We start from the raw sequence: 57671 nt of genomic DNA on the forward strand, positions 1-57671 counted from the left end.
CAGATGAAGAAATGATCCAAAAGGCTCGTTCGATTATCGAAGGTCTTGTGCGTGAAGTACAAGTCGGAGAAATCTATGTAGGTACAGTTAGACGTATTGAGAAATTTGGTGCATTTGTTGAACTTATTCCGGGCAAAGACGGATTGGTACACATTTCACAATTGTCTACTGAGCGTGTAGCTAAGGTAGAAGATGTTGTTGCTATTGGTGACACCATTACTGTTAAGGTTACCGAGATCGATCCACAAGGCCGGGTTAACCTGTCTCGTAAAGCAGTGTTGACTTCGGAAACTGGAGCTAAAGCGTAAGATTGATCTTAGTAATAACCTTTACTAAAGGGATCTAATTTCATTATTAAAAGAGACAGAAGCGATTTGCGTTCTGGCTCTTTTTTTATATGAACTAAGCTGGAAAACTGTAGCAAACATTCCTATCTATTAGTCTTGTATCTGTTCATGACATAAATTCCTCCCTTGTCTCATAGATTGGGACAAAGTGTCTTTGTAATCGTGTGGAACGAACCTGAAATTCGTTTCTACCGGGGAGGAAGTCGTCATGAAGACGGAAAAAGTGGCATTAGTGGTTGCTTGTGTAGCAATCGTGATAGGAATTGGTAGCACACAGGGACCAGTCAAGGACATGCTTGCGCAATTGAAGCCGCAGGATGATCTTGCGGTGTGGATGGATATCCCTAAGGCGGCGAACAACGATCTTCGTCTGAGGATTGAGACCGCCGCGGCCAAACTAAATGCACCTCCAGTGGATGCAGTGGTTGACCGGGTGTGGAAAGCCATTCCGGGCTATAACGGACTTGAGATTGATGTAGAGAGTACCTATCGGAATGCTCTTTTGGCACCAAAAGAACCCATAAAGTTAGTGTATCGGCAGATCGAACCAAAAGTATCGTTAAATGAACTGGGAGCAGAACCTATATATCGAGGAAATCCGGCGAAACCGATGGTATCACTGATAATTAATGTGGCTTGGGGGAATCAGTATATCGTGCCAATGCTGGATATTTTGGATGAAGAGAACGTGAAAGTTACGTTTTTTCTGGATGGAAGCTGGCTAAGTAAGAATCCAGAGCTTGCTACAGAAATGTTAAAACGTGGTCATGAGATGGAGAATCACGCCTATACTCACCCCAATATGAGTACTTTAAGTCGAGCGCGGGCTACCGTTGAGATTGAGAAGACGCAAAAGCTGCTAAAGGAATCGCTTGGAGTCACTAATAAATGGTTCGCGCCTCCATCTGGTGATTTCGATCAAGAGACAGTAGAAATCGCTAGCAGCTTGGGCTTAAAGACTGTACTCTGGACTGTTGATACGGTGGATTGGCGCAATCCTTCTCCTGAATCTATAGTTGCCAAAATCACAAGCAAAGCTGAACCCGGCACACTTGTTCTAATGCATCCTACTGCCTCATCCTCCAAGGCGCTGAAGGCCATGATACGCGGGATAAAGGCAAAAGGGTTACAGCTAGGAACAGTTAGCCAAACGCTGTCAGCGGAGCGTCTAATCCCCTCTGATGTTGAGTGAGTGATCTATTTCTGGTAGGATTATAGGCACGTGTATTAATTTAGATAGAACATGGCTATTGCCAGGAGGACATGAAGTGGAAAAAATAGTATTATCCAATGGATTACGAGTAGTGATGGAAAAAATTCCGACCGGCCGGTCCGTTTCATTTGGAATATGGGTGAAGACAGGTTCGCGGAATGAACACCCTGGAAACAACGGGATATCCCATTTTGTAGAGCATATGCTTTTTAAAGGTACGGACCGATATAGTGCTAAGGATATTGCCGAGCAGTTCGATGCTATTGGCGGCAATGTAAATGCGTTTACCTCTAAGGAATATACTTGCTATTATGCAAAAGTACTGGATGAGCATCTGCCTATCGCAGTAGATGTGCTAGCAGATATGTTCTTCCGTTCACGTATGGATGCTGAAGAGCTGGAGAAAGAAAAAAACGTCATCCTTGAGGAAATTTCTATGTGCGAAGATACACCAGACGATCTTGTGCATGATTTGATGTGTGCTGCTGCTTACAAGGATCATCCGCTTGCGTATTCTATCCTTGGCTTAAAGGAACGGCTGATGGAGATGAAGCCGGATGATCTTCGTGCCTACATGAAGGAGCAGTATACGATTGAGAATACGGTAATTAGTGTAGCTGGGAACATCAGCGATGGATTGATTGAGCTGCTGGAGCAGCATTTTGGTTCTTTTGCTAATCATGGCACATCTGCGCCGTTGACTCCACCGGATTATTATGGGGACTTGTTGTTTCACCGCAAAAAAACAGAACAGAATCATATCTGTCTTTCCTTACCAGGTGTCCGCTCTGGCGACCCATTGCAATATGCTATGGTGCTTATTAATAATGCCATTGGCGGCGGTATGAGCTCACGGATGTTCCAAGAGATTCGTGAAAAACGTGGCCTAGCCTATTCTGTATATTCTTACCACAGTTCTCAAGCGGATTCTGGTTTGTTCACGGTCTATGCTGGAACAGCACCGAAGCAAACTAAGGATGTAACGGAGCTAATTAAGGAAATGATGTACGAACTTGCTACTGAGGGTCTTAGTGAAGATGAACTGAGAAAAGGCAAGGAGCAGCTTAAAGGTAGCCTTATTCTTAGCCTGGAGAGTACTAGTAGCAGGATGAATCGAATCGGAAAAAATGAACTTATGCTCGGAAAACATAACACGTTAGACGATATGATCGCCAAGATTCAGTTAGTAACGATGGACAATATCAACAGTGTGCTTGATAATATGTTTGCTGAGCCGCTTTCTTTAGCGATGGTAGGTTCAACAGATAAAGCTATTGCAAATGTTAGGAGAGATGATCTTGTCTTATTACGTACAAATCAATAAACTAGCTGGAAACGAGGATGTTAATCTTCCTTGTAAAATGTCAGAACAGGCTTCCGGGTATGATCTATATGCCGCAGTTGATAGCGAAGTCGTGCTTGCACCTGGAGAACGTGCATTAATTCCAACAGGCATATCATTAGCTATGCCAGACGGATTAGAAGCTCAGATTCGTCCACGAAGTGGACTAGCCTTGAAGCATGGGATTACGTGTTTGAACACACCTGGAACGATTGATGCTGATTATCGTGGAGAGATCAAAGTGTTGTTGATCAATCTAGGGCAAGAGCCGTTTGCTATCGCTCGTAATGAGCGCATTGCCCAAATGGTATTTCAAGCGGTTCCAGTGGTCACTTTGGTTGAAGTAGATGTTTTATCCGAAACAGAACGTGGAGCCGGAGGCTTCGGTCACACTGGCAAATAATATGACTTATTAAAAAGCTTGCGAATTTATGCCTAGTCGGCGTGATTCGCGAGCTTTTTTTTCGTTTAAATATGACGATTTATAAGTTTCACATTTAAGCTGCATGGTAATTCTTCTCCGCTTTTCACCCATTAAGAATGCCCAGCATAAGATGCTCTATAGTCGATAGTGTATGTTGAAAGGAGCGTCATCCCTATGCTTACTGGCGTCAGGATCGTGTTCCTGGGCGGGGACGCGAGACAGCTTGAAGTGATTCGGAAATGTGTGGAATTGGATGCGACGGTAAGCGCTGCCGGGTTCGATAAGTGGGATGCCCCTTGCCCAGGGGTGAGCCTGGAACAGATGACGGTAGAGCTGCTTAGTAATGCAGATGTATTAGTGTTGCCTACGGTTGGTTGTGATGATGAAGGGAATATCAGTGCTCTATTTTCTTCTGAACGCTTAATGCTCTTGGAGGAACATTTTGCTGCTCTGCCACCCCATTGTTTGGTGTATAGCGGTATGGCTAAAAGCTACTTACGCGGCATGTGCGCCAAGCATTCGTTAAAGTTAATTGAATTGCTTAATCGTGACGATGTAGCCATCTACAACTCCATCCCAACAGCGGAAGGGGCACTGGTTATGGCCATACAGAACACGGATTTTACCATTCACAGTTCCAAATCGATGGTACTGGGTTTGGGCAGAACGGGTTTTACAATGGCAAGAAGTCTACAAGGACTGGGTGCTAGTGTTAAAGCCGGTGTTAGAAAACAGGAACATTATGCACGTGCTGAAGAAATGGGCTGGAAGCCGTTTATGACCAGTGAACTTTTGCTTCATGTGTCGGATGTTGATCTGATATTTAATACGATTCCAAGTATGATCATCACCGCACAAGTACTCTCACGTATCTCACCGCATTGCTTAATTGTCGACCTGGCTTCCGCTCCAGGTGGATGTGACTTTCGTTATGCTGAGAAAAGAGGAATTAAAGCGATGCTGGCACCTGGACTCCCTGGCATTGTAGCTCCTAAAAGCGCTGGGATTATTATGGCAAATGCGCTGGTTCAGTCGATATCGGACGAGGCTTTAATCAAGGGGGACGAATAAAATGGATTGGCACGGAAAAACAGTAGGGTATGCGATTACCGGATCTCACTGCACATTTGCGGAGGTAATGCCGCAAATTCAACGCTTCGTAGATGGAGGAGCAAACGTAGTGCCCATAGTTTCAGCATCCGTACTAGGCACCGACACCCGCTTTGGAACATCGCAAAATTGGCTAAAACAGTTGAAAGATATAACAGGTAATGATATCATTTCTACAATTGTTGAAGCGGAACCGCTGGGTCCTTCCAAGCTGCTGGATGTGCTGACGATAGCACCTTGCACTGGAAATACAACGAGTAAATTGGCAAATGCTATGACCGATAGTCCAGTGCTCATGGCTGCAAAATCGCAGATGCGCAATGGACGTCCACTTGTTCTCGCGATATCTACCAATGATGGCCTAGGTCTTAATGCCGCAAATATTGCAAAGCTTCTAGTGGCTAAACATATTTATTTTGTGCCATTCGGACAGGATAACCCTGAGGGCAAACCTAATTCGTTAGTAGCGCGTATGGATCTTATCCCAGAAGCTTGCTATGCCGCTTTGCAAGGTAAACAACTACAGCCGATGATTATTGAAAAGTTTCATTCCGTCTAGAATAGGGCGGAATCGGTGGAGCTAGTTGCGGACATAAAAAGGGGAGATGCACTAAATGAGCAATGAGAAGTTAAATGCCGCCTTGGTCGGAGTTACTTCTTAATCAATAGATACGGTCGTAAACATTCAAAGCCAAGATCTGCTAAACCCATTGCTGAGATCATTGCCGCCAAAAAATATAAGCTTTACTGCTACCGTCCTCATTTCGAGGGCGGTACAACCATTTTTCAAAATAAAAGAAAATTACTTAAGAAATAAGCTTACGTACTGTAAAGGAATTTCTCATTAGAGACGAAATGAGTTCTATTTACGAACGATTAGTGTGTTTGCTTTGACAATAATGGAGGAATTATACATGGGTATTCTGGTACAAAAATTCGGAGGAACATCACTTTCAACACCACAAGCTAGAGAGCACGTCATTCGTAATGTCAAACGGGAGCTCGCTAGTGGCTATAGTTTGGTCATTGTCGTTTCGGCAATGGGCAGACGCGGAGAACCTTATGCAACAGATACTCTGCTGGATTGGGCTGTTCAGAATGGAGATTCACTCCCAGAGCGTGAGAAGGATCTCTTGATGTGCTGTGGTGAGATTATCTCTGCTACTACACTTTGTGGCCTGCTGGAGAATGAAGGGATTGCTTCTACGGTACTAACGGGAGCTCAGGCTGGTTTTATGACAGATAGCAACTATGGCAATGCAAGAATTCTAGATGTACGTCCTGAACGTATTCTTCGCGAACTGCGTGAAGATAAAGTAGTTATAGTGACCGGGTTCCAAGGACAGACTGAAGCTGGTGATTTGACGACTTTGGGCCGTGGAGGAAGTGACACCTCTGCGACTGCACTGGGTGCTGCCCTTCATGCAGATATGGTTGATATCTATACAGATGTTAACGGGATTCTTACAGCAGATCCGCGGATCGTTGAAGATGCAAAACCGCTAACGTATGTTAGTTATACAGAAATTTGTAATATGGCTCATCAAGGAGCAAAAGTGATCCATCCACGTGCGGTTGAGATTGCTATGCAGGCACAAATTCCAGTACGCGTTCGTTCAACATTTTCTGAGAATGAAGGTACGCTGGTTACGAATCCTGAAGGATTCAACGACATTCAGTCTGGCGGCATTGTAGATCGCTTCGTAACAGGGATTGCTTATGTCAGCAACGTCACACAGATTTCTGTGGAGTGTCCAGATGGAAATGGTACGGGCGTTCAACTGCAAATTTTTAAAAGTATGGCCGACAACGGAATAAGCGTTGATTTTATTAATGTAACACCTACTGAAGCTCTTTATACTGTGTTCGATGACAAATCAGAAAAGGCCATCTCAGTTCTTCAGCAATTGGGCTTGCGTCCTAAGAGTTTATCAGGTTGTGCAAAAGTTTCCGTTATCGGGGGCGGAATTAATGGTGTGCCTGGTATTATGGCGCGTATCGTTGAGGCACTTAGCTCACAAAATATTCAGATTCTCCAATCCGCAGATTCGAATACAACGATTTGGGTGCTGGTGAAGAAAGAGGATATGGTGCAGTCCCTGCGTTCGCTGCACGCTATGTTTGAATTGCACCGCTAAGGAGGAATTCAAAGTGGATTTCGGAAGATTAATAACAGCCATGGTAACCCCCTTTGACGGGGATGGAGAAATCAACTGGGATGTAACTTCACAGCTTGTCGATTATTTAATTGAGGAACAGAAATCAGAGGCATTGGTTGTCTGTGGTACAACTGGGGAATCCCCAACGTTAAGTGATGAGGAGAAACTGCAGCTGTTTTCTTTTGTACTAGAGAAGGCGAATGGTCGCTGTAAAATTATTGCTGGAACAGGCAGTAATAACACGAAGCACTCTATTCACCTCACGAAGGAAGCGGAGAAAATAGGTGTGGATGGCGTACTTTTGGTCGTTCCTTATTACAATAAGCCTAATCAGGAAGGGCTCTATCAGCATTTTTCTGCGATTGCTACGGAGACTTCATTGCCAGTCATGCTGTATAATGTTCCTGGTCGCACGGGTGTAACTATGAGCGTGGACACAACCCTTCGACTTGCTGAAATATCGAATATTGTTGCGACAAAAGAATGTGCATCTGTCGATCAAGTAACACTTATCGCTTCTGCGTGTTCCGATGACTTCCGTGTATATACTGGTGATGACTCTGCGGGCTTAGCTAGTCTAGCCGTAGGAGGATACGGAATTATCAGTGTAGCTAGTCATGTGGTTGGTGCACAGATGTCAGAAATGATCTATGCATTCACCTCAGGAAATGTTCAGCGAGCGGGAGAGATCCATCGGCAATTGTTCCCTATTTACAAGGGGTTGTTCGAATGTCCACAACCTTTACCGAATCCTTCAGCGGTCAAATATGCTTTAAGTCTGAAAGGTCTGCCTGTTGGAGGCGTCAGATTGCCGCTTATTTCACCTACTGAAGCTGAGGCGGCCTTTATCGAGGCACTATTTCACTAAGTGCACAATGATATTCTAGTCTTTAAACCGGCTTCTCCTGTGGAGAGCCGGTTTTTATATTTATTATATTTTGCTAAAATAATGGGTCACATTTAAGGAAAGAATTTGGATACGAGATAGGGTGACTTGTCTTTTGCCAAAAAAATCATGTATAATGATCTTAAGTGACTGGGTGCGGTTAAAATTAAATATGCGGTAATCTTCCGTCAATGGTATACATTGTGAGACAGGATAGGTCCCAAGATGAGTCTGTGTAAATGATTGAAATGTCTTCGCGCGAGGGGCGCGACGGTGAATTTTGACGGCATTTGTCCGCTTCAATATGAACTTTACTGCCCGGAATCGGGAGCTTTCGCATTGCGCATTTTACAGATATCAGGAATATCCTTGTTAATTAAGGAAGCTATCAGCTGTTTGAAGAATGTGTTCAGCGCCGCTGAAATAATCGAAGTTCAATATTTACCAATAAAAGTATGACGTCCAACATCATAGGAGGGTTAGATTCATTTGTCCAAAAAAAACAACAACGATAAATTGATGATTTTCGCATTGGGCGGAGTCGGAGAAATCGGGAAAAACATGTATGTCATTCAATATGGAGCTGACATTGTAGTCGTGGATTCGGGACTTAAGTTCCCGGAAGAAGATATGCTCGGTATTGATATTGTAATTCCTGATATCTCTTATTTGACAGAGAACCGTGACAAGGTAAGAGGGATTGTACTTACCCACGGACACGAGGATCACATCGGTGGTCTCCCATATGTCCTGAAGAATTTGAATGTTCCGGTTTACGGAACAAGACTTACATTAGGCCTTGTAGAAAACAAATTGAAGGAAGCAAACTTACTGGGTGACACCAAACGAATTCTGATCAATGAAGATTCAGAAATTCAACTGGGAAGCTCACTCAAAGTTACTTTCTTCAGAACCAATCACAGTATTCCTGATTCCGTCGGTGTATGCATAGAAACACCGGAAGGTAACGTAGTTCATACGGGAGATTTCAAATTTGACCACACTCCAGTCAACGGTCAATTTGCAAATCTGCATCGGATGGCTGAAATTGGTCAGAAGGGCGTGCTTGCTCTTTTGTCGGATAGTACAAATGCTGAGAAACCAGGCTTTACCCCATCTGAGAAAAATGTCGGTATCGTTCTGGAAGACATTTTCCGCAAAGCTGAACAACGTGTCGTTGTAGCAACTTTTGCTTCCAATGTGCACCGCATTCAACAAGTGGTTAATGCAGCAGAATCCACAGGTCGTAAGATTACAGTAATTGGCCGTAGTATGGTAAACGTTGTATCCATCGCTTCTGAGCTTGGATATCTGAACGTACCTGACGGTATGCTGATCGAGCCTGAAGAAATGAACAGAATGGCAGCGAACCGTGTCGTTGTTCTTTGCACAGGATCCCAAGGCGAGCCAATGTCCGCATTGACCCGTATGGCACGTTCCAGTCATCGTAAAGTAGATATCTTGCCAGGTGATACTGTTATTATTGCAGCAACACCGGTACCAGGTAACGAGAAATATGTAGGTCGTACCATTGATGAATTGTTCCGTCTTGGCGCTAACGTAATTTATAGCGGTTCCAATTCTGGTGTTCACGTATCCGGTCACGGTAGCCAGGAAGAGCTTAAGCTTATGCTCAACCTGATGAAACCAAAATATTTCATTCCAATTCACGGTGAATACCGTATGCAACGCAAACATGCGCTTTTGGCAGAATCTGTTGGCGTAGAGTCTCAGAACATTTTCATCACTGAAATCGGTGAGATTGTGGAAATTCAAGGCGGTGCCGCTCGTAAAGCTGGTAAAGTAACGGCTGGTAACGTATTGATTGACGGTCTGGGTGTAGGTGATGTAGGTAATATTGTATTGCGTGACCGTAAGTTGCTGTCTCAAGATGGTATTTTGGTTGTCGTGGTTACACTAAGCAAACAGAATGGTGCAATTGTCTCCGGACCTGACATCATTTCTCGTGGTTTCGTTTATGTTCGTGAGTCCGAAGGACTGCTTGACGAAGCGAACCGAATTGTTTCCAGTACACTGCAACGCCTGATGAGTGAGAAAGTAAATGAGTGGGCATCGCTTAAAACAAGCGTAAAAGATTCACTCGGTCGTTTCTTATACGAGCAAACGCGTCGTAGACCGATGATTTTGCCAATTATCATGGAAGTGTAAGGAGAATTCTCCTTAAATAAATATATAGCTTGGGCATTGGCCCCTTTTCCCCGGAAATATTGGACGGTTTCTACGGGAAAAGGGGTTTTTGTATTGTTTATATTCACATCATGAGGAGAGGTTTGCATAATGCGGGGCCCTGAAATGTCATACTAATGAAAGTTAGTAAGGCTATAGCAGACCAGAGCTGCATAAGAAAAGGGAGAGCTGCGAAAATGAACTACATGAATGGATCAAATGGAGCAAAGAATGAGGAAGTTATACCACAAGAGGGAAATCCAAGTACAAATGAAAATATTCCGCCCACTACAATGGGTGCACTTAAAGAGCTTGGACAAACAGCGGTTCCTACCGGTGAACCGGATATCTTTTGCATAACGATCATCGGTCAGATTGAAGGCCATATTGTAATGCCTCCTCAGAACAAAACGACAAAATATGAACATATCATTCCCCAGCTGGTGGCAGCTGAACAGAATAAGAATATTAAAGGTCTGCTTATTATTTTAAATACTGTTGGCGGAGATGTAGAAGCTGGTCTAGCGATTGCCGAAATGATTTCTTCGCTCTCTAAACCAACGGTAACAGTAGTCATTGGAGGGGGCCATAGTATTGGCGTTCCGATCGCTGTATCCTCTACGTATTCAATTATTGCGGAAAGTGCAACAATGACGATACATCCGATTCGTATGAATGGCTTAGTAATTGGAGTGCCACAGACGTTCGAATACATGGAAAAAATGCAGGAGCGTGTAGTAAAATTCGTTACTTCTCATTCTCGGATTTCTGAAGAACAGTTCCGTGATCTCATGTTTAAGACGGGTGAGCTCAATCGTGATATTGGAACAGCCGTTGGGGGGTTGGACGCCGTTAAATATGGTCTCATGGATGAGGTGGGCGGGATCGGAGCTGCCTTAGCGCATCTTAACCGCATGATTGGTGGAGATTTCTCTGCAGCGCCTACAGCAGCGATTTCGGGAGGGCTTACGCAATGACACTCTATACGATAATGTCGATGGAACAGGTGTGGGAAGGGGCATTTAATAATTACGCCACAACGCGAGAAGTAAGTGTTCAGGGGATGCTCATGCAGGTTGAGCCGATGGAGGAAGGACGCGCGCGCATAGTAAGATTGCTGGATTGTCCTTTGGAGCGATATTTAGATCCGTCGTTCTCTCCTGGAGCGATAATTACGTTAACATAAAGATTCATTTTTTGACAAAAGAGAACATAGGTACGCCACGCCATTATATGGTATAATGTTGTTCCGGGGGTGGCTGGCGTGGCTAAACGAAAAAAGAAAAAGAAAAAAGCGCTGCTCGGCAGCGTTTTAAAATATGAAATTTACGGAATTTTACTAATAACGATATCCGTTATTGCTCTGTCTGGTGAAGCGGCGGTAGGACGGTCACTTTCAAGTATGGCGGGTTATTTATTAGGGAGATTTTATTTTGTGTTGCCGCTTATTGGTATTTTTTATGGGCTTATGGTTATGATCCATCGAAGATGGCCTTCTTCTTGGAACAGTCGACATACAGGCGTGCTTCTGCTTCTGCTATCCATGTGCCTTATGAGCACTATTTCTGCAATGGAGCAGAAGCTTGGCCCGTTGTCCTTGCTCCATCCTGGCAACGTGATGACACAAATACATAATGATCTTTCGGGATCTCTTTCGCCCGGTGTTAACAATAGTAATGTCTATATGCTGGGTAAGGATATAAGTGGTGGATATATCGGCGGATTGGAGTATGCTGCACTGCTGTGGCTCTTTGGTAGTCTGGGAGCTAAGCTGCTCATGATCGTTATGCTTGCCATCAGCTTTATGTTAATTACAAATCTCTCCTATGTAGAGATTATTACTCTTTTGCGAGTTCGTACGGTTAAGTTTGTGGAGGGGATTCGTCTCCATGCGGCAAACCGTCCGAAGGCAGTCCCAGTAGCTGCTAGACCTTCCAAAGCAGCCGCACCCGCAAAGACTCGGCCGGTGAAGCAGCCTGTCTATGACGAAGATGACGAAGAGGAAGAAGACGATCGATATTTACCTAATCGTAAGCAACCTGTTCTATTGAAAAAAATATCCGGTTGGTTCACAGGCTCCACCCGTTCAGAGGCGGAAGCCGATTCTGAGGATGATGATCAAGGTCCAATTGTAACAAGTGCTTCGCACGGTCCGATCATTTCTGGGCTTTCAGTAGATAGTCGTGTGACTCCACTTGAGGATATCCATCATGATTTTGATGATGCAGATATGGATATGGAACCTGTGACTCCAATTATTCGCGACTTCTTTGAGCATATCCGCTCAGAAGGGCTAAATGAGGAAGATCGGGAGGAATGGAGTGAATTCTCTCCAGCAGCTCGTGGTGTTACCGTCAAAGCTCCTGTTGCTGGGGTTAATCCAGTTAGTCAACAGCCTTCAGATGAGCCTGAGGAGAATGTGACTATTGACTTGGATGGATTGCTAAGCGCCACTCCTGATGGACAGATCATTCCTGCTCCACCGGCACCACCTCCACCAAAACCTTATAAGTTGCCATCTTTCCGACTTTTAGCCAAACCTAATAACAGCGGCAAAGCGGGAGATCAGAATGATTATATGCAGACCGCCCGTAAGCTAGAAGCTACCCTAGAGAGTTTCGGTGTTAGAGCAAAGGTTCTCGAAGTAGTTAGAGGTCCAGCGGTTACACGGTATGAGATTCAGCCGGATATCGGTGTCAAAGTTAGCCGCATTGTTAATCTGACGGATGACATTGCGCTTGCTCTTGCAGCCAAAGATATACGTATGGAGGCGCCAATTCCGGGTAAATCAGCCATTGGGATAGAGGTACCGAATTCCGAAGTGTCTATTGTGACCATGCGTGAAGTTATGGAGACACAGATCTTTCAGGAAGCTGAATCCAGATTATCGATTGCTTTTGGACGTGATATTTCGGGTCAGACGATTATCGGTAATTTAGCGAAGATGCCCCATTTATTGGTGGCTGGTGCAACGGGTTCTGGTAAATCGGTTTGTATTAACGGGATTATTACGAGTATTTTATACAAAGCTAAACCTGATGAAGTCAAATTCCTGATGGTGGACCCGAAGATGGTAGAGCTGAATGTCTATAATGGGATTCCGCATCTTCTGGCTCCAGTCGTTACTGATCCGAAGCGGGCGAGCTTAGCTTTAAAGAAGATTGTTGTGGAAATGGAGAAAAGGTATGAACTCTTCTCCAAATCAGGTACACGCAACATGGAAGGCTATAATAAGCTGATGGCTGAGAACCCAGCTGCTATACTTCCGTATATCGTTGTTATTGTGGACGAGCTTGCGGATTTGATGATGGTTGCCGCTAACGATGTAGAGGATGCTATCTGTCGGCTTGCACAGATGGCGCGTGCAGCTGGTATACATCTAATTATCGCCACTCAGCGTCCTTCCGTGGATGTCATTACAGGTTTGATTAAGGCGAATATTCCATCTCGTATCGCTTTCGGCGTATCTTCCAATGTCGACTCACGTACCATTCTGGATATGCCAGGTGCGGAGAAGCTGTTAGGTCGGGGAGACATGCTGTTCTTACCGATGGGAGCTTCTAAACCGATTCGTGTGCAGGGTGCCTTTATGAGCGATCAAGAGGTTGAGACGATCGTTCAATATGTCAGCAGTCAAGGTGAAGCAGAATATGATGAGTCCATTGTTCCAGAGGTTGATGACACAATCGCTGAAGACCAGGAGCCACAGGATGAGTTATATGAGCAGGCCGTAACGATCGTGCTTGAAGCGAAGCAAGCTTCAGTCTCGCTACTACAGCGCCGGATGAGGGTTGGTTACACCCGTGCAGCCCGTTTGATTGACTCTATGGAGGCTCGTGGGGTAATAGGGCCTTACGAGGGCAGCAAGCCGCGTGAGGTGCTTGTATCACTTGAGCAGTATCAGCATAACAAGATCAGTTCTTAAGCTGAACAAGTCAGTTTAAACCTTAAATAGACAGTAACAAGGGGCCGTCCCCAAGTAGTTTGTACTACTTGGGGACGGCCTCTTACTCATGCTGAATAAGTGTAAATGACACTTCAAATAATGGCTTTAGTGAAGCTACGAATGAGGCTCCGAGTGAAGCTTCATTAAAATAATTAGGGAATTTCTCCCTGAAATTCTGTGATTATTGGTTCTCAGACTTATAATTAGGGAAAAGCTCCCTATAATTTATTAATTTTGGTAAGAAATAAAGGAATTGGCCTGATTTTTAGGGAGGAATTCCCTAATTCCATTCATTATCAGAGAATATCCACTATTTTCAGGGAGTTTTTCCCTAAAAGTGCGAACCTGTTACTTGGACTATTGTGAATTCATATCACTAAAATGTTGAAAAGTATGACGTATATCTATAATTTCAATTAATGCGTGGTTCCACAGTAAAATGTGGTCCTTTAAATTCATGATTCATATCAACTCCATGGTTTTCTTATTTCGAATATAGTTGATAATTATTCTCAATTATAATGAAAAGCTATTTCTTCTTTTTTAGTAATGCATAGGATGCGCTGACAGTCGTCATAATAACTTTAGCCATCCATGCAGAACTTACAAAAGAAAGGTAGAGCGAACCCTATGAAGAAACAAAAGATGTGGATATTTGCTGCTTTAACTCTTGCACTTGCTGCCGCGCCGTTTGCAGGAACGTTTTTCAAGGGGAATGGCATTGTTCAGACCAAGCAAAGTGCTGCTGCGTCATTTGTCCACGAGTTAAATAATCCTGACGAAGAAGTCTTGCCGGCTTTCAGTACAACACCCATTAAACTTGGGTCCACGGGTCAGGATGTCTATGAATTGCAGGGAAGATTAAAGCACTTAGGTTATTATGCCGGAAAAATAGACAGTCATTTTGGACCAAAAACGAAGAATGCAGTAACCTGGTTTCAATGGAAATTCGGAATGAAGTCTGATGGCATTGTGGGTGCCAAAACTAAGCTGAAGCTGTATAACGCCACGAAGAACTGGAAGCCTACTGAGCCTTCTACGGGCACGGGAAATAAGACAGCACAGAATAACACTGGCAATAAAACAAATACGTCCAATAAAACGAATTCGCCAGGATTGTCTTCAGGTAATTCTTTGGGCTTATCGGAGAATGATCTGAAAATCATGGCTAATGCCGTGTATGGAGAAGCCAGAGGTGAGCCTTTCGAAGGTCAGGTTGCTGTTGCTGCGGTCATTTTAAACCGTGTGAACTCACCTAGTTTCCCGAATACGCCGTCTGGCGTTATTTTTCAACCGGGAGCATTTACAGCTGTGGCCGATGGTCAGATCTATTTGGAGCCCAATGAGCAAGCACGTAAAGCAGTGCAGCAAGCACTCAATGGTTGGGACCCTTCAGGTGGATGTTTGTATTACTTCAACCCTAAAACAGCGACCTCTAAATGGATTTGGACCCGTCCTCAGGTGAAGACGATTGGTCAGCATATTTTCTGTATGTAAAAAGAAGGATAGAGAATTCAGAGAGCAACCGGGAAGAGGCTTCCGGTTGCTTCCTTACTTTGGAATGGTTTAGAATGGTTAATAATTCATAAACATGATGTAGAGCAACTATCCACGCCGTAAAGGAGTTTTGGACTTGACTAATAATGTATTTCAGCATGGCACCGTAGGAGGCTTGCGCATTCACGTTATGCCAACCAAGGCATTCAAGACCTACGCGATCTCACTTTATGCGGGGATCCCTCTTGATGAGAATACAGTAACCTCTACTGCACTAGCTCCATTCGTGCTTCGCAGAGGTACCGCGACTTATCCGGAGACCACGCAATTCCGCGAGCGTTTGGAGGAACTGTATGGCGCTGGATTCGGGTTTGATATTTATAAAAGAGGCGATTATCAAATCGTTCAGTTCCGCATGGATACTATTAATGACTCTTTTGTGCAAAGCCAGGAGAGCTTACTTGAACAATCCTTCGCTTTCTTAGGTGAAGTACTGACTCGTCCATTAGTTGAAGACGGCAGCTTCCGACCTTCGTATGTTGCAACGGAGCGTGAAACCGTTCGCAAGAAGCTGGAGTCCATCGTAAATGACAAGATACGTTACGCTGCTGAGCGCTGTATTGAGGAAATGTGCCGTAACGAGCCATATCGTCTTCACCCTCTGGGGCAAAGAGCGGATCTGGATCAAATCACTCCGAAAAATTTGTATGAATCGTATAATTCCTGGCTGGATGATGCCATCCTTGATCTCTATGTAGTGGGTGACACTACAGCTGAGGAAGTAGAAAAGCTTGTACAGCGTCATTTCGGTCGGGTTCAGTCCGAGGTGGGCTTATATAGCTCTAAGTTCGTACCTGTATCAGTTAATGAGGTGCGGACTGTAGAAGAGAAGCTGGATGTCAGTCAGGGCAAGTTGAACCTGGGTCTACGCACCTCTATTACTTATAAGGATGATAATTACGCGTCCGCACTTATGTACAACGGAATATTAGGAGGGTATCCCCACTCTAAACTCTTCGTTAACGTACGTGAGAAGGCAAGCCTTGCATATTATGCTTCGTCTCGTTATGACGGCCACAAGGGCATTGGAACGATTCAATCAGGTATCGAAACGCAAAATTACGGCAAAGCCGTGGACATTATAGAGAAGCAATTGGAAGAGATGAAAGCTGGCAATATCAGTGATCTGGAACTGAGTCAGACCAAAGCTATGATCCGCAATCAGCTTTCCGAGATTCCGGATTCTGCTTTTGAAATGATCTCTTACGACTTCAACCGCCAGTTGTCAGGAAAAGAACGGACAGCGGATCAGCTATTGGAGCAGGTGGAACAAATCGGTGCTGAAGATGTAAAAGCTGCCGCCGAAACCTTTCAGCTGGATACGATATATTTCTTGACAGGAAAGGAGGAATAACGATGGAACAAATTCATTACGACAGACTTCAAGAGACCATTTATCATGAGGTCATGGATAACGGACTTCAGGTATATGTGTTGCCGAAACCAACCTTCAAAAAGACCTATGCTACATTTGCAACTAAATACGGTTCCGTTGACAATCATTTTCATGTCGCAGGTGGAGAAGAGACCACTGTTCCTGATGGTATAGCTCACTTTTTAGAGCACAAAATGTTCGAAGAGCCAGAAGGCGATATTTTTGCTACCTTTGCTTCAAATGGAGCCTCGGCCAATGCTTTTACAAGCTTTGATCAGACAGTTTATCTTTTCTCAGCAACAGAAAATATAGAGACCAATCTTAGTACGCTCGTTGATTTTGTTCAGCGACCTTATTTTACAGATGAGAATGTAGAAAAGGAAAAGGGAATTATTGGTCAAGAAATCAATATGTATGCTGATAATCCGGACTGGCGCGTGTATTTTGGCCTTATTGAAGCGATGTATTCGAAGCATCCGGTTCGGATTGACATTGCAGGTACGGTAGAATCGATTAGTACGATCACGAAAGAAACGCTGTACACATGTTATAACGCTTTTTATCACCCTAGCAATATGTTGTTGTTCGTGGTTGGGGGTGTGGACCCGGAGAAAGTATTTTCCTTGATTCGCGCTAACCAAAAGGGTAAAACCTACGGCAAGCAGGGTGAAATCAAGCGTATTTTTGAAGATGAACCCGAACAAGTCGCTACAAAACGGCTAGAAAGCAAGCTTGCTGTTTCGATGCCGAAAATCATGTTTGGTTTCAAGGAAAAAGTAGAAGATCTAACAGGTGAAGCTTCTCTGAAACGCGACCTGATAACGAAGCTAATGCTCGATTTGTTGGTAGGTAGTAGCACAGCATTGTATCAAAAGCTTTATGATGAGGAATTGATCTCGGACAGCTTTGGACATGAATTTAATAGTTCTCCGCAGTATGCTTTTTCTGCAATGGGTGGGGATACAAAGGATCCGGACTTGCTTTTAAAACGAATTAAAGAAGAAGTAGATCTAATCTTAAAGTCTGGCTTTGCGGAGAAGGATTTCGAGCGGGCACGGAAAAAGAAAATTGGCGGTTATTTGCGCATGCTGAACTCCCCTGAAAGTATCGCACATGAATTTACACGCTACCAGTTCCGTGGTGGTGACCTGTTTGAAGTTCTGCCTATGTATGAATCGATCACTCTGGCAGAAGTAAATGAGCGTCTGCAAGCCCATGTAAACTGGGAACAGCTTGCCGTTTCATTGGTGGTGAGTCCTTAGGTGAGCGTTTTGGGAGAGAGCAGCAAACCACTAGGGGAAATGACAGTGCTCATTACAGGGGGAAGCGGAGGGATCGGCGGCGCCATTGCGGAACGATTTGCTTCTGTGGGGATGAATATAGTTATTCATTACAGACACTCACATGAAGCTGCGAATGATGTCGCTCGGCGTTGTATGGCCCTTGGCGCAAAGGTAATGACAGTAAACGCGGATATGAAGGATCGTAGTCAGATTGTACGTATGGCGGAAAAGCTTGAGAGTAATGGGATGCAGCCGGATATTCTCGTCAATAATGCCGGTAAATCGCATTACGGAATGTTAGCTGATGTGACCGAAGAGGAATGGGATGACATTATGTCCATTAACTTGAAGGGAACCTTTATGTGCAGTCAGATCTTTATGCCGTACATGGTGTCGCAACGTTATGGTCGTATCATCAACGTTTCTTCCGTATGGGGAATCACTGGAGCTTCTTGCGAAGTAGCTTATTCGGCTAGCAAAGGTGGAGTGAATGCCTTTACAAAGGCTTTAGCTAAAGAGCTGGCTCCATCTGGTGTAACGGTTAACGCGGTAGCTCCAGGAGCGGTTAATACGAACATGCTGTCCAATTTACAGGAGGATGAAGTCCGTATGCTGGAGGATGAGATTCCAGTAGGGCGTTTGGCTACGCCTAATGAAATATCTTCACTAATTTATTTTTTGGCTTTGCCTGAGTCCGGGTATATCACTGGTCAGATTATTAGTCCAAATGGTGGATGGATTACCTGATCTTCAGTTGGAGAAAAACTCCAGCATAATAACTTAGCTTCTAAGACATATTATAAGTGTTGTTTTTAAATCTCACGTAAGGCGGCTTACAGCCTGTATGCAGGTGTTTGACCGTAAACATGAAGGAGGATTTAAGATGACACAAGAAGATAGCGTAATCAAAAATTTTGACACCTGGAAGAAATTTCTAGGAAAACGAGTTGTACAGGCGGAGAAACTTGGGATGAGTGAAGACACAATCTCAAAGCTGGCTTTTGAAATTGGGGAATTCCTCGATGAAAAAGTGGATCCAGCAAACACTCAAAACCGTGCAATCAAAGAGCTATGGGACGTCGGCAACGATGAAGAAAAGCAGACTATTGCTAAACTCATGGTCAAGTTGGCGAAAAATCACGCCTAAGCTTGCGGAAAAGCTCCCCTTGTGGGAGCTTTTCTGCAATTATTACAGGACTGACCTTGCCTTTCATTTTTATTTTATATATCATTAACATGACCCGTGTTTCAGACCGCTTTGTCTGAACGGCATTTTTTTGATGTATATCAAAGTGCGGGAAAAGGAATCTATGAGGTGTACAAGTGGAATATAAACAATGGTATATGGAATACAAGATTCACAAGAACAGACCCGGTCTGCTTGGTGATATCGCTTCAATGTTAGGGATGCTAGAAGTCAACATTCTGACGATTAATGGCGTTGAAGGAAAGACTCGCGGAATGTTGCTGGAGACCAATGATGATGACAAAATAATGCTGATGGGCGAAATGCTCAAGAAAGTTGATAATATTACAGTTTCAGCTCTGCGGTCTCCAAGACTCGTAGACAAGCTGGCTGTGCGCCATGGGCGATATATTGAACGGGATTCAGATGATCGGAAGACGTTTCGTTTCACCCGGGATGAACTTGGACTATTGGTCGATTTTCTCGGGGAACTGTTTAAAAAAGATGGAAATCAGGTAATAGGACTTCGAGGTATGCCCCGTGTAGGAAAGACGGAATCAATCATTGCTGGCAGTGTCTGCGCGATGAAGCGTTGGACATTTGTCTCCTCGACACTTTTACGTCAGACGGTTCGAAGTCAATTAGCAGAAGATGAGATGAACCCACATAATGTATTTATTATTGATGGTATTGTTAGTACGATTCGCTCTAATGAGAAGCATTATAATTTATTACAAAATGTTATGAGTATGCCAAGTACGAAAGTGATCGAGCATCCAGATATTTTTGTGCGGGAATCTGAGTACACCTTTGATGATTTTGATATTATTATCGAGCTTCGCAATAATCCAAATGAAGAAATATTGTACGAGTCGTTTACGACTAGCTACAGTGATGATTTATAGAACAAGAATGAACAATGATATTCATTGAAATTTACAGGAGGTGATGGTATGTCGGAACTGGGCCGGCAATTGAAAGAGGCGCGTCTGCAAAAAGGGATGAGTCTTGACGATGTCCAGGAAGTAACGAAAATTCGCAAAAAGTATTTGGAAGCCATCGAGTCTGGAGACTATAAGGTGCTTCCAGGAAGTTTTTATGTTAGGGCGTTTATCAAAACGTACGCAGAGGCAGTAGGGATGAGTCCTGACGAACTGCTAGAGGAGCATGGGAATGTACCTGCCCCTCCCGAAGACACAGCCATGGAAACGGTGATTCAAAAACGCAGCCGTAGACCTGAAACCGAACGGAATGCAAAATGGCTGCCAACAGTGCTAATGTGGACATTTCCAATATTAATTATTGTTGTGATTTACATTTATGCATCTAGTTTGAACAAACCGGACCCTGATCAGATTGATCAGACGAATCTGACGAATGAACAGCAGGATCCTACGACTGCTCAAACATCTCCACCGGCTTCAGGAGGTGGAGTTGTGGCGCCAACTTCTTCGGCAGGAACAGAAGCAACAACTGAACCTACTGCAAAGCCAACGCCATTACCAACACCTACGCCTTCCCCGCAATCCATTACAGTTACACCGGATGGGAAAGCAGGAAAAACAACAAAATTCAAGGTTTCAGCTCCGGCTGGAAGTGAAGTGAAGGTTGAGATTTCAGCTACTGGGGTAAGCTGGCTTGAGGTGTATAAAGGTGAGAACTCTAAAGGTGAAAAACTCTCATTTGGTAACACAGCGGCAGGAGATCGTATGAGCTTTGTGCTTGGAAGTGAAGGAATGTATATTAAATCTGGTTATTCACCAGCTACTGAGATTACTGTCAATGGACAAGTAATTACGGATGAAAAGACCTCATCTCGTCTGCTACTTAATCTGGATGATGGTACAGGAAGTGAAACGACCCAGAATGAAGGTACCACCGATACTACCGACCAGACTAATGAAACAGGCCAATAAGAAAAATGATGCATAGACTTTGGCTTTGCGGGGAACATAAGACTGTTTCTAGTTCTTAGCCAAAGTGGGGTGTACATTCATGATTGTTAGCTGGATTGTAGCTGGACTTGGGGTTGTTGTCAGTCTTATCGGATACTATATGACACCAAGTGCTTGGGGTTATGGAATTCTCGGGTTCGGTCTTGCACATATCGTGCTTGGAATTCTGGATATGTTTCGAAGCCCGCTTCGAAGCAGATAGGGAATTTAGAATGTGCGTCTCCGAGGATATTTTCCATTGGAGACGTATTTCTACCTGAAACACAACTCATTTCGAAGGAAAAGCTCCACTATGTGGGGCTGTTTTCTGTGTCGGGTGAGGTACATATTATCCAATATTAGACTTAAGGGTATCATTCTTTTATAATAGTAGCAGACTAAAAAGTACAAAGGACGTGTAGTTATGAGTTCAGAAAGTTCATTTGATATCGTATCTAAAATGGATATGCAGGAATTAACCAATGCGATCCACCAAACAGAGAAAGAAATTGACAACCGCTTTGACTTTAAGAACAGCAAGAGTAGTCTGAAGCTGGAGAAAGACGCACTTATTATCGCCTCTGAGGACGAATATAAGTTAAACGCTGTTATTGATATTTTACAATCGAAGATGGTGAAGAGAGGTATCACGCTGAAAAACTTGGATTTCGGCAAAGTGGAGCCTGCTTCTCTGGGTAGTGTTCGTCAGCGTTTAGGTCTTAAGCAAGGGATTGATCAGGAGAACGCAAAAAAAATTAACATCCTGATTCGTGATTCGAAATTGAAGGTGAAGAGCCAGATTCAAGGAGATCAGATCCGCGTAACTGGTAAGAGTCGCGATGATTTACAACAAATTATCCAGATTTTGCGTAAAGCTGATTTGCCGCTGGACCTGCAGTTCAACAACTTAAAATAGCATTTTGTACCCCGCAGTGCTTATCAGCGCCATTATGCGGGGTGCTTTGTATTTTTTTTGACACCTATTTATAGCTATAATATACTTGCTTAAGTAGAAATAGATGAGCCTGACTCAGGCAATTTGTATGAACGATTTAGGGGAGGAACTTCAGTGAATTTGCCCAACCGCATCACGCTAGCACGTATTTGCCTGATCCCGATTATGATGTTTTTCTTACTGGTGGATTTCAGTTTTTATCCAGAACCGATACATTGGGGCTCTTTTCAGCTATCTGTTAATCATTTGGTGGCAGCTGTAATCTTTTTGCTTGCAGCGAGCACAGATGGAATAGACGGCTACATAGCAAGGAAATATAATATGGTCACCAATCTCGGTAAGCTCCTTGATCCGTTAGCGGACAAGCTGTTAGTTTCTGCAGTTCTGATTTCACTTGTGGAATTGGGCAGATGTGATTCATGGATCGCAATTGTTATCATTAGTCGTGAGTTCGCAGTAACCGGGCTTCGCCAGATAGCGTTGTTAGAGGGAAAAGTGGTTGCCGCCAGCAAATGGGGTAAGATAAAGACGGTTGTACAAATTGTAGCGATCTCACTGCTGTTGTTAAATAATTTCCCATTTCAATTCGTCAGCATTCCTGTAGACGATATTGCCATCTGGGCTGCAGCCTTGATCACTATTTACTCTGGAATTGATTATTTTGTGAAGAATAAGGATCTATTACAGCTGCATAATGCTTAAGCGTTTTAGGCAGCTACATATAGGAGAGGTAATAGGTAAAGCACCTATTACCTTTTTTAAACCCTAAAAGCAGTGTATCTACATTATAACGAGGAGGCGAAAGCCAGGTATGAAAGCGGAGATTATTGCAGTAGGCACGGAGCTTTTGCTCGGTCAAATCGTAAATAGTAATGCCCAGTTTTTGTCTATTGAGCTAGCTGCTATTGGGATTGATGTATATTTTCAAACCGTAGTTGGGGATAACAGCAGTCGCTTGCAGCAAGCCATTGAGATCGCTCAAAGCAGAGCGGATGTTATCATATTTACCGGTGGTATTGGTCCTACAGAAGATGATCTAACGAAGGACGCGCTAGCTGCTTCCTTAGGTCGCACACTTCATATAGATCGCTTAGCAATGGATCATGTACAACGTTTCTTTGATGATCGAAAGATTGTAATGACGGAGAATAATCGTAAACAGGCACTTATAATTGAAGGAACTACACCTTTGCCAAATGAGATTGGTCTTGCTGTTGGCATTGCTTTTGAGCATGAAAAGAAATATTATATTGTGCTTCCTGGTCCGCCTCGCGAGATGAAGCCGATGTTCGTAGATAAAGCTGTACCGTGGCTCCAGCAGCACGCTCTAACGACAGAAATGCCACTTTATTCTAAAATGCTTAAATTTGCCGGTATCGGAGAATCACTGCTTGAGGATAAGCTCATTGATCTTATTCACAGCCAGACAGACCCAACCATAGCTCCTTACGCTAAAGAGGGAGAGGTAACCGTTCGTATTTCGACAAAAGCGCCTTCCGAGCATGAAGCTTACAAGAAGCTGGAGATTCTGGAGAAACAGATCAAAGAGATTTTGCCAGAACATTTATATGCAAATATTGATGTGCCACTGGAGCAATTGATTGTGGATTGGATGGCGGATGCAGGTCTGACTTTAAGTGCGGCAGAGAGTTGCACGGGAGGCTTGCTGATGGAGAGTATAACTAACATTCCAGGCAGTGCTTCGATGTTTGCGGGAGGAATCGTCTGTTATTCCAACGACCTGAAGAAAAAACTTCTGAATGTGCCAAGTGCTTATTTGGAGGGGCCAGATGCTCCAGGGGCAGTTAGTCGTGAAGTTGCCGAGGTGTTAGCTGATCAGGTGAGAATGATCGCAGATAGTGATTTCGGTTTATCTGTAACTGGTGTAGCAGGACCAGGCTATTCTGAACGTAAGCCAGTTGGACTTGTATTTATTGGTTTAGCTGAACGCGGGCGTAAGACAGAAGTATACGAGCTTAATCTTAAAGGTACACGTGAAAATATACGACTACGTACTGTTAAAGCTCTGTTGTATCGTCTATGGCGCAGACTTGAGGAACGGAAGGTGGAGACACCTCTTGAAGGCTCAGACTTGTAATGGGAGATTAGCCCAGTTATAATTGAGACATACGGAAGAACCGTGGCACTGAGATTTCTTTGCTGCGGTTTTTTGTATATCTGCGGAGATTTTGATCGCTGTTTTGGTTTTGATCATAAGTCGTTGATGTCCGGTGAAGTAGAGAAATCAGTTAACTTCTATGTCCGGAGGGAGGCTTACAATAAAAGGGATAATTAACGCTTGAGACAAAAAAAACGAATGTATGTTCGAAAAAAAGCTTGGCAAGACCTCAAAAACACGTTATTATATTATTATAAACAGTGAAGGAAGTGGTCTGATTGTCAGATCGTCGTGCAGCGCTTGATATGGCGCTTCGTCAAATAGAAAAACAATTTGGTAAAGGTTCGATCATGAAACTGGGAGAATCCACTCATATGCAAGTGGAAGTTGTACCTAGCGGATCTTTGGCACTTGATATTGCGTTAGGTATAGGCGGACTTCCAAAGGGACGTATTATTGAAGTATACGGACCTGAATCCTCCGGTAAAACGACTGTTGCTCTTCATGCTATTGCAGAAGTGCAAAAACAAGGAGGACAAGCTGCATTTATCGATGCTGAGCATGCGCTCGATCCGAAGTATGCACGTAACTTGGGCGTAAACATTGATGAATTGTTGCTATCTCAGCCAGATACGGGTGAACAGGCACTTGAGATTGCTGAAGCACTTGTCCGTAGTGGTGCAGTAGACATTATTGTCGTTGACTCCGTAGCTGCGTTGGTTCCTAAAGCGGAAATCGAAGGTGATATGGGTGACTCTCACGTCGGCCTTCAGGCTCGTTTGATGTCTCAAGCGCTTCGGAAGCTATCTGGTGCCATTAGTAAATCGAATACAATTGCTATCTTTATTAACCAGCTTCGTGAGAAAATTGGTGTTATGTTCGGTAACCCTGAGACAACACCGGGTGGTCGGGCGTTGAAATTCTACTCTTCCGTACGGTTGGATGTTCGCCGTGTCGAAAGTATTAAGATGGGTAACGACGTTGTAGGTAACCGAACCAAGATCAAGATTGTGAAGAATAAGGTAGCACCTCCATTTAAACAAGCTGATGTTGATATCATGTATGGTGAAGGGATTTCCAGAGAAGGAAGTCTTGTAGACATCGGTACTGAAATGGACATCGTGAATAAGAGTGGTGCATGGTATTCCTATGAGGGTGAGCGTCTCGGTCAAGGACGTGAGAATGCCAAACAGTTCTTGAAAGAACATCAAGATATTGCACTTATCATTGAGAACAAGATCCGTGAAGCAAGTAACCTGTCCACTATTGTTGCTGCACCAAATGAAGCGGAAATCATTGCAGAGCAAGAGGAAGAAGAAAAGCTACTTCTCGAAATTGAACAATAGAATTTACTAAGGAATAGGACGCCCTGTGATTCATTGTTGCAGGGTGTCTTTTCTTAACAGTGTAAGAACATATATATTTGGGGTCCCCTCAAAGTACCTGAGTACGCACCGAAGTTAAGCCGCACTTTGTGGGGATATTTTATTGCTATGAGGTGACAAGCAACTATGGTAATACAGCTGGATATGGATTTTGAATCGGATGAGCAGGACGTACAGGTCCTATCTGATTTTCCTGATGGAGAACTTTTAGAAATTACTAAGGTAGAACGTCAGAAGAAGTCGGACCACCGCTACATCATACATTTCGGAGCCTATAACATGACTGTACACGAAGACGTCATGATTAAATATCGGATGATTACTGGAAATTCTTTTATGAAAGCCGATTTGGAGGAAATTGTTGTTGCTGATGAGCGACAACGAGCTTATGTAGAAGGACTTCGTTATCTAGAACGGAAGCCACGTACCGCTATGGAAATGACTCGCCGTTTACGGCAGAAGGAAATAGGGGAGACTATTATTGCGGAAGTGGTGCAACGGCTACAGCAGGAAAGATTTCTTGATGACCCCTTGTATGCAAAGCAATGGGCGGAGCAACGCATTACGAACCAGCGAAAAGGGAAAATGTGGATTCGCCAAGAGCTACGTGAGAAAGGAATCGACAAAACCTTGATCTCGGAAGCACTGGAGAATGTCAGTCCTGAACAAGAACTAGAGAGTGCACTTCAGATTGGTCGTAAGAAATGGAATCTTATTCGTGGTGAAGCCACAGATAAGCGCAGAAAGACTGGAGCCTTCTTAATGCGGCGTGGATTCTCGGGTGATATGGTGCGACAAGTGATCAATACTTTACTTGAGGAAGACAATTATGAGGGTGAAGATGAGGAATTTTACTAGACTCACTGATTCTCTTGACATTAATGCGCATATCGACTCTCTTGACAATGTCTTTTTATAAATAATAAAATATAACATGAATCGGCATAAAGTAAGAATCCTTTTTCCTTCCCAAAAAGGTGACTTTTTAAAACGGTTCGCGTACAACTCATATGAAATGTAATCGCCGGATAAGGCGGGCAGTGTGCATGTGCAGCATGTGCAGTATGGCAATCGGTTATTTACCGGTTTTTTGTATGGTGATGAACGGATAGTTTAACAACTGCACAATTCCCAGGGATATACCTTGGAGAGGAACCAACGAGGAGGTGAACAGATGCAAGCATGGATCTGGGTCATTATCGTTCTCGTTGTAGCTGCATTATTCTTTGGGTTCGGTTATTTTATTCGTAAATCCCTTGCAGAAGCTAAAATTCAAAGCGCAGAAAGAGAAGCCGTAGTCATCGTGGAGAACGCGAAGAAAGACGCAGAGGCGCTGAAGAAAGAAACAGTATTGGAAGCTAAGGACGAAGTCCATAGAATCCGTACTGAAGCTGAGAAAGAAACTCGTGAACGTCGGAATGAAATCCAACGGCAAGAGAGACGTTTGCTGCAAAAGGAAGAATCTCTGGATAAAAAAATGGAATCGCTTGAAAGAAAAGAAGAACAAGTAGCTAACAAAGAGAAACGAATTGATGAAACCCAACAGCAAATTGATGTTATTTACAAAAACCAAGTCACTGAATTGGAGAGAATTTCCAATTTAAGCATCGAAGATGCAAGAAGTATTATTCTTAGCAATGTTGAGCAAGAAGTTCGCCATGAAACGGCTCAAATGATCAAAGAGATTGAACAGCAGGCGAAAGAGGAAGCGGATAAGAAATCCCGCGAAATCATCACACTCGCTATCCAACGCTGTGCAGCTGATCACGTAGCGGAGACAACAGTTTCAGTTGTTACCCTGCCGAACGAAGAGATGAAGGGGCGGATTATCGGTCGTGAAGGCCGTAATATTCGTGCACTCGAAACTCTTACAGGTATCGACCTCATTATTGATGATACGCCGGAAGCAGTTATTTTGTCGGGATTTGATCCGATCCGCCGTGAAGTGGCCCGTACGGCACTTGAGAAGCTTGTGGCAGATGGACGTATCCATCCCGCTCGAATTGAAGAGATGGTGGAGAAATCCCGCAAAGAAGTGGACGAACGAATTCGCGAATATGGTGAACAAGCTACTTTCGAAGTGGGTGTTCACGGATTGCATCCAGATTTGATCAAGATTCTGGGTCGTCTGAAATTCCGTACAAGCTATGGTCAAAATGTATTGAAGCACTCCATGGAGGTTGCTTATTTAACTGGACTGATGGCCGGTGAGCTTGGGGAAGACATCGTGCTTGCAAAACGTGCAGGATTGCTCCATGATATCGGCAAAGCGCTGGATCATGAAGTAGAAGGATCGCATGTTGAGATCGGCGTTGAACTAGCGAAGAAATATAAGGAACATCCGGTTGTTATCAACAGTATCGCGTCTCATCATGGAGATTGCGAAGCTACCTCGGTTATTGCTATGTTGGTTGGTGCAGCTGATGCATTGTCAGCAGCAAGACCTGGCGCTCGCCGTGAAACACTGGAAACGTATATTAAACGTCTAGAAAAACTGGAAGAAATCTCAGAGTCATTCGAAGGCGTTGAGAAATCATTTGCTATTCAGGCGGGCCGTGAGGTACGCGTGATGGTACAGCCAGAGAAGATTGACGATGCAGAGGCATTCCGTCTTGCTCGCGATATTACGAAAATGATTGAAAGTGAACTGGATTATCCAGGACATATCAAAGTTACCGTTATTCGTGAGACACGGGCTGTTGAATACGCTAAATAGGTGGAATATAAGGTTAAGGGATAAGATGTAACTTATACTTTCTTATATTTGTTGAGAATTGGCCCCTAAGCGGGGCCTTTTTTCTTTTGAATATGAGGTCTTATCCATTTAGTTATAGCGGTTAAGATTAGGAGGAGAGAATCATTAAAGTACTATTTATTGGAGATATCGTTGGAAATGTTGGCAGAAAGGCTCTTCGTGAGATGTTGCCCTCACTAAAAAGTAAATATCAGCCACATATCATTATTGTTAATGGTGAAAATTCTGCTGCCGGTAGAGGGATCACCAAGGCGATCGCTAATGAGTTTTTTAACTGGGGCGTTCACGGTATAACTATGGGAAACCACACATGGGACAACAAAGATATTTTTGAGTTCATCGATGATGAGGCTCGGATTATTCGTCCCGCTAATTTTCCGCCAGGAACCCCGGGAAGAGGTTATACAGTCGTTAAAGGGAACGGTAAAGAACTGGCAATAGTAAATTTGCAAGGCCGGACTTTCTTACCTGCTATCGATTGTCCTTTCCGTGTCGGGGAAGAAATTGTGGAAGAGCTTCGCAGAGATCACAAATGTATTTTAGTCGATTTCCATGCAGAGGTAACCTCTGAGAAAATCGCCATGGGATATTTTATGGATGGTCGCGCATCGATTGTTGTTGGGACACATACTCATGTTCAGACAAATGATGATGTGATTTTACCAGGAGGAACTGCTTATTTGACCGATGCGGGAATGGTTGGTTCAAGCGAAGGAATTCTGGGTATGGAAAGAGATGCAGTACTTTATAAGTTCACAACTCAGCTTCCAGCACGATTTGTTGTCGATGAAGGCAAGTGGCAGCTTCACGGTTTATTTGCAGAATTAGATGAAAATACTGGTGCGGCGACTCGTCTGGAGAAGATACGGTTACGTGAAGATGAATGGGTTATGAGCTAAACGTAGAACAGAGTATGGTTTAATCCGGGTAATTTCGCTGAGTTAGGGTAAAGTGTGATATTTTTAATATCATAAAAGAGTATCTTTAATACCGTTTTTGGAAGACGTGGTCCGTAAAAAGAAGGAATTATTTCTTCTCTCGCGAATAACATCTAAAGTAGTGGAAGAACACCATTATTTTCCCAGGGGAGGTACTTACTATGGATGTATTAAAAGTATCAGCTAAATCCAATCCAAATTCCGTCGCCGGCGCATTAGCGGGTGTTCTTCGTGAACGTGGATCGGCCGAGTTACAAGCTATTGGAGCTGGAGCACTGAATCAAGCAGTCAAAGCAGTTGCCATTGCCCGGGGATTTGTTGCACCAAGCGGAGTAGATTTGATCTGCATTCCTGCGTTCACTGATATAGTGATTGATGGGGAAGATCGAACCGCGATTAAACTGATTGTTGAACCCAGATAATAGACCTATAGAATGATTGAACCTGTTTACTTTTGTAAACAGGTTTTTTGCTTTTGATTTATAGTCTGGTGTTTTTTTGCATAGTATCTGAAATAGGCATTTGGAAATGAAACGAACGGCTGGGACTGTGAGAAAGTGGGGTTGTAAAATGAGGGCTGATAAGTTTAAAGTAGCGGATTTCCATTGTGATGTGCTAAGCAAAATGCAAGCCTCGCCGGATATAAATTTTGACAATGATCCTCGATTAGATGTTACTGCAGAGCGGCTGGCTTCTGGCGGAGTGGAGTTGCAATGTTTTGCAATATTTCTTTCAACTAACAGAGGAAAACCAAGCTTTGAACATGTTCTAGGGCAAATTGATCTCTTTAGGCAAAAGATAGTGAACACAGATGGGCTTCAGTGGTTACAGTGGAAGGAGCAAGTAGGGAATCGATTAGTAGGAGCACCTCCACAAGCAATGCTCTCTCTGGAGGGCGTAGACGGCTTAGAAGGGAACTTGTTCTATGCTCAGCTCTGTTTCGAACTTGGAGTACGGTTTCTTGGTGTGACTTGGAATTATGCGAACTGGGCAGCAGATGGTGTGCTAGAGCAACGTAATGGTGGATTTACGGAAAAAGGGAGAAAGCTGATAGAATGGTGCAACGAAAGTGGAATGCTGCTTGATGTGTCGCATTTGTCACAAACGGGGTTCTGGGAGTTGGCTGATTTAAGCAATCGTCCGTTTATTGCTTCCCATTCGAATGCCTCAGCTATATGTGGGCATGTTAGAAATTTAAATGATGAACAGATTAAAGCTTTGATTGCAATGGATGGAAGAATGGGCTTGACCTTTTATCCGTGGTTCGTACGTGATGATGGGAAGGCTCGCATGGATGATTTGTTAAAGCACATTGAACATGTATGTAATCTCGGCGGTGAGAAGCATATGATGTTTGGCTCGGATTTTGACGGCATTGATACTTGGGTAGAGAAGTTGGAGCATCCGGGAAAATACCCTGATCTTATAGAGCAGCTGCTCCGTTATTATCCAGAGGATACTGTGAAAGGCTGGATGTATGAGAATGCGGCCTCTTTTTTAAGCGCAAATTTACCCTCTCAGGTGTCTAAACCATGACAATCTTGTGCAAAAAACATAAATTGTCGAAAAAAGGGGCTTCGTTATGATGCAGCCCTTTTTATTTTTGGGTAAGAAGATGTATAATGGTTAATGGCTTGTACAGATACTAGAGAAAATACAAGGAGTGACTTTACAATGAGTAAGACTGTACCCGTAGGTGTGTCGGCTAGACATATTCACCTTACGCAAGAGCACGTGGAGGCTCTGTTTGGCCCAGGATATCAATTAACTGAGTTCAAACCACTTTCCCAACCAGGACAATTTGCAGCAAATGAACAAGTAGCAGTTATCGGTAGCAAAGGTAAATTTGACAAGGTAAGAATTTTGGGACCTGCTCGTCCGGCTTCCCAATTAGAAATTTCCCGTACTGACTCCTTCGCACTTGGCGTGAAAGCTCCAGTTCGCGAATCTGGAAATATTGAAGGAACACCTGGCATTACGCTTAAAGGACCTGCTGGTGAAGTAGAATTAGAACAAGGCGTTATCATCGCAGCTCGTCACATTCACTTCCACACTTCTGAAGCTGAAGCTTGGGGCATTGCGGATAAGCAATTGCTTAAAGTCCGTCTCGGTGGCGACCGCGGTCTCGTATTGGAGAACGTAATTGCTCGTGTATCCGACAGCTTCAAACTTGATATGCATATTGATACTGACGAAGCTAATGCTGCTGGTGCCAACAATGGCGACACTGCTGAAATCGTAGACTAGTCTTCATACGAATGATAAGAAGCGGGGGAGAAATCCTTCGCTTTTTTTGTTGTGTGTTGGGAAACGTTATTTGGCTGTTACGCATACTTAAACATTTTTCGAACTGTATAGCAGCTATTTCGGTATTTTGATGTGTTTTGCTAAGGTATCGGACTGCATAGTTCTTATTAGCTATTAATTGTACTGGTATCCTGAAATGGATTTTTAATGAAAATTGGTGTGATGATAAAGAATATCTATTATTATGTGACTAATTGTGTTATGATTATTGTTTATGACGTGACAAATGGTTTTAATGTTAAGAATATATGTATTAGAAATTAAGGAGACCCAATGACATTTAACGAACTGAATATTATGCCTGCGATTTTAAAGGCTTTAACCAAAGAAAACTATACATCACCTACACCTATACAGGAGCAATCGATCCCAGCTGTATTAGCAGGTAGAGATTTACTTGGATGTGCTCAAACGGGAACAGGAAAGACAGCTGCATTTTCTGTACCTATTATTCAATTATTAAGCGAACAAACAAGTCCCAATAAATCAAGCAATGTGCGACGCATTCGCTCGCTGATCTTAACACCGACAAGAGAACTTGCGATTCAAATTGCTGATAACATAAAAGCGTATAGCCAATACACAGATATCCGCTCTGCTGCCATCGTTGGCGGTGTATCACAGAAAGTACAAGAGCGTGCCCTGAATCAAGGTGCTGATATCTTAATTGCTACACCAGGAAGACTTATCGACCTGATCAATCAAAAACGTGTGGATTTACAGTATGTCCAAATTCTTGTCTTGGATGAGGCTGACCGCATGCTAGATATGGGTTTCATCCATGATGTGAAGCGAATTATCGCCAAAATGCCAACGAAGAAACAAACACTGTTCTTCTCGGCAACGATGCCTACTGAGATCTCCAAATTGATCAAAACCTTGCTTGTGAATCCAGTAAAAGTAGAAATCACACCCGTGTCATCTACTGCGGATAGAATCGATCAATCGATCTATTTATTAGAGAATGGAAATAAGCAGAATCAATTGAATCTTTTGTTACAGGATAAATCAATCATTTCTGCTCTGGTGTTTACTCGTACAAAACGTGGTGCGGACCGTGTTACACGCGATCTAGCGAAAGTGAACATTTCTGCACAAGCCATTCACGGCAATAAATCGCAGAATGATCGTCAGAATGCATTGCGGAATTTTAAAAGTGGTGCAACCCGCGTTCTTGTAGCTACGGATATCGCCGCGCGAGGAATTGATATTGATGAGCTGTCTCATGTAATCAACTTCAACTTGCCGAATATTCCAGAAACCTATGTGCACCGGATCGGTCGTACGGGTAGAGCTGGGTTAAGCGGAACGGCAATATCTTTTTGCGAATCTGAAGAGCTTCCGTTCCTTAGGGATATTGAAAAATTGATCGGAAAATCGATTCCAGAAGTGAAGGATCATCCGTATCCGATGTCTCGTAAAACGCAAATGAAGACAGAACGATCTTCGAAACCGTCAGGTTCGAGATCTGCTTCTTCAAAACCATCGACCTCCAGACCTTCAACAGCTAAACCAGCGGGGGCAAAACCAGCGGCATCTAAACCTGCCAAAGCAAAGCCTAAGTCTAACCCTCCACTTAAGCCAAAGTCCGAGTGGTTCACTAAAGGAAGACAAACGAGCAGCAGATAAGTTACTTTGAACGCTGTACGTTTTTTATAGTAAGACCTCAAAACCGTCAGAGAAATCTGATGGTTTTTTTGTTAGTTGATGATAAGGGGAATTCAAGATAGGGTATAGTTTTTGTAATATTAGGGTGGGGTGGAAGTTATGAAGAAGATATTTAAGGCACCTAATTCGATCGTATGCGAAGAAATCATTCCGAGTATTTTTAACTCATGGGACAAGGATGCTTTGTTACTTCGAGTAAATAATGGGAGTGGATAGTTAATAACTAAATTTGGGGTGGATAACTCTGGTGAGCGATTGATGAAGTTAAAGATTCACAAGAGGTAGGGAATGACCTTAGTACTGCATTTGAAAAGGTTAAACCTCTACTGAGTATTCTAGAAAATGGTTATTACCTGATGTCTTATATAGAAATGATACCAACTAACGGAGAAGGAGAGTTTTTTTTGAACTTATTTACTAAGAGGAGAACGTATAATGCGTCAGCTGATGTTTTTTACAAGTACCATTCAAGCACGGTGATTCCAAAATTCCTTTTAGCTTCTCAACGAATCGATTGTTTAAACATTGAAAGAGTTATGAATATAGGGAGCAAATTAAAAATGGGGAGATCATGACTGGGCTCGCATATTTTTATGAAGGTTTTATGAGTACATTAATTGACGGACATCATAGGTCCACTGCTGCATACATAGAAAATAAAACTTTAGAATATCTAACTATACTTAAAGTTTCGGGTTATGGAATTGATAGTCATGAGCCAAAACATTTTTATGTTAGTAGTATGGGATATGAGTTCAAATTGCTCAAAAATAATAAGAAAGTCTACAACAATTTAAAAAAGGATTTTTCTTCGAAAAAAGCTAAGCTTACAGCGGAAGAGATTCAGTTCATTATTGAAGACTGCGAGAAAATTAAATGTGAGAGAGAAGTGTCAAATGAAAATAGAGTTCTAGACTGAAAAATAAAGTGTTAGACTCGGCAAATAAAGTATTAGACTGACACTGCGTTATTAAGCTAACGGGCAGGTTAGTTCAATAGGACACGACATCAATTTGTTTAACCAGACATCTTCATTTAGAATAAAAGAAGAGATAGAAGGGAGTGTCGCAAATGGAATACCTATCAATTACGATATCACTTGTGTCCTTAGTTGTATGTTTAACTGTGTATAACAAAGTAAGTGCCATGGAAGCTCGTATCAAAACAATGCAGGTAAACGTTGACCAAATTGCCAAGTCTGAAGGTCTGCCCCCACATCTTGTTCAAAATGAGGTTCTCCAGCTCGTACGTAACGGCAAGGAAGTAGCAGCTGTTAAAAAAGCGAGAGAAGTGCTTGGTTTGTCACTATTAGAAGCGAAGCAATATGTGGATGCCCTAAAGGAATAGCTGCAACAATGCGTCCATTCAAATAATAGCCCAAAAAAGACTATCGACAAGTCCATTCGATAGTCTTTTTTATGATATATTATCAAAAATTAAACAGGAGTAGTAATATTGCTGTCGATGGTACCTTTGCGGTAATGGCTTTAAGCTAATGGGCAGGTTAGTTAAAAGGGCGTTTTATTGAAATTAACCGAAGTAAAGGAATAGTGAAATGTTTACGATTCTTCTTGAACTAACGGGACACGTTAGTCTAGAGATCCTGGGAGCAGTTTGCCACCGCGGCAGCTGCTCCCCTGTTTCATTGAGCGGGCAGGATAACGGAGTAAATCGAGATACGATATAGGTGTGCTAATTGCTTAAAGTGAGGTGTCTAATCAATGGGACTGTTGAATAAAATTGAAGTCGAACCGATGAAGAGTGAGTACTGTAAAGTTGAACATCACACTATCGTTATTGATGGTACTCCTCTGGATATATTGCTTCACAAGTATTATCCTTCAAATAACCTTCTGGGAATGATCCCAACAATTATTGATTGGGTCTGCGACTCGAAAGAGAAATAATGTATTAAAGGAAGGTTCAATTCAGCAAGTAAAGAGGTTGTTTTGCCAGTTCTAATGTGCCCAGATGATTGCGATTTGTCGTGTACAGTAATTGTAGCAAATGTAGGTAAAACCGATAGGTATATTGAAACTATACCTCAATACACCATCAGGAAAAGGCAACCATTGTTATCAGCTGCCTTTTCCCCGCTAACTGGCAGGTTACGTTAATGAAGGAATTTTACGGGGATCTCTCGAGTAATGAAAAACACCTTAAAAAGCTCAGGTGTTGTATGAATTAATGGCCGGTGAAATCGAAGAACTGCTGGATGAATATGAGGAAGCTGATGCCTCAGTTTTGGATGGATACATGAAACAAAATCCTCGTGCCGAGGCCTTTAGGGTTTTCGAACTGAAGGAAGAGAAGATAAAATCCATTGAAGAACTATTTGCTGGTAATCTCGCGTTCGATGTGGGGGAGTTCGTTGCAGTAGAGAAGTTTAAGGAGTTGCTCGGTATCCAAGAGATGAGCTGGATCCGTTACGAGCGTACAGAAGGCCGAGAAGAGACAGAGTACGTTTAAGGTCCACAAATTATCCGAGGTTGCTAGTTAAATCTGTATCTTCATTATATTAACGGGCACATACTGCTTAACGTTAAAGGTCGCTAAGCTTACGGGAAACGATAGTTCAACAAATAAGGAGCAGTTTGTTACGGCAGCTGCTCCTTTCTTCGTTAAGTTAACGGAGGATAGTTTGTAAATGCTGATATAAGGATGTACATATTTGCTTGTGTAAGAATGTTCTAAAATGATTGGTATAATCCTTAAAAACAGCTGCTAAGCGCTTTTCTAGGATTATATGCGTTGAGCTTCTTGTACATAGTTTTCTGTGAATATTACATGTATAGAAGTGAATGGTTTGTGAAACAAAACCATTCCAACTCTATATATGCCAACAACTGAAGCGAGAGCGGAAGGCGTTAGTTAGAGCCAAAGATTCTTAATTCTCTGTTATTATTCAAGCGTTTTGTACAATCTTATCCAAGCGAAACTGTACATTTAGATTCAATCATTTACACCCTATCCTATTCTTTGGAGGAGGCCGGGGGCAGGATAAAATCCTGTTCCCCGTTGTCGGCGGCGAAATGGCACGTCAAAAATCCAGCCTGTCAAGGGTTTTAGGGTGGAGATTTTTTCTGTGCTGCGCCTGCGGCAGAATAAATACTACCCGCCCCTTGATAGGTTAGATTGGTGGAGTGGTGGTATTGGGATAATCTATAGATCATCCTGCACGGCAAAATGTGATATATTGGCTATAATCTATAGCTTAAAATGAGCTTAAAGGAAGGAATCGCTATCAATGATCATCGCTGTCGATGTGTATTATGAGGAAAATAAAGCGAAATCAGTGGGGGTTATTTTTCAATGTTGGGAAGATTCTAAACCACTCGAAGTCATCATGTCTTATACGGAAAACCCTCACAAATACGAAACGGGTTTTTTCTATAAACGAGAGCTCCCTTGCATACAGGAACTGTTGAAACTTACTGACATAAATCAAATACATACCATTGTTGTGGATGGCTATGTGTACTTAAACAATGAGAAAAAGCCCGGGCTCGGACATTATGTTTACACAAATTTTTCAGGGGGAATTCCAGTGATCGGTGTTGCAAAAAATGCCTTTCACGACAACGAAGCCTTTGTCAAAAAGCTTTACCGAGGCAACAGCTCCAAGCCTTTGTATATAACCTCTGTCGGCATGGAGCTAGCAGTCGCTGCCGAGCACATACAGAGTATGTACGGAGAATACCGATTTCCGCATCTGCTGAAATTGCTGGATAAGCAAACGAAGGAAGCCCGGCTATAATCAACAGGGGGGATTCAATATGTTGTTTTGGAAGAAAGAAACACAACTTGATCGAATAAAAAACAAACTCGAAAAGGCCATGCGCAAAGATACGGCTTTTTTGGTGTTTGGAGCATCTTCACATAAATACAAGGTTTATGAAGTGCTTACAGCAAAAGAGCTTGCGGACTGGCAAGCAAAGAATCAAGTCACACTTCCGGAGCCTTATGCCCAGTTTTTAACGAAAGTCGGAAATGGAGGTGCCGGGCCTTATTACGGGATTTATTCGATTGAAAAAGCAACTTCCTATACCGAAAGAAATGCATTCACTACAAAATGCGTTCTACACCCGAGAATGACAAAAGAAAAATGGAACCATCTGATCGAGCCACTGATCAGTGATGAAGACATCTCCGACCCGGAATACGACGCCGCCCGTGATAGGGTGATGGGCGGCATGTTGTGCATTGGCACACAAGGCTGTGAATACGATATGTATCTCGTACTTGAAGGGAAACACAGGGGGAAAATCATTTACACTGCAGTTTTTTATCCTGATCATCCCTTTTTCTTTGTCTATGAAGACAACTTTCTGGACTGGTATGAGCGCTGGCTGGACGAAATTATTCTGGATTATGATATCGCGTGGTTTGGCAGTAGAATGCCGGGCGATGAAAATGCGTTGATACAGGTTTATCAAAACGCCCCAAACGAAGAAATCAAATCAAAAGCGCTTGATGGAATGTTCAAGTTTAAGAAAATCTCGCAGCCAACCATTGATTTTTTAAGGAGCGTTGCTGAGCAAAGACAAAATGATCGCACCACAGCCATTCAGCTAATCTGCAAAACCTCTTTTGATGCGGGAAGAGACTATCTTCTGGAGCTGTTGTATTCTGAAAGAAATGAAGATTTTTTACAAGCTTTAATGATTCTGAATTGGTACGGTAAATCTTTTGATTTAGCGGAATTTATAAAAGTGATATTGCAAAGTCTTGACAGGGTTCACGATTCGGAAACGTTACGTCATGCGGGGTATGTTTTGGAATCTTCCGGCGCGATTACACTTCAGAACTTTGCGTCCTTTTTGTGCCACACCGACTCGAATATTCAATCTGCCGCAATCTATGCCACACGCAATTGCAATGACAAATCGGAAAGTTGGGAAATCATTGAACAGATGTTAGTGGGTGGCGATAAGGAGGTTGTGAAAAACACTATTTTATTTTGGGGCGTTATCCCTCATGAGAAGTTATTGTGTCATTATAAGGTTGCATGGCCGGAATATAAAAGCAATATTAATTTCAGAGAAAAATTTACAGGTTGTTTGAAAAAATTAAATTTGCCAGATGATTATTTTGACAAAGAATAATTTAATTACTCATTATTCATACAATGCGGATGCATGACCATAAATCAAACTTTATCCTATAAATGTTAGTGGGTCTAATATGTACAAGACCAACAACCAATTAGTTTTAGGCAGGTCACGGTTTACACCGTGGCCTTATTTTTCTGTCGAATGACAAGAATTTAAGCCGATTAATTACCGCGTAAATCGTGGTTTTATTGTTTTATCGGTACATATTCTTGTCAATGTACAATGTCAAGAATATGTACCGATTTCCAAAGAGCTATTAAGTTTTCTCACGAAGGCTCATTTATTCGTGAAATTTGTCAGCTTGATAAGTGACGATAGATAACGCTCTACAGGAATGCTAACGGGAAACGATAGTTCAACCATGACAAGGCTGCCAGCACGATTGGCAGCCTTGCTGCGCTATACCAGCTAATAGCTTGTCAAGATTACCAGTAAAATGAACTTAAGTCATGTGGTATAGTAAAAATAAGCATGACAAATAACCCTCCAATCCCTTTGTTTTGGAAGGTTATACCAATATAAAATAGTTAGGCAGTGCGGAAGGATTTTTTACTTTTCAGGATGACATAAAGCCAATGAACCAGCTTATTGGCGCATGCTATTAAAGCTACTTTATGTGGCTTTCCTTCGGCTCTTTTGCGATCATAAAAATCTTTAAGTCGCAGATTACGAGAACGGATGAGTCCACACTGGACGGCCATAACTAGCGCATAACGAAGTTGCCGAGAACCACGTTTGGTAATTCGATTCCGTGTTGCCGTAAACTTTCCAGATGCAAATACACTCGGGTCAATGCCTGCAAAGGCTACTAGTTTCTTTGGATGATCAAAACGGTCGACTTCTCCAATTTCTGATAAAATTGTTGCAGCAATTTTAGGACCAATACCGGGAATCGACTGGATTAAATCATATTCTTCCATTTCTTCAGCGAGAGCATCTATGTTCTCTTCCAATCGAGATAGATGCCCTTGGTACTGAAGAATGAGCGAAATCAAAACTCTCAGGTTAACCAAGTGACTACATAGTCTGCTGAAAAGGATTTTGTTTTGCCGCGTTTAATAGACGCTTAACTCGCACACAGATCCAATTCTCTGACCGCCCTCGTCTCGAGGGAAGCAGTTCTTTAACTTTTGAATTTAGTGTTTCTTCATCCGATTGCAATGCCAAATATGAAGTTGGAAACTCATTTAAAAAACGAAGTGAGACACTAGAATAGATGGCCCCAAAAACACCTTTGTAAGTAGGGAAAACTTGATCAAGAACAGCTTGGAACTGTAGTTTAGTCTGTACACACATCTTTGAAAGAGACTCATATTGTCTCGTTAGATAACGCAGATTTAGCAGTTGAACACCTCTTTTTTTAAAGGGCTCAAATTCTTCTTTGTAGTACAACTCTCCCAACAGATAGGCATCAGCAGCATCCGTCTTCACCTTTCGAAGGTTGGACTTTCTAAGCCGATTTGAGATGAGTGGATTAATAACAATGTACAAATAATGATGCTCCTCTAAGAACTGAACAACGGGACTCTGGTAATGCCCAGTTGCTTCGAGAAGTAGCATAGGACGTAGTCCAGAAACATGTTGAACATCCTGAACAGCTTGAAGTAGCTTTGTCAGTCCTTCTCGGGTATGTTCGAATTTAAACGTCCCTTTGTACGGTTTACCTCGCTCTAAAAAGGCCTGTCCATGGCTTTCATCTTTAGAAATATCCAGACCAATCACTGGATTCATTCAATGCACCTTCCTAATTTAGATTTACCGGCAGCCCCTGTGATTTCCTCTTGTCGCTCCATAGCATCGCTTGTTATACGGGATCTCACGTCCCAACCAGCCTCAATCATGGTCATGACAAGTAGGGGTGAACATTATAGCTCTCGGGATCAAGTCCCACGGGCAGGTACGTTCGACCCGGCTACCTTAATTCTTAAAGCTAATGAAAAAAGGATCAACCAGAAAGAGCTGGTTGACTTTATAATACGAACGGGCAGGATAGTTGAATGATTTCGCGAATAACTTAAGTCATGACGAATTTACGAAGTTCGCAAAAAAGACGTTAGCCGAAAGAAGTTCTTAGTTTAGGAGGAGTCTATATGATATTAGAAAAAGTTATAAATAGAATTGTAATACAAAGTGAATATAAGGATTTTGTTGATAAGTATATAGAAAATATACTTACCGAATATAAAGGTAAGATTCATAGCATTTATATGTGTGGCTCGATTCCAAAAGGAACTGCTAAACCTTTTAAGTCAGATGCAGACTTTACTATTGTATGTGTAAATCCCAAAGATATTGATTACGAAAGATTGTCAAATATTAAAGAAAGGCTTTTGGAAGAATATCCAGTAGTAACTAAGATTGATACGATAATTTGCTCGATTGACGATGTATTAAGTAAACCAAATGAGTGGGGTTTTTGGGTAAAGATAATTTGTGTTTGCATATATGGTCATGACGTTGGTGAAAAAGTACCACCGATAATTATTTCTCCAGAGTTCATTTTAGACTTAAATACAGAGACCAAGGAGGAAGTAGATCGTATACATAGTTTACTTTCTAATGCTAATGATAACACAATGAAAACTAGATATATTAAAGGTTACTCTAAGAGATTAATTCGTGCATTATACTCTTTGGTTTTAGAAGATACAGGTGTATGGCAAGATGACATTATTAAGATGAAGAATGCCATATTAAACTATTGTGAGATTGACTCCGCTTTAGTTGATTATCTGTATGCTTGTTACTTGGATAGTAATGTACTTGTTGAAGAGTTTCTGGGAATTGCAGATGAAGTATATAGCTATTTTGAGAACGCCTTAAATGCAATGGCTGCTTCCAGAACTTCCTTCGGCTAACACCATATTGACGCTCCGGGTCACTCTGAAAAGCGAGTGACCACATCCAGCCCCCTAAGCCCGTCGGGACGTCACTGCATTAGGTGTTCGGCAAGCCTTACAACTATAAGCAGCGACTCTAATTAAAACATAAGACTATTGAACTAACGGGGAACTATAGTTCAACACTGAGAGGGGCTGTCGCTAGACAGCCTTTCGTTACGCTAACGGGCAGATTAGTGGAGTAAAGATATGGTAAAATATATAACATGCCCCCTTGATGGTTAAGGAGACTGACTTGGAATATTCTTAAGTCAATCGATAGCAAATTATACAAGGATAAGGTGTGATGCGGATGACTGATTTTACAATGATTAAAAAGCTGTTTCATATTACGAAACGAAACGGGTTTAGTCATGACGAGATACAAACCATTAAAAATAATTTTGGTGAATTGCCCCAGGTGTTTATAGATTATTATTTGGAACTCGGTAAAGACGAGCGGCTGAACCATACGCAAGATAGTTTGATTAAGCCCGAGCAATTCCAATACTTCAAGCATAGCGAATATTTAATTTTTTATTGCGAGAATCAGCGTGCCTGTGTCTGGGGAATCCATAGGAACGATTTATCCAGGTCCAATCCCCCTGTCTATATGAGTTACGATGAAAAGGTATGGAAAATGGAATTTGAAACATTGACCGATTTTTTTCAGGCGATGGCCTATTTGCAAACCGTATTCGCTCTTGAATACGGCTGTGAATCGTTCTATTCCATTGAACAAACCGATTTGGATTTTATTCGTGAAAATTTTAAAAACAAAGGTATTTCCTTTCGGCATTGGATTGGCATCGAATTTTATGGGAATTACGATGACAGCATAATAACGGTGATGAATAATGACGATAGTTTTGATTTGATTTATGCTTCAAGCGACAAAGAACATTTTGATGAAATGGATCGGGTTCTCTCAAAACTAGGAGTAGTACTTTGAAATTTTCTGTTTCAAGAAGTCAACAAAATAGGGACTTCAGAATGTCATCAATAAGTTAAATAGCTTGGAATAGCCTTACAGAAGAAGTGCGAAAAATAGAGTTAAATCCAGTGGGGCAAGCATCTGTTGTACTGTTTGGAATTGAGGATGAACGAAATGCTAATTGGATAAAAAAATAATTGTTCAAATCAGATAAAAGATAAATTTGTTGCAGTTACCTTAAAAACTAAAGACGATGAAAGGCTTGGTCCAATTATTATATATATTGATGTCCTGAGAAAATAAAGTTGTAGACTGAGAAAAAAAGTATTAGACTAGCGGACGCTTCATTAAGCTAACGGGCAGTTTAGTTGAATAAAATTCTGTTATGATTTAATTAATTGAACCTTAAAACTTAGAAGTGATAGTAAGAAATGCTCAGAGTAGATGTAGCTTATGCTTTTATTTATAAGGAAGATGAAAAAATCCTGATGGTTAATAACTAGGGGGGGAGTTGGTCACTTCCTGGTGGCGCAGTTGAACAAGGGGAAACTTTAGAACAGGCAGTTATTCGTGAGACTAAAGAAGAAACAGGTTTAACAATTGAAGTTAGAAAATTGTAGCTGCTAATGAAGCGATTTTTTTAGGAAAAGGGGCATCACGTTTTATTCATAACCTTTAAAGCATAGATGGAGAAATTTCAATTCAAGATAAAGATGAAATTTCAGAAATAAAATGGATAGACATACAAAGAGCTAATGAATTAATGCCATATCATTCAGATGGAGTAGAAGGTTTACTTACATCCTCGTCACCTTATACATTTCAAGTTTAACCTCGTTCTTCTTCAACTTTGATTAACAGAAGTGAGGAAGAACGACAGGCTAAACACAAACAGAGCGCGCCGATTGAGTATCGGCACGCGCTGGCTGCATAGCTTTTTTCATCTATTCATATTTGCTAGAAATTAGGTGCCATTCGAACAAGTTTATCCGGAGTGCCGTCACCGTTTTTATCGCCATTATTACTGGTGACGAAATAAAGCGAACCGTCTGGCGCTTCGACAATGTCGCGGATGCGGCCATATTTATTCAAAAACAAATAATTAAGCTCACTACTTTTAATCGTCGGCTTGCCGTTTTGTTCTCCAATTACCATGCGAATGATCTGTTTACCTTTTAAATTGGTAACAAGAAGATTTCCTGCCCACGGCCCTTGGGTTACAAAAGCTATGCCAGAGGGTGCCCAGGTTGTGCCATTGGCATAAATAAGCGGAGGCGTAATGCCTGGTTGATTCTGATTCCCGCCCTCATATTTAGGCCAACCGTAATTGTTACCGGGTTGAATGAAATTAATTTCGTCCTTAGAGGATTCACCATGCTCTGATACAAAAAGACGGTTCGTTCCAGGCTGCCATGCTAATCCTTGAGGATTGCGGTGTCCCCGGCTATAAATCGGAGAGTCACCAAACGGATTGTCGCTTGGAATGGTGCCGTCCAAATTCAGACGGAACATTTTTCCTCCGAGATAAGTCAGCGTATCGTCTTTGTTTCCGTAGTTGCCGTCACCGAAATACAATTTGTTGTCTGGGCCTATTTTTAAACGGCCGCCATTGTGATAGACCGCACCAGGAAGATTAGTGATAAGAACCTTGTCTACTGTAGCGATGTTGTTATTTTCTTTAAGGCGAACGACCCTATTGGCTACTTTATTGTCTGAGGTTTTGTAGGAATGATAGATATAGATGTAATGATTGGTGGAAAAATTAGGATCGAGCGCTAGTCCCAATAAGCCGCCTTCGCTCTTGGGCATGTAATAAAAAGGCGAGCCCAGAGTAATGACTGGCGTTGATTTCAAATTTCCGTTCACAACGACACGAACTCTTCCGCTGTTGCGTTCCGTGAAGAAGATCCGTCCATCCGGTGCAAAATCTATAGCCCATGGTGTTTCCAGGTTGTTTGCGACAACCTCTGGTGTATAAGGATCTGAAGAGGCAGGGTTGGTTTTGACTGACAACGTATTACTTGCCGCGGATATGTTTCCTGCTAAATCTCTTGCTATTACGGTAAAGTTGTACGTGGTATTTGCCGTAAGTCCTGTTACATTGAAGGATGTCGCAGGCGTGCTACCGGCTAATGTGCCATTTCTATAAATGTCGTACTCATAGACGCTTACGTTATCTGTCGATGCCGTCCAGGTCAAATTGACTGACGAAGATGTTTTGCTTGAGCTTATGAGTGCTGTCGGGGCAGTTGGGGCCTGGGTATCGATTTGGGTTGTCGTTTTCAGTGTTAGAGGACTGCTGGCATTGGAAATATTCCCTGCCGCATCTTTGGCCTTGACAGTGAAATTATATGTGGTATCCGGCGTTAAGCCGGTAAAGTTGTAGGTAGTAGCCGTTACATTCGCTTGCGTCAATACATTGTCTTTGTACAAGTCATAGTCCTTCACGCCAACATCATCCAGCGATGCGTTCCAGGATATTTTAGCTGTTGTATCCGTTACACTGTTTGCTTGCAAGTTTGTCGGTTCGGTAGGCGGGAATACATCTCCTGTAGCGTTTACTTTCACCTTGTCAAAGGTGGCCGTGCTTAAACTGGATACATTATGGCTGGTGACAGCCAATCCTACATACAACGAAGCATTCATGTTTAGAGTCAAGTTGCCCAAATCGCCCCAGTTCAAACCGTTGTTGGATACATATCCTTTGATGACGTTGCCTTTGCGTTCTAGCTTTACCCAGGCCGGGCTCGTCGAAGCAATTTTAACGCTTTGGGAAGTTCCGCCCGTTTCAGTCCGGTACTGGAACGTGAACCCGTTGGAAGGCGTCAATAGCAAATCGACATGCTTGGAATCAGCATTCAACGTTTCCCTTATCATGATACCCGCCTTCGCGAAATCGTGTGAATTGGTCTGAGAAGAGACAAGGGCAATAATGGCGCCGTCTCCCGTCCAGGGCTGATACATATAATTAAACTGATCTGATTTGCCCCAAATGTCCGTGCCCGCCCCGCTTACGGAAAATTGGTCAGCAGCCGGATCGTAAGAAGCGCTGCCCGTTATTGCTGGCGAACCGATATTTTTTTGCTTCCACGGATTCGGTACAGCAGCTGCCACAGTTTCTTCCTCAACCTCTGCCTCAGCGAAGCCTGATGTAGGTAATAAAGCGAGTAGCATACAAAAGCAGAGACTTAAAGCCATAATTTTGCTTCGTGTAATCATCGCTACACTTCCTTTTTAGTTTTTGGAATGACAATAGGGGATTGCTTTAACAAACAATGAACTCCTCCTCCCTCAAAGTTAAACCGCTTACACTTTCGGTTTATATTTTACCACATATGGATAAAAAAGGATTCAATCTCAAAAAAATAAGATTTTTAATTTTTATACACAAGCAGTCCAATTCTATGATGCCCTTCTTATTTATAATTGCGGGAAAGAGCCTCTTAGTTAATATAGATAATCTTCGAAGGGTTAAATTTGTCATGAAGGAAGGCAAAATTATATTCCGCTAACAGGACACTATAGTTCAACATGAGAGGGGCTGTCGCTAGACAGCCTTTCGTTACGCTAACGGGCAGTTTAACGTAAACATAATTGTTTTTACTTCTCGTGAAGGATATATCGAAATGATGCCGAAAGATTTTACATAATTCTACCAAAAAAGTGGAGGGATTTGTGTGAATGAAGAAGTAATCGAAAAGAAAGAAAAGTCCAGAATAATACTGGGAAAACCGATTCAGGTTCGTCTAGTTTCCGACCTGCAGAAATCGCAGTCCTATTACCGTGATTGCCTCGGATGTTCTGTGGATGATTGGGGACATGCGGAACGCGATGAAGTGTCCTTCATACTTCAGCAAGCTGTTTCAAGCGAGGATGTAAAACCAAATGTCGTCTCTGCAAAGCGCCCGAATTATCCTACAGAATGGATAGGTCCTGACTACGGCTGGGATACTTTCCTGCACATCGGTTGGGAGGAACTAGACCAATTTGTCGAAGAAGTGCGTGTGAATGGTGGCAATATCGGAATAGAACCGTTTACGGGGGCACACGGCGATTGGGAATTTAAGAATGCCCATATCCTTGATCCTGACGGATACAATATTGTTCTAGGTGCAATGCGAAAGATTAAGTAACGATAGTTTGTCATTAAGCTAACGGGACACGATAGTTGAATAATCCATCACATTGATAAGCAGGTGCTTCAGTATCCTGCTCTTTTTATTAAGCTAACAGGCAGGTTAGTTGAACAGTGTTGTTTAATTTGTGTTCAACAATCGGTACATAATGTGGAATAAGAAAATTTGTCATTATTTTAATGTGTAGTAGACTTAGTAACTACAGTTTTTTCTTCCTATTTAGTTGGAATGAATTTTTTGGTTTTTAAACGAAGAGGAGAGTCGATATGGAAGTAGTATATTTTGCAGGTGGATGTTTATGGGGAGTACAAGCTTTTATAAAAACTTTACCTGGAGTTAAGTTTACAGAAGCAGGAAGAGCTAATGGAACAAGTCATACACTTGAGGGTGATTATGATGGGTACGCCGAATCTGTAAAAACAGGATTTGATCCGACAGTTGTAACGATCAGTGAATTAATGGGGTATTTATTTGAAATCATTAATCCATACAGTTTGAATAAACAAGGACAGGACGTTGGCGAGAAATACAGAACAGGAGTATATAGTGAAAAGCCTGAACACTTAAAAGAGGCGAAGGCGTTTCTTAGTGAGAGAAATGATTATGACCTTATAGTTGTTGAAGTATTACCTCTCATAAACTATGTGAGAAGTGCAGAAGAACATCAAGATAGATTAGCTAAATGTCCAAATGATTATTGTCATATTCCAGAAGAAATATTAAGCAGGTATAAGTAAGGGAGAATATTAAACTAACGGGGAACGTTAGTTCAATAACAGCGTCAGTCTAAGACTGATATGCTCCCCATACGGTAGACAGGCGAAATAAAAAAACCTGCTACTGTGAGGGGAGCTTATTCATGTCTAGAGGGAAATATAACGCTTTGGAGAAACTCACCATCCTCGAAGAGGTATCGAATGGGGAGATTGGTTTTTTAGCAGCTGCGACGAAATATGGGATTAACAAGACGACTTTAATGAAATGGCAACGTCGATATAAGACACATGGATATAAAGGGTTGGAGCGCCGTACACATCTTCAAAGGTACAGTGCTGAACTGAAGATCCAGGCGGTGAAGGACTATCTTGAGGGGGACTTGTCTCAGTATCAGATCATCGATAAATACAAGATTGCTAGTACGAGGCAGCTCTTCAATTGGATTAACAAGTATAATGGTCATAGCAGCTTAACAGCCTACAAAGGGGAAAGAAAAGCTATGACAAAAGGGCGAACTACGACTTGGCAAGAACGGATCGAAATCGTTCAGTATTGTCTGAGCAATCAATATGATTACCAAAAGACAGCTGGACAGTTTCAGGTCTCCTATCAGCAAGTATACCAATGGGTGAAGAAGTTTGAAGGTGGCGGCCAGGATGCATTAAAGGATGGTCGAGGAAGAAAAAAAGCCCCAGAAGAGTTAACGGCGGCCGACCAACAGAAACTCAAGATGAAGCAAATGGAGTACGAAATTGAGCGACTTCGGACGGAAAATGCATTTTTAAAAAAGTTAGAGGAACTAGAAAGAAGGCGACGCTAAATCAAACACGGCAGGAAACGATCTACCTTGCCATTCAAGCACTTCAAAAGGACGTGTCAGCAAGCGTTCAACTGCTATGCGAAATTGCAGGAATTGCACGCTCAAGCTATTACAAATGGCTAAATCGCAAGCCCAGCCCTCGTGAGCAGGAGAATGAGCAGTTGATCCATGTAATGATGACCATCTATGAGAAAGTGGAGCGCACTTTTGGGTACCGTCAATTAACTCTGCATATGCGCAGACAAACCGAAAAAACCATTAACCACAAGCGCGTAAAGCGGCTAATGAAGGTCATGGGAATTCAGTCCGTTATTCGGAGAAAGAGGAAAAAGTATGCCAATGCTACTCCACAACAGGTCGCGGAGAACGTCCTAAACCGCAACTTCCATGCGGATACGCCGAATGAAAAGTGGCTCACCGATGTAACGGAATTCAAGTATGGCAACGGCCAGAAAGCGTATTTAAGCGCTATTCTCGATCTCCATGATAAATCCATCGTCTCTTATGTATTAGGGCGTTCCAATAACAATCCACTTGTATTCCAAACGTTGAAACTCGCCTTACAAGAAGCCCCAGAAAACAGCCCATTGCTTCATAGCGATAGAGGCTATCAGTACACTTCACTGAGCTTTAAGAAGCTTCTGGATGGCAACAAAATGGTTCAGAGTATGTCCCGAGTTGGGCGATGCATCGATAACGGTCCAATGGAATCCTTCTGGGGGACCTTAAAATGTGAGAAGTATTATTTGCACAAGTACCATACCTTTGAAGAGCTTAAAAGGGACATTGAGGCCTACATTCACTTTTACAATTACGAACGGTTACAAGCAAAATTAAACGGCCGTAGTCCGATGGAATTTAGGACCAAGGCCGTTTAAACGATTTTGATTATTTGTACTGTCTACTTGACGGGGTGCAGTTCAGACTTTATTTATCAAGTCTTGTTCTGCCGCTGCTTCTTTTAATGAATCAGTCTAAAACTAATTTTTAAAAAACTGAGTAATCTCCAATTCAAAACCCCCGTTAAATCAACAACTCCAGTCTAATACTTTATTTTCACCGAACAAGAAGATTTAAGTGAGATGTTCGGCAGGAAAAACTATCCTGATTATCTAGCCATCGCATTTGGAAATATGGCAGGAGATGTTTCTGAAGGGCGTATTAGTGAACTTATGATGAAGAGGGGGGATGAATCCGAATTTGGGCTTGAAATAGTTCTGAAAAAGCTGCAGTTAGTTGAACCTGCTAGAGCATTTAATTTATCTCGGAGGATTCTAAAAGATCCAAATTGGCGAATTTTATGGTTAGATGTTTTTGGTTACTTGGCCACGATCGATAGCGTTGAGGTTGAGGATATATTTATACAATATGAAATCGAGAATGAATATGACCCGCGGGATAATTGCAGAATGATTACTGATGAATATTTAAGGAATAGATAATATCAGAACATTAGTTACAGAGAATTTAAATTTACAAAAAAATAGCCGCTAAACAGTTCCTCACTGTATAACGGCTGTTATCTGTTCTCTTATGCAGTCGCTTCAATTGCATTGTCCTGAACATAAGAACTAAGCTCTTGCTGAAGCGCTGTGCTGATGGAAGTCATTGGGAGGCGAAGCGTATCCGAATTGATTAGGCCATTCTGGCTAAGCATCCATTTGATTGGAGCGGGGTTCGATTCCTTGAACAAGAGACGGATGATCGGCAGTAGTTGTTCAAAGTTTTCTTTTGCCAAGTCGAATTGACCCGATTTGAAGGCTTCGTATATACGGATACATTCTGCTGGATAAACGTTCGCAGTAGCAAGCATGCCACCAGCTGCTCCAGCGCTAAGCATTTCATAAAAGAGTGAATCGTCGCCGCCAAGCACAGGTTTGCTACCTGTACGAACTAGCTCAGTAACCATTTTGGTGCTACCTGAGCAGTCTTTTAATCCGACAACATTATTCATTTCTAGGATTGTGCGTGCAGTGTCTAGGGTCATAGCAGTACCAGTACGACTTGGAATGTCATAAGCCATGATTGGAATACCTACTTCTGCTGCTTTGCGGAAATGGGCAATGATGCCCTCTTGCGATGGACGACTATAATAAGGGACGACTACTAGTGCGCAATCTGCACCAAGGTTAGCTGCGATCTCTGTGCGTGCTACCGTAGAAGCTGTGTCATTGGTTCCTGTACCGACTACTAAGGGGATAGATGTAGATTGTAAAAGCTCACGAGAAGTGTTTACTAGAAGCTGCATTTCATTTACGGTTACAGTTGGCGATTCACCGGTGGTTCCATTAACAACCAGACCTTGTATGCTGTTGTTAATAATGTTCTTTACATAACGCTGATACGAATCCAGATCGACTTCACCAGCAGCATTGAACGGGGTGACCACGGGGACATAAATTCCATAAATCTGTTGTTCTGTAAGCATAAATTATCGGCCTCCAAAATATTTTAATTCCTCTACATACACTTTACCATGGAATGTTGCATCGTCGTTAGCTATAATAAATGATGTGTATCATCAAAAATATTGATGTTAGGGTGAGGTTATGGATTTAACCTATTTACGAACATTCCGCGAGGTAGCTAAACGTCAGAGCTTTACACGGGCTGCTGAAGAGCTGGGTTACGCGCAGTCGAGCGTTACGATGCAAATACAGAAAATAGAGAAGGAATACGGAGTGCCATTGATAGAAAGGCATGGTCGACAGCTGCGTCTTACCCCGCCTGGAGAAGAGTTGTTGAAGCTATTCGTGGAGATTTTGGATCTGTATGATCGTTCTAAAGAAACCATCGCCCAGCAAATTGGAGGTACGCTAACGATTGGTACAATTGATTCATTAGCTGCTTTCTACTTACCACCCTACTTACAGCAGTTGAGGACGAAATTTCCGAAACTTGATATCCATCTACAAACGATGCAGGAAGCTAACCTCTTGGCCAAAATAAAAGATGGGGAAGTAGACATTGGTTTGATGCTCGATCGTACCACTACGGATTCTTTACTTGATCGTACGATCATTAGAGATGAACCACTCGTGTTGATAGCCCCCATTAACCATCCCCTTGCCCAGATGGATACAGTAACGCTACAGGATCTAAATAACTGCGAATTAATTGTTTCTGAAGAGAGCTGTATTTACCGGAGTCTGTTCGAGAATTTGTTAAAAGAGCACGGGATTATATTCCGCATAGGTTTTGAGCTTTCGAATCTAGAAGCGATCAAACGATGTGTTATGAATGGTTTAGGGATTGCATTATTACCTAAAATTGTTGCAGAGGAAGAAATTGAGCGGGGGAACTTGGCTGAGCTGCCATTCGCACATCAAGAAATTCATTTTGATCTGCAGCTTTTGATGCATCCTAAGAAGTGGAAGTCTCAGCCATTGCAATTTCTAACGCAAATGTTACTTGCAAATCATTAGTTTATTCCCATCAGGGTCTTTCACCACAAACCATTGTTGATCTTGAATTTCGGTTACTATCTCTACACCGAGCTCCTTCATATAGTTGAAAGAGGCTTGCAAATCATCGGTTATAAGCATAAGAGCAGGTGTTGTAATTGGAGGAGCCCCTTCAGGCTCTAAACCTCCCCACATGGGCATGGTGTCCAGAATGATCCCAGTGCTTCCTTGCATAGTTAACGGGCATAAATGACCGTTCATAATCGGATGATCTGCTTCCTGGAGTCCTAGGACTTGGCAATACCAGCTACGGGCTTTTTCAATATCGTGTACGGGGATAAATACACTGCCAATCAAATTCTTAATGGGACTTGTTGCTGAAGAATTTACAATGGACTGCGCGTGTTTATTCATTCGAATTCCTCCTAGGTCTGATAATGATAACCCTTTATTTGGAATTTATGCATCTAGTCTATTTAAAACATAGAATCAGCCTACGCGCAAGTGGGTCATTAATGATCAATAAAATCTTAAATTTGTATGCAAAAGATAGCATTCTTTAAAGAAAGTCGCTGTAAATATTGACATTCAAAATCAGTTTATGTTATATAAAAAGAAGAATTAGCACTCATCTAACAAGAGTGCTAATCACGAAATGTTGGACAAGATGTTATTTTGAAAGGAGATTTACTTATTCATGGCCAAAAAAGAGTTTAAAGCCGAATCGAAAAGATTGCTGGAAATGATGATTAACTCCATTTATACACAACGGGAAATTTTTCTTCGCGAGTTGATTTCCAATGCAAGTGATGCAATTGATAAGATCTATTACAAAGCATTAGCTGATGAAAGCCTGGTCTTCAATAAAGAAGATTATTATATTAAAGTGACTGCCGATAAGGCGAACAGAACTTTGACGATCTCCGATACAGGTATCGGGATGACGCAAGAAGAGCTAGAGAATAACTTAGGAACAATCGCGAAGAGCGGATCTCTTGCATTTAAGAAAGAGAACGAAGCCAAAGATGGTCACAATATCATCGGACAGTTCGGTGTTGGCTTCTATGCTGCGTTTATGGTAGCAGATGACGTAATTGTGATCAGTAAGGCGCTTGGTAGCGACGAGGCCTTTAAATGGGAGTCTAAGGGCGCTGATGGCTATACTATCGAGCCTGTCGAGAAGGATTCTGTAGGTACTGAAGTGATTTTGAAGATTAAAGAGAATACCGAAGAAGATCAATACGATGAATATTTGGAAGAGTATCGCCTGAAATCCATCATTAAAAAATATTCTGACTTCATTCGTTTCCCAATTAAAATGGACGTGAAGGAGCAGAAGGCAAAAGAAGGCACAGAGAACGAGTTCGAGGAAGTTGTTCAAGAACAAACCGTGAACAGTATGGTGCCAATCTGGCGGAAGAACAAAAACGAGCTGACTACAGAAGATTACGATAACTTCTATGCAGAGAAACGTTACGGCTTCGATAAGCCGCTTAAACATATTCATATCAGTGCAGATGGTGCTGTAGTGTATAATGCGATCTTGTTTATCCCAGAAAATACACCATTTGATTATTACACAAAGGAATATGAAAAAGGTCTTGAGCTCTATTCCAATGGTGTATTGATCATGAACAAATGTGCGGATCTGCTGCCTGACTATTTTAGCTTTGTAAAAGGTATGGTAGATTCAGAGGATCTTTCGCTAAACATCTCCAGAGAAATGCTCCAGCATGACCGTCAGCTGACTCTGATCGCTAAGAACATTAAGAATAAAGTGAAGAGTCAACTGCAAAGCTTGCTGAAGGATGAAAGAGAGAAATACGAGCAGTTCTATAACGCTTTTGGCAGACAGCTTAAGTTTGGTGTGTATAACGATTATGGAATGCACAAAGATACACTTCAAGATTTGCTGATGTTCTACTCCTCCAAGGAGAAGAAGCTGGTAACACTGGACGAATATGTATCAAGAATGCCAGAAGATCAGAAGTACATCTACTATGCATCCGGAGAGTCGATCGACAGAATCGAAAAGCTCCCACAAACCGAGCTTGTATCGGATAAAGGGTATGAAATTCTCTACTTCACTGATGATATTGATGAATTTGCGATCAAGATGATCATGTCTTATAAAGAAAAAGAATTTAAATCCGTATCCAGTGGTGATCTGGGTATCGAAGCAGACGAAGCGGACAAGCCAACGGAAGCGGAAGAGAACGAAAACAAGGAGCTTTTTGAAGCGATGAAGGACATCTTGTCCGGCAAAGTGAAGAATGTTAAAGCTTCCAAACGTTTGAAGACTCATCCGGTATGCCTCTCTGCTGAAGGTGAACTGACAATCGAGATGGAAAAAATCCTGAAATCGATGCCGAATGGGCAAGAGGTTCAAGCGGATAAGGTACTCGAAATCAACATCCATCACGAAGTCTTCCAGTCTTTGAAAGCAGCAGCTGAGAACGATAAAGAGAAGCTCGGTTTATACACGAACCTGCTGTACAACCAAGCACTGTTGATCGAAGGTCTACAGGTTAGTGATCCTGTTCAATTCACTAATGATATTTGCAAAATCATGAAATAGATATTAGAAAAGCCATCCTATCGTATTACGATTGGGTGGCTTTTTTTGTGCGGAAAAGGTAGTAATCGATTTCAGAGTCATTATTTGTGCAACCGCTGATCGAATAGATTATTTCACCTTGTGTGTTTTTTTTACTCGTCACTTCGGAGCAGGTATCGGTTCTGACTCCTGTGTTGCTTCCACCGAATGCATCATTAGAGGTATCGTAGCTATAACTAATTACATTGCCATCAAACTTCAAATCCTTAAATATGGGATCGCCCTCATCTGTGTAACTTGTAACTCGTATATTGTCTGCTTTTTTGCTGGAGAGATTAGTTATAAATTGCTCAAATTTATCGAGGTTGTACACTTTTTCAAAAGAAACAATATCCCCTCTACTGATGGCTTTTTCGGAAGTATAGGGTTCACTTTTGGGAACAGAATTAACCTTATTATCGGAACAACCCCATACCCCTGCTAGTAAAAGAACAGAGAGTATAAGCAAGTTTACTTTTTTCATTGAAGGACTTCCTCCTTGTAACTTATTTATATAAAAGACGAAAATTAATTGAAAAAGTTACAGTGAGCTTGATGTTTCACATTGACAATAAACAGAAAATTAAGTATCATTTCCAGTAACTTGAATATTTAAAGGCAAAGAAGAGAAAGAGTACCACGGCAATTCTTTCTACAGAGAGCTCCGGTCGCTGAAAAGGAGTAAAGAAAAACCTTGGGAATATGGTCTCAGAGCTGCGCATCGAAACCTTTTGGGTTGTAGGCTGCGCCGGAACCTGCATCCGTTACAGTGCTAGGGTATAAACGTTTATTAACGTCGTACCTGAAGAGGTAAATGTCATGAGGCATTTATAAAATTAGGTGGTAACACGTGAGTAGAACTCTCGTCCTTTGTGGATGGGAGTTTTTTTGTTGTCTAAAAAAGGAGGAGAAGGTTAATGAGTAATGTGTTTATAGGTGGTGCTTGGCCGTATGCGAATGGATCTTTACATCTTGGAAGATTATCAAGTGTGTTGCCTGGGGATGTGCTGGCACGCTATTTTCGCAGCAAGGGGGATAACGTTTTATATGTGTCAGGCAGCGATTGTCATGGCACACCTGTAGCGGTTCAAGCTGCTAATGAAGGGATCACACCCGAAGCTTTTGCCAGTCGATACCACGAAGAGTTTCTGCAGTGTTTTGAACAGCTGGGATTTAGTTATGATCTTTATACTCGAACGGATCAACAGCAGCATCATAAGGTTGTGCAAGATTTGTTTGCGAAGCTACTAGAGAATGGTCATTTATATAAAAAAACCATTGCGCAATGTTACTGTGAGGTGGATCAGCGCTTTTTGCCAGACAGATACGTGGAAGGGACTTGTCCAGTATGTGGCCAGCGGGCGCGTGGAGATCAATGCGATTATTGTTCTACGATTCTAGACCCTGCCGATTTATTGGACAGAGTCTGTAAATTATGTGGGAATACACCGTCAGAACGACCGACAGAACATTTTTATCTTAGCTTATCTAAATTTCAATCTGAATTAACGGAATATGTAGAGGAAGCACAATTTTGGAGAGAAAACGCTATAAAACTGACCAAACGTTATTTAAAAGAAGAACTGCAGGACCGCGCGGTAACAAGAGACTTATCTTGGGGTGTAGATGTTCCTATAGCTGGATTTGAAGACAAGAAGATTTATGTTTGGATTGAGGCGGTAAGTGGTTATTTATCAGCCAGTAAGCAGTGGGCCGCACAGTCTGGGCGGAGCTGGGAGGATTTTTGGTCAGAGGAACAAGAGGACATCACCGCTTATTATGTCCATGGTAAAGATAATATTCCTTTTCACACCCTGATATGGCCAGCCGTCTTATTAGGAGCAAGAGAACTACATTTACCGGATCGGATTATATCCAGCGAATATTTAACCCTTGAAGGGCAGAAGTTCTCCACTAGCCGTAATTGGGCAGTCTGGGTACCTGATATTCTAGAGCGGTATCATCCTGACTCTATTCGTTATTTCTTAATTGCCAACGGGCCTGAGAAGCGGGATACGGATTTTTCCTGGAGAGAGTTTATTTATAGTCATAATGGTGAGCTGCTTGGAGCATTTGGTAACTTTGTGAATCGCTCATTGGCTTTTGTAGAGAAGTTTTATGAAGGGATCGTGCCAAGTGGAAAGTTAGATAAGGGGTGGAGCGACAACATTGACCTCTTGTATCTGGAGTCAGGACGCCTAATTGAAGCGGGAGATTTGAAGGATGCGCTCGAGTATATTTTCTTTTATGTACGTAAGGCAAATCAGTATTTTGATCGGCAAAAACCTTGGATTCAGGTAAAAGAAGATCAGGAGTCCTGTGGTTTTACAATATATACATGCGTGCAGATTATAGCTAATTTGGCGAATTTGCTGCATCCGTTTCTACCGTTTTCTTGTGAGAAGATCAGGGGATTCCTATCGCTTGAACTACCGAATTGGAAGCCCAGCTCGGTTCCCCCTTATCAACAGGTAACTGATTTGCAATTGTTGTTTGAACGAATTGATATAAGTCAAATTAAAGAAGAAGAGCAAAGATTAGAACAACAAAAAGTCAATAAATAGGAATGGTTAAGACAAGCTCCGGGCAGGATCCTTAACCCTTTCACGAACTCCAAAAAGAGGAGGTTTCCGAATGGATATCGAATGGATTAATGAGCATTACAAGGAAGCAAATAAAATATTGGACTCTACCCGAGAAGTCTATGAATGGGCTGATTCTCTCTATCCTGACTTCTCAGGTGGACTAAGAGTTAACGTTGGGTATACGCAAGAGATTTAATAGATTTATTATTTTCTACAGAGGTTACTAAAGAATGAACATTTATATAAAAACATCCCTGCTGATTAACCAATAAATTACATCACAGCATAGCAAAAAGGACGCCTTTTTTTGTGGAATCATTTGTACCATCAAATGACTCTGTAACAGAAAGAGGCGACCTCATGTGAAGGTCTAAAATGCTTCCAAATCTTATTCAATCCGTACTTCTCGAGGAAGACTTTGTGATTCGTCTAACTGATAATATGATTATTCTCTTACTTACTTGTTCTCCATGCAAGGATACCCGCGTTCATACTCTTACAAGCCTCTAATGCTACTTCTGACGTATTGAGCTCATCCCCCCAAGCGATGTAGTAACGGAATTCATAGAATCCACCTAGTGTCGCCTTAAAGTTCGTTTCCCAATAATTATTCATGGGCCATGAATAGAGATGGGCTGGATCATGCGCGAGTCCAGGGTGTCCGCTCAATAGTCGATCCTCATAGTCTAAGGAGCCGAGTTGGATGAGAGGTGTATCTGGCATCGCAATGGCAACACCACGTGTGTCACGGACAAAAGCTACACCTTCATCGACACAATAGAAATCTGCTAAGGATCCAGGCAATTGATCAATTCGTGGACGTAAGGCTGCGCCTGTCTTTTCTATCCACAGCGCATCTTGCCCAGCAGCGGGAGCACTCCCAAACGGAAGTGAAATGTACACATTTTCTGGATCCCATACACTTTCCTTATGCATGCGTACGGCTACATCAGCACGTGCGCGATCACCGTATACGGTGACGAGTAAGGAATAGTGACTGCAACCATTCACGCGATATGTCAATTGAACTTTTCCATAAAGGGCACCCTTTTCAACGATATTGACATCAACTAATGCTCCGACAGAGGTTATTGCATCAGCGCCTCTACGATTACGTCCCATCTTACGGCGTACATCATACATGCCAAATTCATTAGGTGCTTCTGTTACGTTGTAGACAGGGGAGAATGCATTGTGATTACGATCAGACCGCAGTAAATCTTGTTGACTGCTCTTGTCAAACCACTTCGTAATCCCTGCCCCGAGTTCCCATTCGATTCGAACGAAAGGTGACTCGATAAATTTAGGCGTCACATGTAGCTTCGGTGGAACCGGAGGAATAATATCCAGCATGCGATCGGATCCAACATAATCGGTTCGATATGCTGTTACGGGCGGATGCTCTTCGAT

53 protein-coding genes, 2 pseudogenes and 1 other annotated feature (2 of these 56 running past the window's edge) are annotated in these 57671 nt (G+C 42.3%); of the genes and pseudogenes, 49 read left to right on the forward strand and 6 right to left on the reverse strand.

Annotation, left to right across the window (positions count from 1 at the left end; translation table 11 throughout):
* From pnp to MKX35_RS15375, 37 genes are all read left to right on the forward strand, one after another.
* Positions 1–308: the 3' end of a polyribonucleotide nucleotidyltransferase gene (pnp, locus tag MKX35_RS15195; protein ID WP_042189411.1), read on the forward strand. It extends 1795 nt beyond the left edge of the window; 308 of the gene's 2103 nt are visible here — the last part of the coding sequence; the start codon falls outside the window, past its left edge; the stop codon is at positions 306–308.
* A gap of 247 nt (positions 309–555) precedes the next feature.
* Entirely contained in the window at positions 556–1539 is a 984-nt protein-coding gene (locus MKX35_RS15200; protein WP_076299230.1) for a polysaccharide deacetylase family protein, read from the forward strand.
* A 76-nt stretch (positions 1540–1615) separates the two neighbouring features.
* Complete coding sequence (locus tag MKX35_RS15205; protein ID WP_042189409.1) at positions 1616–2884, forward strand: M16 family metallopeptidase; 1269 nt, start codon at positions 1616–1618, stop codon at positions 2882–2884.
* Positions 2859–3305: a dUTP diphosphatase gene (dut, locus tag MKX35_RS15210; RefSeq protein WP_179085811.1), complete on the forward strand. Its 447-nt coding sequence runs from the start codon at positions 2859–2861 to the stop codon at positions 3303–3305. The genes MKX35_RS15205 and dut overlap by 26 nt, the downstream gene beginning before the upstream one ends.
* A gap of 195 nt (positions 3306–3500) precedes the next feature.
* Positions 3501–4397 carry a dipicolinate synthase subunit DpsA gene (gene dpsA, locus MKX35_RS15215; RefSeq protein ID WP_076285436.1) on the forward strand — a complete coding sequence of 299 codons (897 nt, stop codon included), beginning with the start codon at positions 3501–3503 and terminating at the stop codon, positions 4395–4397.
* Position 4398: 1 nt separating this feature from the next.
* Positions 4399–4995 (forward strand): dipicolinate synthase subunit B, encoded by a 597-nt coding sequence (locus MKX35_RS15220; protein ID WP_042189406.1) that lies wholly within the window; start codon positions 4399–4401, stop codon positions 4993–4995.
* Positions 4996–5350: 355 nt separating this feature from the next.
* Positions 5351–6574, forward strand: a complete 1224-nt coding sequence (gene dapG, locus MKX35_RS15225) for an aspartate kinase (RefSeq protein WP_042189405.1) — start codon at positions 5351–5353, stop codon at positions 6572–6574.
* 13 nt (positions 6575–6587) lie between these two features.
* Positions 6588–7463: a 4-hydroxy-tetrahydrodipicolinate synthase gene (gene dapA, locus MKX35_RS15230; protein WP_076299229.1), complete on the forward strand. Its 876-nt coding sequence runs from the start codon at positions 6588–6590 to the stop codon at positions 7461–7463.
* Between the two features lie 507 nt (positions 7464–7970).
* Positions 7971–9650 (forward strand): ribonuclease J, encoded by a 1680-nt coding sequence (locus MKX35_RS15235; protein ID WP_042189403.1) that lies wholly within the window; start codon positions 7971–7973, stop codon positions 9648–9650.
* Between the two features lie 215 nt (positions 9651–9865).
* Complete coding sequence (locus MKX35_RS15240; protein WP_179085812.1) at positions 9866–10645, forward strand: ClpP family protease; 780 nt, start codon at positions 9866–9868, stop codon at positions 10643–10645.
* On the forward strand, positions 10642–10854 hold the full coding sequence (locus tag MKX35_RS15245) for a YlzJ-like family protein (RefSeq protein ID WP_042128829.1): 213 nt from the start codon (positions 10642–10644) through the stop codon (positions 10852–10854). Before MKX35_RS15240 ends, MKX35_RS15245 begins: the two co-directional genes overlap by 4 nt.
* A 78-nt stretch (positions 10855–10932) precedes the next feature.
* On the forward strand, positions 10933–13593 hold the full coding sequence (locus MKX35_RS15250; protein WP_076299228.1) for an FtsK/SpoIIIE family DNA translocase: 2661 nt from the start codon (positions 10933–10935) through the stop codon (positions 13591–13593).
* A 615-nt stretch (positions 13594–14208) separates the two neighbouring features.
* A complete protein-coding gene (gene sleB, locus MKX35_RS15255; protein WP_445671584.1) occupies positions 14209–15111 on the forward strand; it encodes a spore cortex-lytic enzyme in 903 nt (300 codons plus the stop codon).
* A gap of 136 nt (positions 15112–15247) precedes the next feature.
* On the forward strand, positions 15248–16525 hold the full coding sequence (gene yfmF, locus MKX35_RS15260; RefSeq protein WP_076299227.1) for an EF-P 5-aminopentanol modification-associated protein YfmF: 1278 nt from the start codon (positions 15248–15250) through the stop codon (positions 16523–16525).
* 2 nt (positions 16526–16527) lie between these two features.
* Entirely contained in the window at positions 16528–17808 is a 1281-nt protein-coding gene (gene yfmH, locus MKX35_RS15265; protein WP_076285440.1) for an EF-P 5-aminopentanol modification-associated protein YfmH, read from the forward strand.
* A gap of 39 nt (positions 17809–17847) precedes the next feature.
* Complete coding sequence (ymfI, locus tag MKX35_RS15270; protein ID WP_076299349.1) at positions 17848–18576, forward strand: elongation factor P 5-aminopentanone reductase; 729 nt, start codon at positions 17848–17850, stop codon at positions 18574–18576.
* Positions 18577–18712: 136 nt separating this feature from the next.
* Positions 18713–18976: a DUF3243 domain-containing protein gene (locus MKX35_RS15275; protein WP_042189396.1), complete on the forward strand. Its 264-nt coding sequence runs from the start codon at positions 18713–18715 to the stop codon at positions 18974–18976.
* 176 nt (positions 18977–19152) lie between these two features.
* Positions 19153–19920, forward strand: a complete 768-nt coding sequence (locus MKX35_RS15280; RefSeq protein ID WP_042128818.1) for a DUF3388 domain-containing protein — start codon at positions 19153–19155, stop codon at positions 19918–19920.
* Between the two features lie 48 nt (positions 19921–19968).
* Positions 19969–20931 (forward strand): helix-turn-helix domain-containing protein, encoded by a 963-nt coding sequence (locus MKX35_RS15285; RefSeq protein WP_076299226.1) that lies wholly within the window; start codon positions 19969–19971, stop codon positions 20929–20931.
* Between the two features lie 79 nt (positions 20932–21010).
* Positions 21011–21172 carry a hypothetical protein gene (locus MKX35_RS15290; RefSeq protein ID WP_179086684.1) on the forward strand — a complete coding sequence of 54 codons (162 nt, stop codon included), beginning with the start codon at positions 21011–21013 and terminating at the stop codon, positions 21170–21172.
* A gap of 201 nt (positions 21173–21373) precedes the next feature.
* A complete protein-coding gene (locus MKX35_RS15295; protein WP_042128814.1) occupies positions 21374–21865 on the forward strand; it encodes a YajQ family cyclic di-GMP-binding protein in 492 nt (163 codons plus the stop codon).
* A gap of 153 nt (positions 21866–22018) precedes the next feature.
* Complete coding sequence (gene pgsA, locus MKX35_RS15300) at positions 22019–22606, forward strand: CDP-diacylglycerol--glycerol-3-phosphate 3-phosphatidyltransferase (protein WP_036688397.1); 588 nt, start codon at positions 22019–22021, stop codon at positions 22604–22606.
* A 109-nt stretch (positions 22607–22715) separates the two neighbouring features.
* On the forward strand, positions 22716–24002 hold the full coding sequence (locus MKX35_RS15305; protein WP_042189391.1) for a competence/damage-inducible protein A: 1287 nt from the start codon (positions 22716–22718) through the stop codon (positions 24000–24002).
* A gap of 299 nt (positions 24003–24301) precedes the next feature.
* Positions 24302–25369 (forward strand): recombinase RecA, encoded by a 1068-nt coding sequence (gene recA, locus MKX35_RS15310; RefSeq protein ID WP_042128809.1) that lies wholly within the window; start codon positions 24302–24304, stop codon positions 25367–25369.
* A gap of 165 nt (positions 25370–25534) precedes the next feature.
* Positions 25535–26266: a regulatory protein RecX gene (locus MKX35_RS15315; RefSeq protein WP_094870271.1), complete on the forward strand. Its 732-nt coding sequence runs from the start codon at positions 25535–25537 to the stop codon at positions 26264–26266.
* A gap of 316 nt (positions 26267–26582) precedes the next feature.
* Positions 26583–28124 carry a ribonuclease Y gene (rny, locus tag MKX35_RS15320; RefSeq protein WP_042128807.1) on the forward strand — a complete coding sequence of 514 codons (1542 nt, stop codon included), beginning with the start codon at positions 26583–26585 and terminating at the stop codon, positions 28122–28124.
* A gap of 143 nt (positions 28125–28267) precedes the next feature.
* Entirely contained in the window at positions 28268–29062 is a 795-nt protein-coding gene (locus MKX35_RS15325) for a TIGR00282 family metallophosphoesterase (RefSeq protein ID WP_042189389.1), read from the forward strand.
* 200 nt (positions 29063–29262) lie between these two features.
* On the forward strand, positions 29263–29523 hold the full coding sequence (locus MKX35_RS15330; RefSeq protein WP_019910496.1) for a stage V sporulation protein S: 261 nt from the start codon (positions 29263–29265) through the stop codon (positions 29521–29523).
* A gap of 148 nt (positions 29524–29671) precedes the next feature.
* Positions 29672–30637: a dipeptidase gene (locus tag MKX35_RS15335; protein ID WP_076299225.1), complete on the forward strand. Its 966-nt coding sequence runs from the start codon at positions 29672–29674 to the stop codon at positions 30635–30637.
* 138 nt (positions 30638–30775) lie between these two features.
* Positions 30776–31348 (forward strand): phosphate propanoyltransferase, encoded by a 573-nt coding sequence (pduL, locus tag MKX35_RS15340; RefSeq protein WP_042128797.1) that lies wholly within the window; start codon positions 30776–30778, stop codon positions 31346–31348.
* Between the two features lie 333 nt (positions 31349–31681).
* A complete protein-coding gene (locus MKX35_RS15345) occupies positions 31682–33037 on the forward strand; it encodes a DEAD/DEAH box helicase (protein WP_076285444.1) in 1356 nt (451 codons plus the stop codon).
* A 610-nt stretch (positions 33038–33647) separates the two neighbouring features.
* A complete protein-coding gene (locus MKX35_RS15350; RefSeq protein WP_076299224.1) occupies positions 33648–33995 on the forward strand; it encodes a hypothetical protein in 348 nt (115 codons plus the stop codon).
* Positions 33996–34147: 152 nt separating this feature from the next.
* Entirely contained in the window at positions 34148–34423 is a 276-nt protein-coding gene (locus tag MKX35_RS15355; protein ID WP_042189381.1) for a hypothetical protein, read from the forward strand.
* Positions 34424–34797: 374 nt separating this feature from the next.
* Entirely contained in the window at positions 34798–34983 is a 186-nt protein-coding gene (locus MKX35_RS15360) for a hypothetical protein (RefSeq protein ID WP_076299223.1), read from the forward strand.
* Between the two features lie 265 nt (positions 34984–35248).
* Positions 35249–35545 (forward strand): hypothetical protein, encoded by a 297-nt coding sequence (locus MKX35_RS15365; RefSeq protein ID WP_341044309.1) that lies wholly within the window; start codon positions 35249–35251, stop codon positions 35543–35545.
* A gap of 778 nt (positions 35546–36323) precedes the next feature.
* Positions 36324–36833 (forward strand): endonuclease V, encoded by a 510-nt coding sequence (locus MKX35_RS15370; RefSeq protein WP_076299221.1) that lies wholly within the window; start codon positions 36324–36326, stop codon positions 36831–36833.
* 19 nt (positions 36834–36852) lie between these two features.
* Entirely contained in the window at positions 36853–38181 is a 1329-nt protein-coding gene (locus MKX35_RS15375) for an SMI1/KNR4 family protein (protein ID WP_076299220.1), read from the forward strand.
* Positions 38182–38717: 536 nt separating this feature from the next.
* Here MKX35_RS15375 and MKX35_RS15380 read toward each other — a convergent pair.
* Positions 38718–39921, reverse strand: a pseudogene (locus tag MKX35_RS15380) (IS110 family transposase).
* A gap of 359 nt (positions 39922–40280) precedes the next feature.
* On the opposite strand from MKX35_RS15380, the gene MKX35_RS15385 reads away from it, so the two are divergent.
* The 3 genes and pseudogenes from MKX35_RS15385 (at position 40281) to MKX35_RS15395 (ending at position 42835) form a co-directional block, all read left to right on the forward strand.
* Positions 40281–41048: a nucleotidyltransferase domain-containing protein gene (locus tag MKX35_RS15385; RefSeq protein ID WP_341044312.1), complete on the forward strand. Its 768-nt coding sequence runs from the start codon at positions 40281–40283 to the stop codon at positions 41046–41048.
* A 334-nt stretch (positions 41049–41382) separates the two neighbouring features.
* The gene (locus MKX35_RS15390; RefSeq protein ID WP_076286280.1) at positions 41383–42021 is read left to right on the forward strand and encodes a hypothetical protein; all 639 of its coding nucleotides are present in this window, start codon (positions 41383–41385) and stop codon (positions 42019–42021) included.
* A 413-nt stretch (positions 42022–42434) separates the two neighbouring features.
* Positions 42435–42835, forward strand: a pseudogene (locus MKX35_RS15395) (NUDIX hydrolase).
* Positions 42836–42960: 125 nt separating this feature from the next.
* Here the strand turns inward: MKX35_RS15395 and MKX35_RS15400 are convergent.
* The gene (locus MKX35_RS15400; protein ID WP_076301163.1) at positions 42961–45222 is read right to left on the reverse strand and encodes a PQQ-dependent sugar dehydrogenase; all 2262 of its coding nucleotides are present in this window, start codon (positions 45220–45222) and stop codon (positions 42961–42963) included.
* A gap of 458 nt (positions 45223–45680) precedes the next feature.
* Here MKX35_RS15400 and MKX35_RS15405 point away from each other — a divergent pair, with 458 nt between their 5' ends.
* The 5 genes from MKX35_RS15405 (at position 45681) to MKX35_RS15425 (ending at position 49118) form a co-directional block, all read left to right on the forward strand.
* Positions 45681–46136: a VOC family protein gene (locus MKX35_RS15405; protein ID WP_076301161.1), complete on the forward strand. Its 456-nt coding sequence runs from the start codon at positions 45681–45683 to the stop codon at positions 46134–46136.
* Positions 46137–46405: 269 nt separating this feature from the next.
* The gene (locus tag MKX35_RS15410) at positions 46406–46876 is read left to right on the forward strand and encodes a peptide-methionine (S)-S-oxide reductase (protein ID WP_076301160.1); all 471 of its coding nucleotides are present in this window, start codon (positions 46406–46408) and stop codon (positions 46874–46876) included.
* Positions 46877–46998: 122 nt separating this feature from the next.
* A complete protein-coding gene (locus MKX35_RS15415) occupies positions 46999–47676 on the forward strand; it encodes a helix-turn-helix domain-containing protein (protein WP_076301172.1) in 678 nt (225 codons plus the stop codon).
* Positions 47634–48554 (forward strand): IS3 family transposase, encoded by a 921-nt coding sequence (locus MKX35_RS15420; RefSeq protein WP_143759616.1) that lies wholly within the window; start codon positions 47634–47636, stop codon positions 48552–48554. The genes MKX35_RS15415 and MKX35_RS15420 overlap by 43 nt, the downstream gene beginning before the upstream one ends.
* A gap of 204 nt (positions 48555–48758) precedes the next feature.
* Positions 48759–49118: a hypothetical protein gene (locus MKX35_RS15425; RefSeq protein WP_076300559.1), complete on the forward strand. Its 360-nt coding sequence runs from the start codon at positions 48759–48761 to the stop codon at positions 49116–49118.
* Between the two features lie 89 nt (positions 49119–49207).
* Here the strand turns inward: MKX35_RS15425 and dapA (MKX35_RS15430) are convergent, their stop codons facing one another.
* On the reverse strand, positions 49208–50104 hold the full coding sequence (dapA, locus tag MKX35_RS15430) for a 4-hydroxy-tetrahydrodipicolinate synthase (RefSeq protein ID WP_076300560.1): 897 nt from the start codon (positions 50102–50104) through the stop codon (positions 49208–49210).
* Between the two features lie 121 nt (positions 50105–50225).
* Here dapA (MKX35_RS15430) and MKX35_RS15435 point away from each other — a divergent pair, with 121 nt between their 5' ends.
* Complete coding sequence (locus MKX35_RS15435; RefSeq protein WP_042189369.1) at positions 50226–51101, forward strand: LysR family transcriptional regulator; 876 nt, start codon at positions 50226–50228, stop codon at positions 51099–51101.
* Here the strand turns inward: MKX35_RS15435 and MKX35_RS15440 are convergent.
* Complete coding sequence (locus MKX35_RS15440) at positions 51084–51494, reverse strand: VOC family protein (protein ID WP_076300561.1); 411 nt, start codon at positions 51492–51494, stop codon at positions 51084–51086. The genes MKX35_RS15435 and MKX35_RS15440 overlap by 18 nt on opposite strands.
* Positions 51495–51777: 283 nt before the next feature.
* Here MKX35_RS15440 and htpG point away from each other — a divergent pair, with 283 nt between their 5' ends.
* Positions 51778–53658, forward strand: a complete 1881-nt coding sequence (gene htpG, locus MKX35_RS15445; protein ID WP_076300562.1) for a molecular chaperone HtpG — start codon at positions 51778–51780, stop codon at positions 53656–53658.
* 25 nt (positions 53659–53683) lie between these two features.
* Here htpG and MKX35_RS15450 read toward each other — a convergent pair whose 3' ends face one another.
* A complete protein-coding gene (locus MKX35_RS15450) occupies positions 53684–54160 on the reverse strand; it encodes a DUF4362 domain-containing protein (protein WP_076286273.1) in 477 nt (158 codons plus the stop codon).
* A 128-nt stretch (positions 54161–54288) separates the two neighbouring features.
* Positions 54289–54550 (forward strand) — a binding site (T-box leader).
* Positions 54551–54593: 43 nt separating this feature from the next.
* Here MKX35_RS15450 and metG point away from each other — a divergent pair.
* Complete coding sequence (gene metG, locus MKX35_RS15455) at positions 54594–56240, forward strand: methionine--tRNA ligase (RefSeq protein ID WP_076300563.1); 1647 nt, start codon at positions 54594–54596, stop codon at positions 56238–56240.
* A gap of 70 nt (positions 56241–56310) precedes the next feature.
* Complete coding sequence (locus MKX35_RS15460) at positions 56311–56457, forward strand: hypothetical protein (protein WP_179085846.1); 147 nt, start codon at positions 56311–56313, stop codon at positions 56455–56457.
* Positions 56458–56714: 257 nt separating this feature from the next.
* Here MKX35_RS15460 and MKX35_RS15465 read toward each other — a convergent pair whose 3' ends face one another.
* Positions 56715–57671, reverse strand: the 3' end of a protein-coding gene (locus MKX35_RS15465; protein ID WP_076300564.1) for a glycoside hydrolase family 38 N-terminal domain-containing protein. It continues 1491 nt past the right edge of the window; only the last 957 of its 2448 coding nucleotides appear in the window; its start codon lies off the right edge, out of view — the gene reads right to left on this strand; the stop codon is at positions 56715–56717.

The sequence above is a fragment of the Paenibacillus sp. FSL R5-0923 genome, from assembly GCF_038009145.1.
Classification (GTDB): domain Bacteria; phylum Bacillota; class Bacilli; order Paenibacillales; family Paenibacillaceae; genus Paenibacillus_AQ.

Coding starts and splice junctions, on each gene's coding strand:
- MKX35_RS15285 (WP_076299226.1), top strand. CDS start 19,969: ATGTCGGAACTGGGCCGGCAATTGAAAGAGGCGCGTCTGCAAAAAGGG.
- MKX35_RS15345 (WP_076285444.1), top strand. CDS start 31,682: ATGACATTTAACGAACTGAATATTATGCCTGCGATTTTAAAGGCTTTA.
- MKX35_RS15245 (WP_042128829.1), top strand. CDS start 10,642: ATGACACTCTATACGATAATGTCGATGGAACAGGTGTGGGAAGGGGCA.
- yfmH (WP_076285440.1), top strand. CDS start 16,528: ATGGAACAAATTCATTACGACAGACTTCAAGAGACCATTTATCATGAG.
- MKX35_RS15295 (WP_042128814.1), top strand. CDS start 21,374: ATGAGTTCAGAAAGTTCATTTGATATCGTATCTAAAATGGATATGCAG.
- MKX35_RS15440 (WP_076300561.1), bottom strand. CDS start 51,494: ATGAATAAACACGCGCAGTCCATTGTAAATTCTTCAGCAACAAGTCCC.
- dapG (WP_042189405.1), top strand. CDS start 5,351: ATGGGTATTCTGGTACAAAAATTCGGAGGAACATCACTTTCAACACCA.
- MKX35_RS15400 (WP_076301163.1), bottom strand. CDS start 45,222: ATGATTACACGAAGCAAAATTATGGCTTTAAGTCTCTGCTTTTGTATG.
- MKX35_RS15415 (WP_076301172.1), top strand. CDS start 46,999: ATGTCTAGAGGGAAATATAACGCTTTGGAGAAACTCACCATCCTCGAA.
- MKX35_RS15450 (WP_076286273.1), bottom strand. CDS start 54,160: ATGAAAAAAGTAAACTTGCTTATACTCTCTGTTCTTTTACTAGCAGGG.
- MKX35_RS15290 (WP_179086684.1), top strand. CDS start 21,011: ATGATTGTTAGCTGGATTGTAGCTGGACTTGGGGTTGTTGTCAGTCTT.
- MKX35_RS15200 (WP_076299230.1), top strand. CDS start 556: ATGAAGACGGAAAAAGTGGCATTAGTGGTTGCTTGTGTAGCAATCGTG.
- dapA (WP_076300560.1), bottom strand. CDS start 50,104: ATGCTTACAGAACAACAGATTTATGGAATTTATGTCCCCGTGGTCACC.
- MKX35_RS15305 (WP_042189391.1), top strand. CDS start 22,716: ATGAAAGCGGAGATTATTGCAGTAGGCACGGAGCTTTTGCTCGGTCAA.
- MKX35_RS15375 (WP_076299220.1), top strand. CDS start 36,853: ATGTTGTTTTGGAAGAAAGAAACACAACTTGATCGAATAAAAAACAAA.
- ymfI (WP_076299349.1), top strand. CDS start 17,848: ATGACAGTGCTCATTACAGGGGGAAGCGGAGGGATCGGCGGCGCCATT.
- htpG (WP_076300562.1), top strand. CDS start 51,778: ATGGCCAAAAAAGAGTTTAAAGCCGAATCGAAAAGATTGCTGGAAATG.
- MKX35_RS15370 (WP_076299221.1), top strand. CDS start 36,324: ATGATCATCGCTGTCGATGTGTATTATGAGGAAAATAAAGCGAAATCA.
- MKX35_RS15275 (WP_042189396.1), top strand. CDS start 18,713: ATGACACAAGAAGATAGCGTAATCAAAAATTTTGACACCTGGAAGAAA.
- MKX35_RS15360 (WP_076299223.1), top strand. CDS start 34,798: ATGGGACTGTTGAATAAAATTGAAGTCGAACCGATGAAGAGTGAGTAC.
- MKX35_RS15355 (WP_042189381.1), top strand. CDS start 34,148: ATGGAATACCTATCAATTACGATATCACTTGTGTCCTTAGTTGTATGT.
- MKX35_RS15410 (WP_076301160.1), top strand. CDS start 46,406: ATGGAAGTAGTATATTTTGCAGGTGGATGTTTATGGGGAGTACAAGCT.
- MKX35_RS15460 (WP_179085846.1), top strand. CDS start 56,311: ATGGATATCGAATGGATTAATGAGCATTACAAGGAAGCAAATAAAATA.
- MKX35_RS15315 (WP_094870271.1), top strand. CDS start 25,535: ATGGTAATACAGCTGGATATGGATTTTGAATCGGATGAGCAGGACGTA.
- MKX35_RS15390 (WP_076286280.1), top strand. CDS start 41,383: ATGACTGATTTTACAATGATTAAAAAGCTGTTTCATATTACGAAACGA.
- MKX35_RS15240 (WP_179085812.1), top strand. CDS start 9,866: ATGAACTACATGAATGGATCAAATGGAGCAAAGAATGAGGAAGTTATA.
- metG (WP_076300563.1), top strand. CDS start 54,594: ATGAGTAATGTGTTTATAGGTGGTGCTTGGCCGTATGCGAATGGATCT.
- rny (WP_042128807.1), top strand. CDS start 26,583: ATGCAAGCATGGATCTGGGTCATTATCGTTCTCGTTGTAGCTGCATTA.
- MKX35_RS15385 (WP_341044312.1), top strand. CDS start 40,281: ATGATATTAGAAAAAGTTATAAATAGAATTGTAATACAAAGTGAATAT.
- dpsA (WP_076285436.1), top strand. CDS start 3,501: ATGCTTACTGGCGTCAGGATCGTGTTCCTGGGCGGGGACGCGAGACAG.
- MKX35_RS15435 (WP_042189369.1), top strand. CDS start 50,226: ATGGATTTAACCTATTTACGAACATTCCGCGAGGTAGCTAAACGTCAG.
- MKX35_RS15220 (WP_042189406.1), top strand. CDS start 4,399: ATGGATTGGCACGGAAAAACAGTAGGGTATGCGATTACCGGATCTCAC.
- sleB (WP_445671584.1), top strand. CDS start 14,209: ATGCAGAACTTACAAAAGAAAGGTAGAGCGAACCCTATGAAGAAACAA.
- MKX35_RS15350 (WP_076299224.1), top strand. CDS start 33,648: ATGACTGGGCTCGCATATTTTTATGAAGGTTTTATGAGTACATTAATT.
- MKX35_RS15425 (WP_076300559.1), top strand. CDS start 48,759: ATGTTCGGCAGGAAAAACTATCCTGATTATCTAGCCATCGCATTTGGA.
- MKX35_RS15335 (WP_076299225.1), top strand. CDS start 29,672: ATGAGGGCTGATAAGTTTAAAGTAGCGGATTTCCATTGTGATGTGCTA.
- MKX35_RS15330 (WP_019910496.1), top strand. CDS start 29,263: ATGGATGTATTAAAAGTATCAGCTAAATCCAATCCAAATTCCGTCGCC.
- pduL (WP_042128797.1), top strand. CDS start 30,776: ATGAGTAAGACTGTACCCGTAGGTGTGTCGGCTAGACATATTCACCTT.